Source organism: Muricomes intestini, assembly GCF_004346165.1.
GTDB lineage: Bacteria > Bacillota > Clostridia > Lachnospirales > Lachnospiraceae > Muricomes > Muricomes intestini.
Genome location: NZ_SLZZ01000018.1, coordinates 1 through 57671 on the forward strand (window position 1 = coordinate 1; position 57671 = coordinate 57671).

Sequence of the window (57671 nt, forward strand, 5' to 3'; positions counted from 1 at the left end):
AGCACAAGAGAGCACTCGCGCTTACATCTCGTAAATTTGTACGACTCGTTTTTGGTTTGCTGGTCAAAAACCAACTGTACACCGGCGAACAACTGAACGCCGAATATAATATTGAATCGAACTGACGTTCGAAAATCTCTTATTTTTTCGAATGTTTATTAAGTGTACCCTTTTTTAGAAAAACATAGCAAAATCTTTTTCAATTTAGTCTTGACATATCACCAGAATGCTTTTCAATCTGTCGTGTACTATCTTGATTATATTCTATTCCGCATGAAATACATAATCCGGCGCTTCTATTTTTCCGCCATTTCCCATCTCCAGAACCATGTGTAGAAATTTCTGAGTGCTGACATAATAATGGCTGTCTCTGTCAATCCATCCTGTCTGCATCACATGGATTCCATACTCTCCCAGCCTCTCACATTCCTTTTTAATCTCCTCGTCCGGATATACATCTTTGACATGATGGAGACCCGGACCGTTCTTTTCAAGGAATTCCCAGTAAATATTAGGCCCTTTTACAGGCTGTATAAGCTCCATTTCTATATCTCCAGCCCACTTCACCGCGCAGATAAAATCAAAGTCCCCTGTGACAGATTCTCCATTCACCATAAAATCTTTCAGCTTTTCCGGTGTGAAATGCCTGACATCCCATCCGTCGATCCCAAGGTAATAAGCAAAATTTCTCATATATTTTTCAACGTCATCTACAACAAGGGCAATCTGTTTGATATTTTGTACATGAGACACGGGGCGCTTAGCTCCTTTGGCAGGGTAAACCTCCTCTGCCTCGCCGATCTTCCCGCCGTTTCCGAGCTCAAGTGTAAGTCCAAGCTCTTCCCGGGAATCTACATAATAATGAACATCATTGTCAATCCAGCCGGTCTGTATTACGTTCAGTCCTTTAGCCTCAAGCCCCCGGACAAACTCTGCCAGTTCTTCGTCATCGGAGATGACAAGCTTAAAATGGTGCAGCCCGCTCCCATATTTTTCCAGGTGCTCCCAGTAAATATTGGGGCCTTTTATGGGCTGAATCAATTCATATTCCACATCCCCTTCCCAGGTAACAGCACAAATAAAATCAAATCCCTCTGTAATGTGCTCGCCGCGCACGTAAAAGTCTCTGACTGTTTCCGGCGTAAAATGCCGTACATCCCACGGCCCTATCCCGAATTTCTCCCAATAATTCTTCATTGTCATATCCAAATCATCTACCAGGATACAAACCTGCTTAATTGCACCTTTCATGTCTATTTTTCTCCTTCCATATCTGCCCTATAAAAAATACCCCAGTTTTTTCTGGTATTTTCAATTAAATCTGCTATCTTTACGGACTCCTCCCATGTGAAATAAGGACACTGTGTTTCTCTTTTCCTGAGGCACTCCTGCACCTGGCGGATTTCAAACTGGAATCCGGTTGCCGGGTAATTCTCCATATATTTTTCGGTTGTACCATCATTCATAATCAATGCTGCCATAGTCGGATGCCAGAATTCAGATCCTATAATAATTCTTCCTTCTTCGCCTATGATTTCTGCCTCCGGGTTACTCACTTGATTAAACGCTCCGCCCGCAAAAGCTGCTTTTCCATCTTCATATTCCAGAAGCATATGAAAGCTTTCATCCACCTCACCATTGAATTTCATTGTAGAATATACATTTATAGGTTCTTCAGGAAACACCATATAAACCATAGCCAAGGCGTAAATTCCCACATCCCTGAGCGCACCTGCAGCATGCTGTAAGCCGCCTTTCCACGGCTGCCAGTCATTGACATCAGGCTTGATATTAAAAGATGCATGGACAGACAACGGCTTTCCTATTCTGCCCTTTTCAATCCAGCTTCTCGCCTCCAAAACTGCCGGAAAGCATCTTGTCCACATTCCTTCCATCAAGAATACATGCTTTTCTCCTGCCTTTTTTAAGACTGCATCCAGCTGAAGCCGGTTATCAACCATAGGCTTCTCGCTTAATACCGAAATTCCCCGGTCAAGTGCCGGCATAATGTAAGAGTAATGACAGTCATTCGGAACTGCAATATACAGCACATCAATATTTTCCTTTTCAAGCATTTCCTGAAAATCTGTGTAAACTCTATTACAGTCATATTTCTGTGCAAATTCCTTGCCACTTGTGATGCTTCTTGAAGAAACAGCCACCAGCACGGCATCTTCCACCTCCTGCATCCCTTTTGCAAATTCATTAGCAATATAGCCTGTTCCGGCAATTGCCCATTTTATTTGTTTCAAACTTGTCTCCTATCCATATATTATAAAAGCGTCTTCGTATGAGCTATTTACACAACAAAACGCTTTCAAGATTTAGTAATTTCTCCATTTTTGCAGTTTCTTCCACGGCTTAGGCAATTTTCCCATTCTGAAATAAATTCATCTAATCTCGTCGGATGCCTCATACCTGCCTGATATTCACGTCCACAGCCTCTTTTCTTGCATTGTGTCCCTGGTTCTGATTTTCAGGCTTCACCTTTTCAGTAACACTGTTGTACTTATCCAGGTTCTTTTGTTTGTTCTGTTGTTCCTGTTGTTTTTTATCCATGCTTGTTATCACCTCAGGGATAGTATGTGGCAAGATAGACAGTTTTATGTGTCTGAAAAGCACACTCGTTGCTACTTCGGTATTAAAGCCAAGTTTCTATGTTTATTCTTGTAAATAATGGATTAAAGAATATCGGTTTTTATTTGACAGATATAGACCAGGATTTCTAGAAATTTCTTTTTTAACTCTGCACTGTCAGTATTAGGATTATGACAAATCATCTCCATTTTACTTTTACAGCAGCTGGTAATAATATCATTTACCATTAAAATGTTTTTAGAAGTAATCGCTGTGTCCTCATTTATAAGGGGTTCTAATGCCACTAGATTTCTTTCGAAAAAATTATTTCCAAAATACATAGCCTCTATCTCTTTAGAAAAACTGTTTCGCTCTTCTGGAAATATGGAGTAATAAGTATCCATAACTTCTTTAAGATTGCTGCTCCTTCTTCCATAGAAAAAATTATAAATACCTGTGGTTTTCGACACATTGTGGTAAAAAACAAATCCCAGACTGATAGGAATGTCACTGCTTGTACATTTTTTAATTAAGTGGTATTTTCTACCACTCGGTTCACGTCAGATTTTGTCAAAATAGGTAATATCAATTTCTTCTACTGTGAGATTCATTCTGGGATTTCCCAATCTCTGCCTAGCCTCTTCAACAACCAATTTATACGCATTCCAGTAATCCTCTTTAGTTATTGTTCCAAGTGGAATCCTTGTACTTTCAACCATAAAAACAATACTGCCATTCGGTCCCTCGTCATCTTCATCAACAAGATATCTATCATGTATCCCCCCTGAAATGTAAATACCCGTTTCTTCATAAATTTTCTTTGCAGCTATATCCCAGATATTGGAGATACTTTCTGCTGTATAATGTTCGGGGTCAAGTCCCAAGAAAGAAATTGAATAGCTTTCTGTAATCATAGTACACCTGTAACACACTTTTTAATAATATATGTCTTCCTGCCAAAAAAAGTGCTGAATTCCCAGGAAAATCAGCACTCTCTCAAAATATAACAAAGGCACAGACCGGATTTGAACCGGTGATCAGGGTGTTGCAGACCCACGCCTTACCACTTGGCTACTGCGCCTTATCATGACTCCTACGGGAATCGAACCCGTGTTACCGCCGTGAAAGGGCGATGTCTTAACCGCTTGACCAAGGAGCCATATATCATTATCACGATCACCGTTTTCGCAGTGACCGTTTTAAATAATACCACACTGCAGGCTAGAATGCAAGACCCTTTTTGCGCAAAAAAGGGGTCAGACCCTTTTGCGGCCGGTTTTCAGAATATTCAGTCTTCTCCGAGATGGTATGACACAATCAAATCTACCATTCTGTCATAACTCTGTACTCCATCTGACTGCCCGTTTACTTTTAAGTATGTATCGTTCACCATGTTCGACACTTCTGCTACTGTACCCTCATATATGTTCCAAAAGCGGTTGTTTGCTTTCAAGTCTGCCTCTACCCGCTGATCCAGCCTGGAGCGTACTTCCTCAGCTGCTCCTGAGTTCACCCGCTTCAAAGCATTTGTGCTGTATATCCAGCCCATCAGGTAACCACTGTACTGGAAATCCTCCCCCGCCGCGTCCTTGCATGCCAGAAATGCAATGAAATTGGCCTCTTCTTCCTGCATGAATCCACGCAGATGTGACAGTTCATGACAAGCTGTAAATGGAATGTTGTATGCCGCCATATCCTCATTGTAGTTCGCTTCGACCGTAAAAGGGGAATATATACCCGTAATCCCCTGCCAAGACAAAATCTCCGACACCAACAGGCCTTTGGGCTGAGGATAATATCCTGACAATGGGGGATACTGCTCACCCAGCTGTTTCATCGCTGAAACTGCTGCCTTTCCCTCTTCGTCTGACAATCTCATAGTCCCCGTCTCATCTCGGCTTACCAGACCTGCCCTGGCATTTATCTCTTCTGTCAGCCACTCACATGTCTGTTCTAAATCCTCTGCTGTATACTCCACTGTCTGTATATCTAATTTCTCCGAAAATGAAACTCGCCGGTAATTAATTCCACAATTCAAAACGTACAGAAGTACTAGTACGGATGCTGTCAAAAAGAGACTGGAAGCCCATTGAAGGATGACTGCCCCTCCTTGCTTTTTCCTTGCGGCGCCGGCGGCAGCATGAATAAATGAGCCAGCCAGCAAGACAATGAGTCCATAAAGTGCAAGTTCTGACAAAGAGAAAGAAAATAACCCTGGAAAACGTCCTACTGTTCCAACAATAAGAGGATAAATATGTATGGAATACCACTCGGCCATTCCCGGCACTTGCCCTGACGCTGTGGTAAGCGCTGCCCCTGCTGCCAGAAGGGCTCCGCCTGCGAGGAGATGCTTTTCTGTTGTACTCAATTTTCTATGTTTGCTTCTGTTCATCTTTTATTCACCCATCACCCTTTGTAAACAAATCTTAAACGAAGTTGATATTGTACAGCAAAAGTCTAATATACAGTATCATAAGTTAAAGCGTCGTCTTCAATCTGTGGAAAACACGGTAAACACTATCAAGACCGGCCACAATACAATAACTCTATTGGTGCAGTCCGTGTCCTGTCTGCAAAGCGATGTTGCCTATCTAAAAAACCGGATATCGTAATTAATTTATTATAGCAAAAACGCATGAAAAAAGCGATGGATTTGTAGTATCTTCCAGCTTTTTCATGCATTTCCATTGTAATACATTCCGGCTATCCCCAGACTTCTTGTGCAATATCTTTCGCCAGCTTCAATTTGGCCCACTGCTCTTCTTCTGTCAGTTTATTTCCTTCCTCAGTAGATGCAAAGCCGCACTGGCGGCTGCCGCGAAGGTCAAAGACTCCGCAGCCTGCTGCGCTGCAAGTTTGATGCCCCGTCAGCTTGCTGCAGGGTCTTTGACTTCAACCCGTAAACTTAAGCCCTATGATTCTTCACACAACGCTTCGTTCTCAACAACTGTATGTAATTTTTCCGACATTATAATCATCAAAACAAGTGTAGCTGCCATAAAAAGTGGATACAGCCCTATGTTCACATACTGAGCCACCAGGCCAAACAGTGGAGGAATCAGGCAGGTTCCCGCATAAGCTGCCGCCATCTGCATCCCGATAATTGACTGACTTAAGTCTGCACCAAAATTGTCCGGTGTTTCATGTATGATAGAGGGAAAAACAGGTGCACAGCCACAGCCTATCAAAATCAGCCCCGTAACCAGGACACCATTTCCAAGAGGCAGTAGTACACAGAGGATTCCTATTGCCGCCACAGCCTGCCCCAAGCGAACCATATTCCGGTCATTGACCTTCAAAGTAATAAATCCACAGACAAATCTTCCTGCCGTTATTCCCAAATAGAACAAGCTGGCCCAGCCGGCCGCCCGCTCAGGAGTGATTCCTCTGTACAAAGTACAGTAGCTTGCAGCCCACAGTCCCGCCGTACTTTCCAGAGCACAATAGCAAAAAAAACAGGTCAAGGCTTCTTTTACACCTCGCACCTTCAAAATCTGCCCAAATGTATACTGATGCCGCGGGTGCTCTTTTGGAGAGTTCGGTTCGGCCTCTGGAGTTTCCACTTTGTCTGCTTCCCCTGCCTGATTTAATTCAATCTTCGGACCCGGAACGTACTCTCCCCGTTTTTTTCGCCACAGCGGCAATGACAAAAACAGAATTGCTGTCAGACTCATCTGGAAAATCGATATAGTGCGGTATCCGCCGTTCCACTTTAAGCCTCCTGAGACGGCCCAGCCCATAATCACCGGCCCAATGCTGGCTCCCACACCCCACATACAATGCAGCCAGCTCATATGCCGTGCCGGATAATGGAGGGCAACAAAATTATTCAGCGCAGCATCCACGCTTCCGGCCCCAAGTCCATAGGGAAGAGCCCACAGGCACAAAACCCAGAAGGAATGGCTGACAGAAAACCCAAACAAAGCCACCGCTGTCATGCCCACACTGATTGCCGTTACTTTTCCCGCCCCCAGCTTGCGGGTCATATAGTCACTGGCCAGGCTGGAGACAATTGTCCCCACCGCAATAATCATCGTAATAGCTCCTGCCCAAGATACAGATGCTCCAAGCTCTCTATACATACTGGGCCAGGCCGCACCAAGTAAAGAATCCGGCAGGCCCAGGCTGATAAATGCCACATAAATAATAAGCAATAATATTGTCATATTGATACTCCTTAATTGTCTCTTTTCATTACTGCTCATTATAATATAAAACACGGGAGATTTCTAGGATTATCAGAGCGCTTTTGATAATCACTCAATGCGGTTACAGCCAGAACATAAGCAGCTCTGTGCTTTCCGTCACGTGTGCCTTGCCATCACTACAAATTATATTCACTGTTGTCGTTCCTTTTAGCTCACCATCCCGTCCGTGATGAATTTGGCAGGCAGACAGTGGAATTCTCAACTTTCCGCCTTGCTTCTCCGCTATTTCAAGAACACCCTGCTTCTCATATTTCAAAGACATCGGGATTACTTCTACAGCTTCTCCGCGTGTGCGCCGATTCGTTGTCCTTTCACGGATGTACAACTCCAGATATTCGTTCTGTTTCTCCTGCACAACATAGGCAGTTTCCTCAAATGCCTCGTTTGCCATGGAGATGGGTGTTTTCTTCCCGTTCCCATCTGCCCGGTAAAATATATACTGAACCCGGTGCTTTGTGTACTGTCGCACAGTTTTTTTTACATCACTTTCAGGCCCGCTCTTCTTACCAGGCAGCGCCGGCATCTGATGCTCATAATTTTGGAGAATCGCTTCCAGAACATACCGCTCTGTATTTTCAACCATAGACCTAACTGCTTCTTTCAAATCGGATTCCGGTACTCCAATATTCTTCAGATATTCTTCCAGTCTCCCAAGCAGCTTTTTGTATCTGTCCAGCCACACATGTCCATATTCCGTGAATCTATAGCCTTCTGTCAGATACCCTTTCTCTGTAGCAATTTTCAGATATTTATTGACTGCTACCTGAGTGACTCCACATTTCTCTGCAATCATCGTCTGGAACCCATGTACATTTCCAAGCCTCTCAAGTTCTATCATATATTGCAGCTGCAATACGGAGGGCCGGCTCTTTCTTTTCAAATTATCTCCTTGTTCCATATTCCTTTCTCCCTCCTGCTACCAAAGATGAATATTCAATTCTCTGCTGTCTGCCATAAGCGGCCAGGTTTCATTCTCCGTAAATGCAATCATTGCTTTTCCTTCTGCAACCGGCACTGCAGCACTGATTGTGTAAACGAAAATGTCCGTAGGCAGCTTAAAACAGTCCTTTTTCCGCGCGGCCAAAATCCATTTTCCGTTCTTTTTATACCACAATGCCCCTGCGTCCTGCCCCTGCTTTAACTGCAGAAAAAAAGAACTGCTCCCTTCTTTAACCTTCAATACTGTCACTGCCTTGAACTTTTCAAATTCTTTTGCCAAAAATCGAGGATTCCTCTTTTCCGGCTCATAAATAGCCATGAGGGCATCATAAATACCGTCTTCATAGGTAGCAGACAAGTCTGTGTGCCCGAAGCTTCTGTCATAGGTGTCGCCATATTTCAGGAAATTGCTGATTCCGTCCATCCCTTTCCTGCTAATCACGTGTTCCATGCGGCAGGCATCCTGTGTTGCTTCCTCCTGACCCATGCCGCTGACCATCTGGAAAAACTGCATTAATTTCTGATGTCTGACCGTACATTCCATTCCCTGGCTTTTACCGAAGTCTGTCAAAAAAAGCTCGCCGTTTACTGCCGGTTCTTCCAGATACCCATGCTTAAACATTCGCTTTGCAAGACTATTCAGCTCCCTTTTGCATGTCTTCATTTCCACCGCCAAGTCAACCAGCAAAAGTGGCCTTCCCGCTCTCCACCACAAATACATACATTCCAGAAAATCCTCTTCTTTCTCCTCCATGTTCACGGGTACATTCGTGCCAATTCCTCCCATGGTCCTCTCCTCTTCGTACTCTCTTTTCATGAATCCATTATCCTTTGCAATATTATGTACCAGTATGCCGGGGCAGCTCCTTTAATTCATGTGATTTTCAAATTATTATTTATTCCGTATCCCCTTTATATATCACATTTTTACTGTTTTACTTTATTATATCCGAATTACTTCCGTTTGTACAGATATCAGCTTTTAATTTAAAATAAAGTTAGTACTTGCAATTCCTAGTAAAATGGTGTAGTATTTTAGCGTAAGAATGTTAGACGGCGCTAATTAGAGAAATATTAGTATAATTCAGCCATTTGGAAGGAGGCTTTTTATATGGGCAGTACATTGCTTGAAATTGAGGACCTGGGTGTTTCGGTGGAAGACCATGTAATTCTTGACGGTGTTAATTTAAAAATAAACAAAGGTGAAATTCATGTCTTAATGGGGCCCAATGGAACAGGAAAGTCCACACTGGTATCTTCTATTATGGGAGACCCAAGATATGAAATTACAAAGGGAAAGATTTTGTTTAAAGATAAGGATATCACTGATGAAAAAACTGATGTAAGAGCCAGAAGCGGAATTTTCCTGTCATTTCAAACCCCGGAAGAAATTCCCGGAATAACTCTGGAGAACTTTTTGAGGACAGCGAAAGGTGCTGTGGAAGGACGCCCTCCAAAAATACTGGCTTTCCGTAAAGAATTGAAAGCACAGATGGAAGCTCTTGACATGGATCCCACATATGCAGAGCGTTATCTGAACGTAGGCTTTTCCGGCGGTGAAAAAAAGAAAGCCGAGATTCTGCAGCTTTTGATGCTTCAGCCCCGTCTGGCTCTCCTGGATGAAACAGACTCCGGTCTGGATGTGGACGCTGTAAGGACAGTTTCCAAAGGAATCAGTGCTTATCACAATCAGAAAAATGCGGTTTTGATTATTACGCACAGTGCAAAAATTCTGGAGGGGCTTGATATCGACTATGTCCATGTTCTGGAAGGAGGACATATTGTAAAAACAGGCGGCAGAGAATTGTCTTCAGAAATTATTAGGAGTGGTTTCAACAGCATAGAGAAAGGGGCTGATGGACATGAGAGCCTTTAAGTCAGAAAAAACAAATGTAGAGGAGGCCGACAGAAGTATTTATGATGTAAAAGACAAAGTCCATCCGTCCTTCGAAGTTCAGTCAGGCCTCACAGAAGAGATTGTAAATCAGATCTCAGATGAGAAAAACGATCCGCCGTGGATGCGTACCTTCCGTATGAAGTCACTTCAGATTTACAACAGTATCTCTGCTCCCAACTGGGGACCGTCTCTGGATGACCTTCATATGGAAAATATTGTGACCTATGTCCGTCCTGACACCACTATGCGCGGAAAATGGTCGGAAGTTCCTGATGATATAAAAAACACTTTTGAAAGGCTGGGAATACCTCAGGCGGAACGTAAATCTCTGGCGGGTGTAGGTGCCCAGTATGATTCTGAAGTTGTGTATCACAATATATCTGCCATAGCTGCCTCTCAGGGTGTGGTCTACACCGATATGGAAAGCGCCCTGACAGGCCCCTACGAAAAAATGGTGCGGAAACATTTTATGAAATTGGTTCCCCCTTCAGACCATAAGTTCGCGGCTCTTCATGGGGCGGTCTGGTCGGGCGGCTCTTTTGTCTATGTTCCCCCCGGTGTATCGGTTGAAATTCCCCTTCAGTCTTACTTCAGGCTGAACGCCCCGGGTGCCGGTCAATTTGAGCACACTCTTATTATAGTAGACAAGGGTGCATACCTGCATTTTATTGAAGGCTGTTCAGCGCCGAAGTACAGTGTAAACAATCTTCACGCAGGCTGTGTAGAGCTGTTTGTCGGAGAAGGTGCAAGGCTTAGGTATTCCACCATTGAAAACTGGTCAAAAAATATGTACAACTTAAATACAAAACGTGCCAGAGTGGAAAAGGACGGTACCATCGAGTGGGTATCAGGTTCCTTCGGCTCTCATATCTCCTATCTCTATCCTATGAGCATTTTGCAGGGAGAAAGAAGCCGCATGGAATTCACAGGAATCACTTTTGCCGGCGGCGGACAGAATCTGGATACGGGTGCAAAAGTGGTTCATGCGGCTCCCCATACGACTTCTCATATATCTACAAAGTCCATATCAAGGGATGGCGGGATTTCCACATTTAGAAGCTCGGTGAAAGTAACTCCCGACGCTGTGGGCAGCAAATCGTCCGTGTCATGTGAATCTTTGATGCTGGATGACCAGTCCAGATCCGATACTATCCCTGCCATGGATATTCAATGTGATGAAGCGGATGTGGGGCATGAAGCTAAAATCGGCCGCATCAGCGAGCAGGCAATATTCTATCTAATGAGCCGCGGAATCTCAGAAGAGGATGCCAGAGCATTTATCGTAGGCGGTTTTGCTGAGCCTGTGGCAAAAGAACTTCCACTGGAATACGCAGTGGAAATGAACAATTTGATCCACCTGGAAATGAAAGGCAGCATAGGTTAAAAGGAGGCGTGCCAATATGCAAGATAAAATCAATGTTCTGCCTGTACTCACCTGGAATCACCTGGGCGTAAACTGGGCAGGAAAAGAATTTTCTCTCCCCGAAGCTCCAAAAGAGAAGCCTTCCGAAGAAAGACTTTCGGTTTCCCTTTTGCCTTCCGGAGTTGAAAGAATAGAAACTTTTCCAAAAGGGAAAAATGAAATGGAAAGTGGAATAGGAAAAGCCTATGACGATTACGTAATAGAAGATGCCAATGTTACCTGCTTTCTAGGAGTAAGGGGAAAAACGGAACAGGTCATAAGACTGAAGTCCTCTATCCCTGGCCTTCATACGGCAATTATCGGGGATTATGGTATTTACGCGGAGGAAGAGAGCAGTATCACTCTCCTGCAGGAGGCAAGTGCAGCGGAAGGTGGTTCGGGATTTACGGCGGAGCTTACCAGAATTTACGCAGAAAAAGGTTCCCTGGTCAAACTGATTCAGGTGCAGGACTTAAATCGTTTCTGCAGCAGCTGGAACGGCGTGGCTATCCATGCAGAGGACGGTGCCAGGGTGGAAGTTATCCGTGCCGTTCTGGGGGGAGATAAAGTGGCTTTAGGTACAAAAACTCTCTTGAAAGGCAAGGAAAGCAGTTATCTCCTAAATACAGCTTACTTCGGAGATCAGACACAAGTTTTTGATTTCAATGATACGTCAGAGCATTGGGGGAAAAATACGCAGTGTGATATGTATACTGCAGGAGTCCTGGCTGGAGAAAGCAGCAAAACTCTCCGGGGAACCATTGATTTTAAGCGGGGAGCTGCATATTCCGCAGGTCATGAGACCGAAGAGGTTCTAATGCTTGGGAAAAAAGTGAGAAACCGCACGGTACCTCTGATACTCTGTGGTGAGGAACAGGTGGAGGGGCAGCATGCAGCCACAATAGGACGTCTGGATGAATCCCAGATTTATTACCTGTGTTCAAGAGGCCTGACATCCCTCCAAGCGAGACTCCTGCTTGTAGAGGGCCGGTTTGCCCCTGTGCTGGGGCAGATTCCGGATGAAAAGCTAAGAGAAGTACTTTCCTCACAAATTGAAAGGCGGTTGAAGGATAATGATACAAAATAAAATAATTCAGGATTTCCCTGCTCTGCTTATGCAGGAAAATGGAAAACGTCTGGTGTATCTGGATAATGCGGCCACAACTCAACATCCCCGCCAGGTACTTGATGCAACCATTTCCTATTATGAAAAAGACAACGCAAATCCCCACAGAGGCGTTTACGAACTGGGCGCAAGGGCAACTAAGGCCCATGAAAATGCAAGAAAATCTGTTGCAGAATTTCTCCACACAGAACCGGAAGAAATTATTTTCACCCAAAACACGACAGAATCCCTCAATCTGGTGGCTTACAGCTATGGATTAGAATTTATAAAGGAAGGGGATGAAATTGCCCTGTCCGTTGCAGAACATCACAGCAATCTTGTGCCCTGGCAGAGAGTCGCAAAGGCAAAAGGCGCGGTGCTTAAGTTTCTATACCCCGATGAATCGGGGCACCTAACCGATGAAGAGATAGAAAAGAAAATAGGCTCCAAAACCCGTCTTGTTGCCATCGCTGAGGTTTCCAATGTACTGGGCCTTAGGGCACCTGTTGAAAAGATTGTGTCCCAGGCAAGGAAAGCCGGAGCCGTTGTGGTTTTGGACTGTGCACAGAGTGTTCCTCATATGCCCGTTGACGTAAAGAAACTGGATGTAGATTTTGCTGCATTCTCAAGCCATAAACTCTACGGCCCCATGGGTGTTGGTGTCTTATACGGCAAAAAGGAGCTACTGGAAAAAATGCCTCCGTTTTTAAGCGGCGGTGACATGATTCAAAGTGTCCATGAGCAGAGTGTCACTTACGGTGAAATCCCCCGGAAATTTGAAGCCGGAACCAGAAATGTGGGCGGAGAAGTCGGACTGGAAGCGGCCATCCAATATATCAATTCCATCGGCTATGATGAGATTATGGCGCATGAGCGTGATCTGATGGAATATGCAATCGGAAAGCTGAAGGAAATCCCCTATGTAACTATCTACGGGGAAGCTTCTGCACAGTACCGCCACGGAGTGATTTCTTTCAATATAAATGACGTCCACCCACATGACACCGCCTCTATTTTGGATGCAGAGGGGGTTGCCGTCCGTGCCGGCCATCACTGTGCACAGCCTTTAATGGATTATTTAAAAATCACAGCCTGCTGCCGGGCAAGCTTTGCAATTTACAATACAAGAGAAGATGTGGATATGCTGATTTCCGGAATAAGAAATGTGAGGAGGTACATGGGACTTGGAAATTAAAGATTTATATAATCAGATTATAGTAGAAAACAGCCGGGCCCAGTGGAACCGTCACCCTGTGGAAGATAAAACCATCAGCCTGGAAGGTGTCAATCCAAGCTGCGGTGACGATATAGTCCTGGAGCTGAGGGTTAAGGATGGAATCATAGAAGATGCGGGTTTCGTGGGGGACGGCTGCGCTATCTCCCAGGCCTCGGCCTCCATCATGGTCGACTTGGTCAAAGGAAAATCCGTGGAAGAAGCAAAAAAACTGATGAAGTTGTTTTTCAGGATGATCAAAGGCGAGATTACGGATGAAGAACAGATTAAAGAACTGGAGGATGCAGCCGCTCTGCAGGGCGTATCACATATGCCCGCCAGAGTAAAGTGCGCTGTATTGGCATGGCATACATTAGAAGAAGCACTGGAGGAAAACTAGTGCTTTTTAGTTCCACTCCAGCCCGATGCCTGCCGCCAAAGCTTTGTCATAGATTGACCTGGCAGCAACCAGATCCTGTGTTGCTACACCTACTGTCTCAAATACAATAATCTCATCATCATTCTCACGTCCTGCCAACTCGCCCTTCATCACATTTCCCAGATCTCCGGTAAAGTCAGCTTTTGAAATGATTCCCTGCTCCAGTGGAATCAAGATATCGCCGGATTCAGACAATACCGCTTCCTCGGAGTCAAAGTAAATCTTGGATGCACGGGGAAGAATTGCCGGGTCCATCTCCTGCATGTGATGCTGATAGGCACCGACACAGCTGAGGGTCGCTCCAGCCTTAATCTTTGTTCCGTCAAATACAGGTTTAGAAGATGGGGTAACCGTAATCAGAAGATCTGCATTATCGATTGCTTCATTGGAAGATTTTGCAGCAATAATCTTTGCTCCGTATTCCTTCATCTCCTCCTGCATCCTGTCCGCAAAATCTTTTGTACGCTCATAGTTCAGGTCAAAGACTCTGACTTCCTCCAGTTTCCGTGCCACAAGCATTGCTTCCAACTGCGCCGCACCCTGTCCGCCGGTGCCGATCAAAGCACCGATTCTGCATTCTTTCTTTGCCAATACGTCAAATGCCACTCCCGATGCTGCCCCTGTGCGGAGCTGAGTTACATAGGTTCCGTCCAATGCGGATATTACAACTCCGGTCTTCCCATCAATTAGAAATAACTGTGCCGGGGAAGAAGGAAGCCCTTTGTTAATGTTATGAGGAAAAATATTTATAATCTTCAGAGAAGCACTATCTATATCTTCCACGTATGCCGGCATAAATAAAAAATTGCCCTCATGTTTTGGTGCCGGTATATTTGTTCTGAGCGGTGCCTCACATTTTTCTTCCACTATAAGCTGAAATGCCTTTTTGTCTGCTTCAATCGCATCCTTCATTGAAAAAACTTTTTTAATATCGTCTTTTGAAAGTAATAGCATGATTATCCTCCTTTTTCATTCTTCATTATTCGGTATTACCTTTGAGGACTACCATATATTTTTTTTGATATAATGTCAACTAGCTTTGATATGTTTTAGTTTCATAACTAATCAAAAGTGCCAGGGGCATTTCTTTATATTAACTATACTGATTCCCATAGGATATCCATAATTGTTAATTTGTAAGGCCTTATAACTTTCAGTTATACAACACTTTTTCATAAACTTTCAGTTATACAACACTTTTTCAGTTGCTGGTTTTTTTATCAGTGCTATAATATAAATTGTACTGCAAATTCGTATAAGTAGGTGGATTCATTATGAAAGAGAAGAAAATTATATTATCAGAAGCAGCCCTTGCTGCCGGCATTCTCCTGGATGCGGCAGGTGTGGCACTTATTACAAAAAGCAATTTTGGTATCACTGCAGTCTCAGCCCTTCCCTATACCCTGAGCCAGACTCTTCCTGTCCTCACCTATGGAACATGGTATTATATCTTTCAAATCAGCTTGATGCTGCTGTTGATTTTACTGACCCGAAAGTTCAAAAAGGATTACATCATAGCCTTCGTGGTAGGGTTTTTGTTCAGCTTTGCTCTTGACCTCGCTACCTTTTTGTTCAAATTCTGGCCGGAATCCCTGCCTTTTCAAATGGTATATTTTGTGGCAGGAACACTGCTGCTCATGATTGGTGTCGCCTTTCTTATTAACAGCAGGCTGCCGATCATGCCACAGGATCTCTTTACCAGAGATTTCAGTAGCTTTATCGGCATTTCCTTTAAGAAAGTCAAAACCGCCTTTGACATCAGCTGTGTAGTCATAAGCTGCGTAATTGCCCTTCTGGCTGTCAGACATCTGATCGGGATTGGCGTTGGCACACTCTTAAGCGCATGTATAAACGGATATGGAATCTCTTTCTTCCAGAATCAGCAGAAGACAAGGTGGGCATTTGAAACAAAGTGGTTTCCCAAGTAATGGTTTATTTAATGCTTTGTTTAAATGATGCTTCATTCCAATCTCCATTAGGCAAATAAAATTTCAAAAATAGCTTCGGTAACATGTTGTGGGAGATTTATAGCCAAAAGCTCTTCTGCAATATCAGTTACCTTTGCTTTTTTGCATATATTATAAAATATTTTTTCTTTCTGCTCATATTCAATCATCATTGAATCTAACCGTTTAAATATTTCTTGCTCAACCGGATTTTCAACGAGTGATAGCCCCTTGTGAAAACATATCTGAATCATCTCTCCTACCGGAGAAAGGGCTATTTTTAGCAACAATCTATTCTTTGTTTCATCGTATGATTTTTCAATCACTTCCTGCCCTGAGTATACAGAAATGTCATTAGAATCCATGACACCTGCCAGAGTAATGCAATATTGACGCTTCTCCGGCAGTTCAGAAAATTTATGGCCTTTAGGCTTGATTGTAAGCATCGTTCCCTCTTTTGCACTCCACACAAATTGGAAATCTGTTGTAAAACTTTCTCCCTCCCTATACTCTTGCCCCTCTCCACTATCCCCATAAAGCTGGAAAGCACCATCAGATCCTGCAAATACTATAAGCTCCAGATGCTTCGGCAATACCGCTCCATTTCTCACCGCTTCTCTCTTTTCCGTCAATGGTATAATGGATCCAGCCTTTACAAAATATTCCGGTTTTTATGACGAGCTGACGGAATGTAGATTAACGCTTAATCCCCAATACCGTTTCGTATTGGAATCCGATGTAGATTATGAAGAAATCAAAAGACTTGGGATACAAATTGCAAAATACAAAGGAGAAATTACCGGTGTTTTTATTACAAGTGATCAAATAGCCTCTTTCTTAATTAACGTCCTTCGCCAAAATGGTTTATGTATCCCCGAAGATCTATCTTTGATTGGATTTGATAATTTGGAAATATGTTGTCAGTTAACCCCTCAGCTCACTACTATTGCACAAGATTTGCGTAAAAAGGCTGAGCTTACTGTTGACATCCTGTTCCGCCGTTTATGTGCACCTGACTCTCCCTTTGAATCTAGGATTTTGAATGTTTCACTTGTTGAACGTAATTCAGTGCAATCTCGGCCCTGCCCTATACCCTGAGCCAGGCTTTTCCTATCCTCACCTATGGAACATGGTATTACTGGTTCTTATTTAACTCTGCCATCATCTGGTCAAATTCTTCGAATTTCGCTCCCAAATCATGAATATGGCCTGCATCTTTCTGCAGAGCAGTACCAAACTGGGTGACTACATTCTGGGACTGCGCGAAAGCCTCCTGCCCGGCTGCATTGGCTGTTATGGTGCTCTGTGTGTCCTTTGAAGATAATGTTTTCCCTTCAAAATGCTTTGCCGCATCGTCTATATTTTGACTTTCTTCATCTGTTATTGGTTTGCTTATCTGGATTCCTCCGCTCATTTTACTTTCCTCCTAATTTAGACTTTTCTTCTGTATCATCTCTGCACCACCTGCGGTATCCGTATGAATTTCACCTGGCCCTCGGCCATCAGCACTCCATCTGGCTTTCGCGGCGCCTCATTTACTCTAATTGGGAAAATCGCCAGATATCCCTGGCTGCTCAGCAAGAGACCGTTTCGTGCAGATTTCAATGCCTGAGTAAATTCATCCTGGCCCTTGAACTTGTTTATATCTGCTGCCACAATAAACGTGATGCCGCACTGCATGGCACGTTTTAATCTTCCTGCAACGATCGGCATATCTTTCCCCGCAAGGTCGATAAAATCGTCAATATCATCGATGACCACATAATAGGGTTCAATGGATTTCAGCACCTCCTGCAGAGGTTTTCCCTCCAACAGCATCGTATCCATCTGGTTTTTCCGTTGACTGATCTCCACATTCAGCTGATTTGCAAAGAGCTCCAGTTCCTCCAGGGTTGTCATATACTTGCCCTTTTCCCTGTAGTCATATAGGCTCCGGCTTCTTGAATCAAACAGATATAATGTGGCTGTTTCATCCAGCTGGTTTAAGATTACCTTCAAAGCATTTGTTTTCCCGCTTCCACTCTCTCCCAAAATCAAAATTGGACTGTTCTGTCTTGCCCACCCGGTGCTCACTACGCTCTCCCGTTCAAGGCCCATAGCAATCTCGTTTTCGTCCTGCCCGTAGGAAAGGAATTCCTGATAGGACAATTCTTCAGGTAAAATCGGAATATGAGGCGCTTCCTCACCCTTGTACTCTTGGCTCATCCGCTCTGCAAACACCTGCAGATTCCGGCTGTAATCCACTTCATTTTTAAGTTCCACCGGTGTATACAGCTGCATGGCATTTACATTTTCGCCTGTCTTTACAAGCGTTCTCCCCTGTACGTCGGGCAAGCTATACTTACTTCTGCCGACCAGTCCCTTGACCTCATTTTCGTCAAAATTCACCCCGGCTATCTTGTTTTTGAAATTGTTCAGAGTTGCCGCGCGCAGTGCACTCATGCGGCTTGCAGTTGCAGCCATATAGATACCGAGTCCCACGCCGTCTCTGGATAGCTTGGTGAAATAGTTTTCCATCTCATAGCCCATTTCCTTGACGGCGTCATAATTGTCGAGGCAGATAACAATCGCTTTTAGGGGTGTTTCAGCCATCTCATTGTAGACTATAAAGTTTTGGGCCAGAGCAGCTGCCAGCTGTTTCTTTCTCTGTTTGATTTCTTCTGTCATCAAAGCCCGGAATTTTGTAAACTTCTCCTCTTCATCCAGCATAATATAATCTGCCATATGGGGAAGTTTTGCCAATGTAATCAAGGCGTTATTGCCAAAATCCAGAGTATAAAAATTCAAATTTGCCACACAATTCTTTGCAGCCAGCCCCAGGATGATGTTTTCCAGGAATACAGACTTCCCGTAACCACTGGAGGCAATGTAAACAATGTTTCCCTCTTTTGCGAGATTTACTGTATATTCCTTCTGTATCTGTTCTTCAGGCACATCCAATATTCCCAGCACCACATCAAGATCAAGGATCGGATTCTTTCGGATTTTCATGTGGGGATTCACTATCCTATCCGCCAGGGGTGCGAGCCAGGGCTTTTTCACCTCCAGTACCTTTTCCCGTTCGTACAACTGGTGAACATACCGCACTACCGCATCCAGCTGAGTCTCCGTAGCTTTCTGTTCCGCCTCTGTTCCGCGCAGGTCCTGGTTGATCAGTTCACCCTGGCCAAGCTCATTAACCAGATAGATGCGGTTATCCTGAGTTACTTCTTTTTCTGACTCCCGGATATACAGAGCACCCGACCAAGCAGACTGAAACAGCTCATAAATCTCATTGTTGCCCACCTGCAGATATGCCCGCCCGGCCTGGGTAATATTCGCGGCGTCCGGCGTATGCAGTACTTCTTTACTGTCCGACTCATTCTGAACCTTCAGACAAATCCTAAACTTACTGTTTGTCCAAATCTGGTCATCCACCACGCCTGTAGGCTTCTGCGTGGCAAGAATCAGATGAACTCCCAGGCTTCGCCCGATACGGGCAGCGGATACCAGCTCCTTCATAAACTCCGGCTGCTCTTTCTTAAGCTCCGCAAACTCATCGCTGATAATAAATAAATGAGGGATGGGTTCTTTCGCCCCGCCCGTTTTAAACAAATCATTATACGCGTTAATATGGTTAACTTCATGCTCACTAAAAATCTTCTGTCTCCTGCGCAGCTCACTCTGGATGGACGCCAGCGCACGCATGCTCTCACCACCGTCCAAGTTTGTGATTGTCCCCAGAAGATGAGGCAGATTTTTGAACAGGTTCGCCATGCCGCCGCCCTTGTAATCAATCAACAGAAATCCCACTTCATAGGGGTGGAAATTTACGGCCAGAGACAGAATATAGGACTGTACAATCTCTGATTTTCCGGAGCCTGTAGTACCGGCAATCAGTCCGTGGGGGCCGTGGGCTTTTTCGTGGAGATTCAATTCCAGATAGTCACCTGCGGCCCTGGCACCTAATGGCACCGTCAATGTTTTGGAAGAGTTGTTTCTCCTCCAGCGCTCTCGCACTTTGAGTTCCTCCGGGTTCTGGACCCCGTACATTTCGAAAAATGTTATACTCTCCGGGATATGGCTGTTCATTCCCTGTTCATGTACCAGCACTCCCAGGTTTCTGGCCATCATCTCCAGATTTGTGTCCCCGATGCGGTACAGATGTATCCTTCTGTCACAGAGCTCTTTCTCCTGAAGAAGAAGACGCCCTTCCCCGGAATTTTCAAGGAGCAGAACTGTCCCGATATTTTCCGGCAGATTTGCCTGCTGCAGGCTAGTATAAATAATAGAGAATCCAAGAGTCTGCCATGTGTCTCCGGCAAAAAATTCCATGATGGAATGATCAATGATGATCTTCGGTTCATCTATGATAAAAATAAGATGCGGGAGAAAACGCGCTTCCTTTTTACTCTCCTCCACCCGCTGCCTGCGCTCCTTTAGTATCTGTTGCAAACTTCCGAGTACCTGATCCCGGATTTTCTCAGTATATATCAGGCCCAGTACATTTAAGCCTTGTATTCTTGCATGGGAAAGCCACCGCATCCACGAAAAGTCATCTTTATAGTCCTCCGAATAAAGCACGATGAACTGTACATCGTGATAGCTCTGGGCAAAGCTGAGCTGGCTGACATAATACTTCAACTGCTCATGAATCACGCTCTTTTCTCCCACCAGACCAAGATTCGCCTTTTTTAAATCTACAACCTGGGGCTTATCAATAACCCCGAACTGCCGCTTCATGCTGCGGATCTCGTCCGCAAATTCACTGCTCTCCAGGCTGATATCGCTTGTCCTGTCTTCAATGGCAAACACAGCCGGTCCCATGTAATGGCCCACGGCAAAAGTAAGGAAATCTTCATCCATATTGCTCCGCTCATAAATACGGCTGCTATAGTTTCCCACCATGCGGCAGATTTCATCTGCCTGGGGATAATTATACCGGTATGCCTCGTTTTCCGCCTGCCAGCATTTGTAAATTTCTTTTCTTTTTTCCAGAAGATAGTTTCCATAAATTTCTTTCTTTTTGGCTTCTTTCTCTTTACTCTCTTTTTTGTCCTGAAAATATTTTACTACTGAAAAAATAGCTGTCATGCCTGTAAAACTGGCAGACATGAGTATAAAAAGTCCTCTTTTCAATAAAACTCCAATTAAAACTGTAACGAGAACCATGCAAAGAGGCGGCAGTACCATCTGAACCAGACCTTTCCTCCCGAAATTACCCGTGGAAGGCTCTGCCTCTATTTTCACCTTTTTATCACTGATCCTCTTAATTAGCCGGGGAGACCGCTTGTACAAAGGAAATTGTTCTATCTCTCCAATTCCTAGACTGTCCGACATCCGGGGCAGAAAGCTCTGATAATCATCTCCCCACACCTTTATGTACTTTTCTCCAAATATAAACTTACAATTTTCTATCAATAAAACAGCTCCTGGATCTAAAGGATATGAACCGTCGCCGACGCTTTCCTGATTTAAGTAAAGTATTGTGTCTCCGCTATTTTCTATCAGCAGGCTGTCTGCCTTTGTCATAATTTTAGCCGCACAACCGGAAATGCAGATATCTGCATTGTCTCCGGATAGAAATGTCCATTCTTTTCTCTCGTAAACTGAAAAAACCTCCCCCAGATACAGCAGCCGGTGCCCCTGAAGTTCATGCCATTCTCCTGGCTTGAGCGGCTGCTCTCCGATTAGGATTTTTCCCCCTTTTTGCTTATATTCCAGTCCATCCGCAGTGCCCCCTTCCATAAGAGGGTACTCCATATAGGATGTGTTGTTTTGCACAATTAAATATCTCATACTCTTTCCTCTGTTCATCTATTTCTGATAACTATCTCAAAACCAGTACATCTCCCGCGTACACCTCTGCCTGCCTGAAAGTGAGCAGTTGATTTACATATTCCTTCTTCCGTGTAGAATATATCAATATCTTCTCAGTCTGAAAGAAGATCTTATGATTCTCCTTTAGCACTTTTAAAACTTCTGAGATCCTCTGATCCGGGCGGACCATCAAATCCATGCTTTTCTGATTAATTTTAACTGTCAAGGTAATCAATTTTTCACCCCTTATCTCTGTCCTCCTGCAATTTACACATCTGTAGGAAAATATCCTCTTCCTGCATGTCCCATTCCCGCTGCATTTTGTCGTATGTAGTTTTTGCATTTTCGGATATCTCCTGCTGCCTTTTCTTCATAGCATTCATAAGATTCTGATGAGCATTAATAAAATTACGCATTCTGGTATCCTCAGGAGAAAACCGCTCCCGCATTTCCTCCCATCTCTGATACCGGCGGGCGGCCTTAAAATTTTCTTCTTCCCAGGCCTCCTGCATTTTCTTCATGTCTCTCTCAAAATTTTCTCTTTCTTCTCCTATTGTTTTTAATTGATTATTCAATTCTTCTTCTGTCATATGCTCTATCTTTTTCATGCGAGGTTCCCCCCTCTTTTTATATTTTGTATCCTTTTATTTCCTCAGTCATACTTTCTATTTCCAGTATGTGCTCCAGTCTGATTAATGACCCCGGTTTCTCTGTCATATCCAGATAAAGGCTGCTTAAAGGAACTGCAAGTTCCGGCGCAAGGATTCCAAGTGTTATAAGGGAAAGGTTTTCCACTGTAGATGCCGCCGTTTCCTTGAGAATCCTGTCCCTTCTTTCCTGCAAATCCCGGAAGCTTTGTTCAGACCTCATAAAATCAAATTTATCCGGATACCATACCTCCAGCTTATCCTTAAAAATAATCTCTGCTGCCCAAAAATTTGTCAATGAAATTCTCTTCTCTAATTCTGTATCTAAGGTTTCACATTCCCCCGCAGGAAGTTCCATGGCGGTTTTTTCTGCTGTCAGTCCCTGAACTCCCATATCCAATAGTGCATACATCCGCTCCATATATATGTCCCTGTAACAAGTATCCGGAATTAATCCCGTATTTTTGTCCTGTACAGGTTTGGTTGATTTCCACACGGCGTCGTTAAAATCTGCAAATGCCTGTGATACCTCTCCATTCTCATCATACTGAAAAATATGATTTGCATACTCTGCAGCAAATACATGCATTTCATCAGAAATTTTGTTCGGAGACAGGGCAAATGCCTTATCATATCTCTCTGATGTCCCTGTCAGAAAACTCCGGAAAAATTCTTTATCTTCCCCTGTCTTACATAAATCCAATGCTGCCTCCACTTCCCGCAGAGTATAGTCGATTGCCGCCATGTACCGAATCTGGCTTCCGGTAATTCCTGCTGCCTGCAGCCTTTTGATTATTCTGGGATAACTTTCTTTTTCCTCCAGTTCTCTCCGCCACCCGGCGTTTACATTGGGAAAGTAATTTCCCACTTTAAATGCGCCTCTGATATCCGAAACGGCAGCTTCTGTAATATGTCTGATTACATGCCCTGTAATGAAAAGGGTGGCCGTTGAAGCTTCAAGATTGTCGTAAAAATCAATTTTTCTCTGCAATTCATTTATTATATCATTACAAATTCTAGCTTCTTCTTCATATCCATTCGCCTCTTCCTCATATATACGTCCAAGTTCTGCGCCGCTAAAACCAAACCTATAATAGTAATCGGAAAGATACCTGTCTGCTTTTGCTGCATCCTCTGCCTCTTCTCTTCCCTCCTCAGCGTCCTTCTTAGCTTTGAGAATGACAGTACCGTCAAGCTTCTCTACACCCACTGAGCCCTTCAGATTCTGATAGTCTGCAATATCCGCCTCGTTCGCCGAAATCATGCTGTCAATCACTGTCAAATAGTCATTCAGCTGCTGTTTCAGCTTGTCAAAGCTTTGACTCTGAAGCTCATCATTTTCTATAAATCCAGAGATCTTGTTATTTGCTGTAATCAAATCCTCATTGTTTTTCCGTAAAACTTCTATAGCTGAATCACACTGGGCCTTCACTTTGTCCGGATACAATTTTGAATTTTCATCCATGACCGGTTCCCCTCTCTAGTCTTCTGTCATCTTGCCCCCGGGAAATGTTATTTAAACTCCTTCCACTGGAGGTACTCATCAAAACTGTGAATGGCATGCTCCTGTCCATCTATAGAGTTTTCAGCTGAAAGTACACATCTGTCGTAAGTCACCTCTTTTCCTGCCTCCGTCAATAGGCTTAATATGTCTTCCGGGCTTGAATTACCAGCAAGATAAAGCGTTACAATATCATTTTCCTTCCCCTCATAGTCCTTTAGCCTGGGGAATTCTCCATATAATTTATTGTTTTCTTTTGGGAGAGTAGCTTTTGCTAATTGAACACCTATGGATCCAAAAGGTTTTTCAGGATATACCCAAATCTCTCCCATATCCAATTTATCGTTTTCGTTAAAATATGAAAAACCATTTTGCTCCAATAATCCGATTTCATCCTTGGAAAAAAGTGCTTCTATTCCATTCATATTTTTATACATTTCATCTGCTTTTGTAACGAGCGGATTTATTTTCTCACTCTTCTCCCCCTTTTCCAAAAGCATGCTTTCATCCGTGGATATATTAACGTAAAGCATCTGTTTCTTTTCTGAATCATATGGGTCTTTCGGATCTTCCAATAGAAAATCAAAATATGCCTCCCCATTTTTATTTATAAAAGTACCTACATGTGCATTCCAGATCTTATCCGGTGCTTCTTTTTCTACGAGCTCTTTTACATCAATCGTTTTATATTTTTCCTGTGATGAAAAATCATGTACAGTCAGTTTCGCAGAATCAAATGACTTTACATATGCCCGTTCTCTTTTAAACTCCATGTCCTTCAAATAGATAAATTTCCCCGGAATCACCTGATTTGCCAGATTCCAATTATCCTGCGAGGTGACTATGCATGACATCTTCGGATCTGCTGCTCCTTGCTCCACATGCAGAAAGTCTGAAAACTCATCTTTTCTTGACACTGATATCACATCCTTATTTAACCTCCGCCACACCCCTGCGGCAATAAGAGATATAAGAAGTAATGCAGCACAGACACATAAGATTATCTTCTTTTTATTCATCATGATTTCCCTCCTGCAACAGCAGCCTTTATAAACTGAGTCTGAACATCTTCTAAACCAAAGTCTCCCTCTGCTTCAATGGCACAGATTGCATCTATAAATCTCTCCATTGACATTTTGTCAAACATGTCTTTTCCCCCATGCAATAATGTCTTGCTATCTTCTTTTATAGTTTCACTGTAATCTCCATCCTCAATCATCTGCTCCACTTTCGAACTGCTTTTCTCCCAGCTCTCGACCCAGCCGTTCATTCCCTGCTCTTCCCAGACATTCATAGCGCGCAGCACATCTGGATTATATACCCCGGAAAAGGAAAGCCCCTTAGTATCAGATAATACTTCAAACATACTTTCCACGCCTTCCCTATTACCTGCACCAGTTGTTACCTTGTATTCACTCCCCATACCAAACCAGTCCAAGTAAACCTTTGTCTCAGCCTGATTTAACTTTTCTGTTGAATTAAGAAAGTTTATATACCCATTAATGCTGTCTTTTATAGCTATGTTCGCTGCTCCGACTCCAAGTTTTCCAAACTTTGTCTCGGCCAGACTGGTTAATCCGTTCACTGTGCCTGCAGAGCCCTCCACTCCCATCATTACTATGCTGACCAATATTGCAGCCTCCGGTGCAAAAGTTCCCAATGCAAGGGTTCCAGCGTCTTTCGCAAGTGTTTTCATGAAATTTTGGAATGCCTGTTCCTGTTCCTCTCTCGCTTTCTTGAGTTCCTTCTGGGTGAAATGATGCTCCAATGCATTTCCACTATTCAAAAAATTTGTGTTGATTTCCTCTGTCACATCAATTGAACCGTAATATAGGGACATATGTTTCAGTGAGAAGGCTGCTTCCCCATTAGCGAATGTCAAATTTGTAATCCTGCAGTCTCTGGCCTCTCCTTCAAACATTCCATTCAATTTTTTCACTATAAGGTTTTCCGTTGTCCAGAAATTCATCAAAGCCATCTGCTTTTCATAGTCCCTGTATAGTTCCTGATACCCTGTGTCCTGCGGCTTCATAGATGCCAACAGAACTGCATCGCCATTTACCAGAGCCGTTGCCCCCAGGCACATCTTCTCCAGATAGACATCACGATATGTCCTAGTAGGTACATATCCCTCTGGATCCTCAATCCAGTAAATCTCTGCCTCCAGCAATTTGTTATTAAATTCTCTTAACCGTTTTACGGCTCTTCCCTGCGCATTTCCCTCATCATCCATTACAAGTAAATGAGCAGCATAGTCAGCCATGACAATAGCCATTTTCCCAGATAGGAGACTTGGATCCACCTTAAAGGCTGCTTTATACCCTGCTTCCGTTCCATCCATAAGATGTATCAGAAATTTTTTATCTTCCTCTGTCTCACATGATTTCCATGCTGACCATGTGTCCTCGGGAGTATATCCTATCTCCATCATATTCTGAATCAGTTCACTGGCAACTCCGACTGCCAGCAATTTTCTAACGAACTCATCGTAGTTTTCTTTCTCAGTCAGTGCTTTTCTCCACACTGCACCCAGGTTTGGAGAATAACCGTTTTCTTGAAATGCATCCTTGATGTCCGAAAGCGCAGCCCCCAATGCAATCCTTGCTGCCGCGCTGCTCAAAAAAAGCCCCGCCGTTGATGCTTCAACAGAATCATAAAAATCTATTTTCTCCTGGGTATCTGTGAGAAGTGAATTCCAGCCGCTTGCCTCTGTGTCATACCCCTGAGCTGCTATCTCCAGAGAGAAAGCCATGGTCTGAGTGGGATCTTTGCCGGTACTGCGCCATACATCTGCCATCCATCTGCAGGTAGCCGCTGCACTTTCCGCCTCTTCTTTTCCCTGCTCGCAATCTGCCTTCCTTTTCAGCAGAGCTGCACCGTCAAGATCCTCAGAGTTTCCCCCCTCCAATGTCTCCTGCAGTGTCTGGTAATCTTCAATGTCCGCATTATTTGCTGCTGCCATTCCCTCAATTACTGTCAGATAATCCTGCAGCTGCTGCTTCAGATTATCAATACTCACACTTTTAATTTCATCATTGCCGGAGAAATGAGTAATACTGCTTTTTGCTGTATTGAAATCGTTATTATTCTTTTGCAAAATATCTATAGCTGACCGACACTGGCTTTTTAGTGCATTTGGTTTTAATATGGAGCCTGTATCCATAGCTGCATCCCCCTTTATAGTTTGCTCTATCATTAAAACGGCGTCTGATACTGATACATTTCGTATCCACACCGATAATTTTCTTCATTTGTTTGCAGAAAAGGGGACGCCAATCCGCCCCCTGCCCTTTAACCGCGGTTTGCATTGCCTGCAGACTCGTCGAATTCCCGATACTGGTTTGCGTTTTGTACAACACCGTTTCCGATATCTTCAATCAACTGCTTCATAGCCTCAAAGCTCGGTGCCATTTCTGCAACTCTTTCTGAAAAGCCTTCGTACCCGCTTCCCTGCCACATAGCCGGCAACTGCTCATTTACTACATTGTTGAGCCATGTCTGCAGATCCGTTACATCCTGTGAATGGGATGTAATATTCTGTCCCTGTGCTACAACATCATCAAAATCCATCTGTAATGCCACGTCTTCACCCCCCTTCCACACTCTTTTTTATCTATAACAAAAGGACATTTTACCTTTGTTACCATATTTAATCCGAAGCTTCTGCTTCTGCATCCAAATTATATTTCTTCTCCAGACTGTCAATTTTAGACTGAAGTTCCCGAAGTTTCTGTTCTTTTTCTGTCCCTGTAATAGACGTATCCGCCTGAGTCTGCGACTTGTCTTTCAGGTAAGCATATAAAAGGAGTTCATCATCCGTAAGCTGCATTGCCAGATCCTCCGCCTTTGTCACGTTCAGCCGCCCAAGGTAAATCCAGTACTCCAACTCTTTCGGATTGGAATCCAAACTAAACCTCGCCAGTATATTTTCCTTCTGCTCACTGCTGAGACTTTCACTCTGCAGATATGCTTTGGCAAGTGTGTATTTCTGATGTTTGTCCAGTTCCCCCACCTGGATACCCTTCAGGGAATCAATCAGAGCCACGTTATCATTTTCAATATATGCATTGTCGGCGCTGTTCACAGCCGTCAGATAGGGAATTGTTTTTACATATTGAATCCCGCTGTATATGCCCAGCAGAATTGTGCTTACCGTCAAAACAACAACCGCAAGCTTTAAAATCCGGTTTCCTGTTTTACTAACAGAAATCTTCTCTCTTTTCTGTTTTTCCAGATAGTTACCTTTTATATCTTTTAAGTACCGTGCCGCGGCTGCAGCATCCTCTGCTTCAAAAAGAGGCGCCGTGCGGGGATTCTTTTTCAAAAGCTCTTCTCCGCCCTCCATATAATCCCGAAAGCTATACTGCCCGTTCAGTGCACAGGCAATGAGTGCCTTGTAGGCCAGGAGAAATCCCTCCTTCTTTTGCTCTCTCGAAGGCAGATCCCTGCTTTTAATATACAGTACTCCTGTAGAATCATAATATAGGTTGGACGGCTCAATAGAAAATTGATAGCTTTTCGTATCCTGCTCAAAATCTGCCGCCTGAATCAGCAGGTTTAGAAGTGTGACGGTATCTTCATTTCGTGCTTTTATAAATGGTATTAAATCTTCTGCAGCATACTTAAAGGTTACTTCCTCTTCCGTTTCACCCCATTCCATCGGCAGAAAATGTGTGCCTGCCGTCTGAAGCCTGCAAAAATCATAGATGCCAACTGCCGATAGCTCTGATTTTTTTACCTGTTCTGTCAGCAGTTCCCCTGTATTTTCCATAACTATCTTCCCCTGTTCCTTCTCAATCTTCTATTGTAAATGTTTCTTCTATGTCCTGAGTCGCCCTCGCTGTCTTTTGTCTTCTCTTCTGCCAGTACAGGAGCATGCCCGCCCCAAAGACTGCAAAAAACAAAATCAGCATCGAGTAAACCATCATGAAATTTGTCTTGGGAGTGGCTTCCTCCTCTTTCACTCTCTGCATATTGACTCCCTGAAAAAGCTGTGCCACCGTTACCTCGTCAGTGTTCACATCACCCATTTTCTGCACAAAGGGCTGGCCTTTAAGAAAAGTTTCCTGCCTTTTTTGTGTTCTCTCGGCTGCCGTCACTTTTTCCTGAAATTTTGTTGTAAAAACCGGGATTTCATTTAAGTCCGTCAGCGAGGAACCGGCTTTTCCCGAATCCTGCAGGACGTAAGGGTCAAGTATTATATCTGAGTCTGCCATAATCCCTCACCTCTTTTACTTGATATCAGTTGAATTTTTATCTTTCGCTCCTCTATTTGAAAGAGTCTTTCCAATTGCCGCGCCTAATAGCAATACACCCAGAAGAACAACCAGTGTCGGCACAGCCTTAGAAGAATTTGACTCATCATCTTTTTCATCATCTACGGCTGACACTGCCCCCACAGATGCAGCAGCTTTTTCCTGCGTATCTGCCTGTGCCTGATCCACGGCGGATGCCTCCTCTGATACATAGAGAGGACTTATAATAAACTCCGCTGCCATTGTGTTTTCCAAGGTTCCGATTCTTGTGTAGGGCAACTTTTGCGTAAATGCCTGGAGAAGCAGCTGATTTTCAGCGGAGTTGTTCACCTTCACCGATTTCGCACCTGACAGGCCTTCAGCGACAGCTTCGTTGGAGGCCTTTGTTGCCGACTTTACATTGTCCTGAAGCTTAGTCTGGTTTTCGGCGTAGGTTGTATATGTATTGGAAAGCGTCTCACTCTGCGATGCGTCACGCTCTGTGATAGTCTTCTGCATGTCAGAGCCGTTGGACTGCATATCCGCATAGGAACTCTGAATAGCACCCCGATCTAAATATTTCAAGGGATTGAAGACTTCTACATTATTCCGGAAATTCTCCAGTTCCCCTGCCGAAATATTATAATTAGCTGTAGCCTCGGTCTTAAGTTTTTTAGTTTTTCTTAGCAATGGTGCTACTATATCCTTATTGACAGTGTCCAAAATTTCGGCACTGTTTACAGTGTCAATCTTATAACCACTATCTGCTGAAGTGTCAAAAGACAGCTTAGATTTTATAGAAATAAAGGCATCATCTACATCAGCATTATTTTTACTTGAATTTCCTTCTGTATAGTTTTCATCTGGATTTTTTATAAATCGGCTCGGATCATAAGTAGGTAGTATACTCTCATTAATTAGAGACCTTATGTTATCAACATTATTAATAGGAACCTTATTTTCTTCGTCCCCTATACTATAAGTACCTGTATATGTAAGGGCAAGAGCATCCGTATAATCTATTAAAAAAGACTCTATTCCTTCCTCATTAAGACTTTCTGTAGCCATGTCCCAGATATAATAAACTGTTCCATCCATGGTAATAGACCCCGTCCCAGGGTCGTTCACAGAATAAGCTGGAGCAGATCCCTCTATTGTTCCCTCATAGATGCCGCTGCTAAGAATACTAGCCAATTTATTCACTGCATCATTCATTTCAGCATCTTCACCTTCCCGATATTTTCGTATACCCTCCTTGGTTCCATACCAGCAAGACTCTATGGTTTTCAGCTCGGCTTCTGCATCACCTACATCTTTCTGTATATTATTTTTACTCTCCTCTATCCCTTCATTATAATCTTGTAATGTGCTTTCTACTGTGTTCAGCCCTTTATCATAAACATTATTTCCATCTTTGCCCTTAGTTACATCAAAATTTTGTATCTCATCATTTGTAGTTGCAAACAGCTCGCTAACAGCACTTCCCTGAGCTGTTAACTCCTTTTTATCTTCTTCTCCCTTTTCCTCTACGTATTCATACTCACTTCTGATTCTTTCCAGGAGTTCACCATTTTGTGTGATATATCCTTGGATGTCGAGCGCGCTGACTTTCATGTCCGGCTGTGCCAACTGCGGAAACCGCACATATTTCTCCAGATCATGAGGTGAAATAACTGATATGGCGTCCACATCCTCCTTGTCATTTGCCATAACTGTCAGGGCACTGTCCTGTGCCCCATGAAATTCTTTCATAACTCCGCTCATATAGAGGATGCTCACATGATCGGACATTCCCTGAATGAAGGAATTTAACTGCTTCAGCGCAGCTAATTTATCCTCCTCCGGCAGATTCTGGTTCAGCTCATATGTAATACCGGACTTTGTCATTGTTGTATTTAAACTCTGGATATTTGCTGAAAATGCAGACGGAATAATCACGTATGCCGCATACGTGCCCGAAGTAATCCCTGTGCGGGCTTCTTCCAGACTGGTATATGAAAAATCGTTGTTTGGAAATTGAATCAGACTGGCTGCATAATTGATATTGCTTCCGTTTTGCTCCACGCCGTTATCCAAATTTACAACCGCAACTGAGCGAGTGCCTGCTTTTTTCGATGTTTTCTCTTCCTTCGCCTCTGCTCCATACTGACTTTCCTGTACCTTTACTGTGTCTCCGGCCGCCTCTTTAGACTGCCCGGATCTGCCCAATGCAAACCCTGCTCCTAAAAATACTATGGCAATCGCCACCAATGTAATCACTTGAATAATTTTCTTTTGTTTCATTTTCTTCCAGCCTCCGCGCCTCCTATAATCCTGAGCCAATCAAATTTCTGCGTTAATTATAACTCAAAGTTTTATTACGTTCAACCACAAATGCCCTGTTTTGGTGTTTTATTCCACTTTATAGGCTCGGTTATTTACGTAAAAATTGATTGTCAGGACTGTAGGCATCCGCATAGAGCGGATCATTGAGTGCCAGATTGAGGTATTTTTCTGTATTTCCGGAACCTTCCATTTCGTTGCCAGCTACGTCCGCCACTCTCCACTCTCCATTTATTTTCACATAATTCCAGGTGTGAGCCTCCCCGGATGCTGTCTCCCCTGTAACGCAGACGCACATAAGTCCCGCCTGGGTTCCTAATGCTGCAAAAGCCTCTGCATAGCTGTCACTGGTTCCCTTCTGATGAAGCAGGACTCCTATCATATTGAAGGATTGTTTACGTTCTCTAAGCTCTTCCTTTAAGGTATCCCTCTTATCCTCCATCTCCCGCCATTCATCATGGCTGAGTTTTTTACTCTCTTCTGAACTGTCCAGCTCCCTCAGCTTTCGGTACTCCTCCGCTTTAGCAAAAGCATCGTCATCAAAATCGGAGGTTTCTACCAAATACCGGTTGATTGCCTTCACCTTTTCCAGTTCGTCCATATTGCCATTCACTACCTCACCTGCAGTGCGTATTACCTGCTCCTTTATACTCTCCATCCCTTGGACTGCGTCCTCATTATATGAAACCTGCAATATCTTCCTTTTTGGTGAGTAATAAGTATCATCAATCTCAGGCAGCAGATTGTAATACCAGTCTTTGTCGAACACCGTGTTGTCAACCTGGTAGTAGATCAAGTCGGTGTTTGACTCATCGATTGAATAGGTCACGGTATATTCAGAAACACTCCCATCCGCCATGATCATGGGTACCCGGTCCGGCAGGTCTTCTATTTTCTTCACCCCATCAGAAACAATAGATGCATATTTGTTAGAAAATGTATTCCATGCCAGTCCTATCGGAACTTTATTCCCAATAGCATCTGAGGAAATACTGTTGCCCGGAACCGAGAGATTTTTATATTTATTGACAGCTACAACAAATATATGGTAGTCTCCAACCCCCGCGTCCACCTCGTCGCGAAGTTCCAGATCCGTCTTATATGCGGGGTCGTTTTTATTATCGGAAGAGTATTCCATTGAAGCGCCTAATCTATACCCGGATATATGAGCCTTCTCCGACTTTGCTATTTCAAGACATGCAAAGCGGGGACCTTCCAAGTAACCATTTTCTTCCTTTAAAGATAGCTGTTCCTGGATTACAAGATAATATTCCGCCCTTTTCACACGGGCCCACTCCAGGTTCAGCTGCCCATCATCAGTAATACTCATCTTCACCTTCGGGGCCGCCATTTTGACAGAAGAATGGTCAATTTTCACAAGATAGATATAAGGCTTCTCCAGCAGCCTGCCTGTATTCAGATCATTATTTTGCACCAGATACAGGGTATCATAAATTCCCCAGCTGTCATCTCCCAGTAAGGTGAATGTTTCTTTTTTCTTGTTGTACCCTTTGGAGAAGCTTACAGACTCCGTGGCAATGTTTTGAGGGGAGGGAGAAATGATGAAATTATACCCGGAGGACTTCTTCGAAATTGTATCCGGCCTGAAAAGCGGCCTTGTCAAATCACAGTCTTCATATACAGTAAATGGTTCCGCTGTGTGGTCGTCCTGATTGTTTTTCTCAAAGTCCGCAGATTTGGAAATCTTAGTCGGAAATGTTATGCTTTCATTCATATTGATATAAATGGGCTCTTCCTGAAATATATACTTATCCGAGTCACTATATTTTTCTTTTAATACTGCAGCCTGCTCTAAAGCCGCACTCTTAGATTTCGTTTCATTCTCCCTGCCGCACCCAGAAAGTGCCAGTATAACTCCTGTTAAAATTAGTAAGCGGCAATAACCTTTTTTCATAACAATCCTCACATTCTAATATATATTTTAATTCTTTTTATTCCCGCCAGCAATGAGCCAAGCGGAAATGTTTGCATTTCCATTTGGCTCGCTGTTGATGACCCCGTTTTGACTGAAACACATACACTGGGCAATGACTACATCATCCCCATGAACCTTGCTCAGTACCAGTAGATATCCAGAATAAAAGATACGAGGTCTCTTGAATATTGCATTTACCACACTTACAATATTCAAGAGACCTTCTTATGGATTGCAGTTCTTACATGGTTCATATCCTTGTCGGAGCAAGTCCTGTCTGTCACCTGTAAATTTATGTCTGTTCTTCTCTTTCATCGCCGATACACTGGGACAGTCCGCTTTATGAAACTTTCCCGTATTTTCGTTGATAATGTATAACTTCTGCTCTGCCGAGTCCTCCCCGGATTCCTGGCTGTCTGTATATGCAGGATCCACTTTGGACTTCTGACTGTCTCCATCTGCATAATCAATATCAACACTAGGCTGCACATCATATGCAAAGACATTGAAGCTGATTCCTTCTCCCTCATCTTCTACCGACCATCCCTCCATAAGAACCCCATCGGCGATCAAATTATCCCCGGTAAAAACAGGAGTTACCCTGTACAACACATGATTATCGGTCTCTTCCACATAATCTGCCACCGTCCCAAAGAATCCAGGGAGCTATAACTCTCAAAAGATGTGGTATTCTCCTTTTCCTCCTCGGTAAAATAGGGCTCGTTGTCGTTCACCTCCACAGAGGCCTCCCCCGAATAATCCGGGATGTCCTCTACAGACACTATATCTGATGATATGCCGGGTGTGTCGGATACAGTACTGACTTTACTTCCACAGCCTGTGAGAACAATTGCCGCCGCAATCACCAGAAATATTTGCTTTTTGCACTTATGTATCAAATATATCCCTCTTTTTCATCTGCATTTTATTCAGTTTCCTTCTTTCGGTAAATATCCACAATTATAAACTTTACATCAGAATTTCCGTTCAGTCAATTAAGTAAATACACTTCATACTCCAAAAGGGTCAGACCCCTTTTGCATGTCGGGCAAACTACAAAAGGGATTGCCGCTATCGACAATCCCTTTATTTCACAAGACTCTTAGAAAAACGTAACCTATACCAGATAGGAATTAGACGTCCATATTCAGCCGGGTACATGGCTTCCTATTTGCCACCTTTGACCCGTTCGTAATTATCCGCCACTGCTTTCCAGTCTATTACATTGTAAAAAGCCTTTACATAATCGGCACGGACATTCTTGTACTTCAAGTAATAAGCATGTTCCCAGACGTCAATCCCCAGAATCGGAACAAATCCTGTCCCTTCCATAAGCGGATTATCCTGATTCGGACTGGAAGAAAGCTTTAGCTTACCGTCACGGTCTGCTGACAGCCATGCCCAGCCGGAGCCAAACTGGCCAATAGCCAGAGCACTCAGCTTATCCTGAAAAGATGAAAACCCTCCGAATTCGTTAGCCAGCAGCTTTCCAAAAGCCCCGGCCGGCTCCCCGCCGCCATTAGTCCCTATTGTAGAAAAATAGAGATTATGATTGTAATACCCGCCGCCGTTATTGCGAATAGTCTTGCGCAGCGCCTCATCTGAAATAGAATCCAGTGAAGATAACAATGCTTCAATACCCTTATTAATCCCCGCCTTTTCCACTGCGTCGTTCAGATTTTTTGTGTAGGCCGCATGATGCTTGGAATAGTGAGTTTCCATTGTCAGAGCATCAATATGGGGCTCCAGAGCATCGTAAGAATAAGGTAATTTATATTGTGTATACATAAGCCAATCCTCCTTTTATAGAATGATAGTTAGTTATATCTAACTTATGAGTATATAATACAGCACTTGTCTGAAAGTGTCAAGTAATAATTATTATTTTCAGAATAAAACCTTTCCTTTCCAGAATAATCATTCCTCTTATAACTAAATACCTGGAATTCCATATATTTTCCGAAATTCCAATGGTGTATAACCTGTATGTTTTTTAAATGATGCAATGAAATGACTGATATTAGTATATCCCACTCTATAATGTACCTGCTGTATTTCTAAATTTAAATGATTCATCAAAAGTTCTTTTGCCTTATTCATTCGATAATTAGTCAGATAGACATATACGGAACAGCCCGTAAACCGCTGGAATAAACGGTTAAGATATTGAGACGAAATATATACCGCTGCGGCCAAATCTTCAGTGGTGACTTGTTCATCATAATTCTCTTCGATTTTTTTGATAACCGGAGCCACATATCGTTTGTACAGAGGCTGGACCTGTAAGTCACCGGCTTGATAAATCTGTGAAAAGTGCAGTAAAAAGTTATAGCATTCTGTTGAGAGAGCAGCTGCTGTTAGTTGTTGCTCCTGAAAGGAATGAATCAGCCGCGAAATCCATTTGTTATAATAATGTGCTTGCGGAGATATCACCAAAATATACGGTGCATTTCCAATAATTTCATTTATGTGAGGTGCCAGACTGCCGCAAAAAGTTACAAAAGACGTTTGCCATTGGCCTTCTTTTTTTACATAGGAATGGGGAATACATGGTGACAGCAGTATGCCATCTCCCTTTTTGAGCTCCATCTTTTTGTTTTCTACCAGTATTTCTCCGCATCCGGATTCAGTCTGGAGCCAGTGGTAATAGGGAAATCCTTCTCTTCTGTGAACCGGCTCCTGTGTCCAGTTATTTCCGATGCTTTCCACTGTGAGCGGCGCATCATGCGGAAATGGATTAAAAAAAATCGGCATAAAAATCTCCTTGTTTCATTATACGATATTATTTAGTTTAACACACAACACTTTTTCTTGTCCAGATGAGATATAATATGATACCAGGGCCAAAAGGTCATGCGTTTCATGCTTGCATGAAAAAGCATGACTTTGGGACCCGCAAAACATGAGAAAGTAGCCCGAGTAGGGCGGATTTCGAATGTTTTTAGGATTGGGGGAGCACAAAGTGCGGAGCAATCCGTAGGTATCAGGGGGCAAAATACCTTTTGACCCCTACATCATAATATGTCAAAGATGAAACAATAACAGTTCAGTTATCAGCTCAATTCCGGTGTGCTTCATCTCACATCGCTGAACTGTTACATAAAATAGGAGGTGCGTAATGAAACAGACGTTTAAGAAAATTTTATATGGAGGCGACTACAATCCAAACCAATGGCCAAGAGAAATCTGGGACGAAGATATGAGAATGTTTCAAAAAGCAGGAATCAACAGTGCTACCATCAATGTTTTTTCATGGGCAAAGATCCAACCCTCCGAAGAAGTATATAACTTTTCCGAGCTGAACCAAATTGTGAGCATGCTATGCAGAGAAAACTATAATATCGTATTTGGAACCTCAACCTCTGCACTGCCGGCATGGATGGTAAAACGTTACCCGGAAGTTGCAAGGACAGATTATGAGGGGCGGCATCATAAATTCGGACAGCGGCACAATGCCTGCCCCAACAGCCCGGTTTACCAAAAATATGTGAAAGAGCTGGTGACACGGCTTGTCAAACACTATGGTGATAATGAACATGTTACCTGCTGGCATGTGAATAACGAATACGGCGGAGAGTGCTATTGTGAAAAAGCATTCCGGGTATGGCTGCGCAAAAAATATGGCACTCTGGCTAATCTTAATAAAGCGTGGAATCTTGAGTTCTGGGGACATACTGTTTACAGCTGGGATGAAATTGTTCTCCCGAATGCTCTAAGCGAAGGACTGGAAGACGATAGAACAGCATTTGCCGGAATTTCAATAGATTATCACCGTTTCATGTCTGACAGCATGCTGGAAAATTATAAACTAGAGCGTGATACAATTAAACAATATCAGCCTGAGGCACTGGTCACAACAAATATGATGGGAACATACAAGGGGCTTGATTACTTTAAGTGGGCGAAAGAAGTGGACATTGTTTCATGGGATAATTATCCAAGCTACAATACACCGTGGAGCTATAATGCCATGTGTCACGATCTGATGCGCGGAGTCAAGAAAATGCCTTTCATGCTCATGGAGCAGACTCCGAGCCAGCAGAACTGGCAGCCGTATAATTCGCTTAAGAAGCCTGGACAGATGAGAGCACAGAGCTACCAGGCAATGGCACATGGGGCCGATACCATTCAATTTTTTCAGCTGCGGCGTTCCGTCGGCGGGTGTGAAAAATTCCACGGTGCAGTTATTGAACATGCTGGGCATGAAAATACAAGAGTATTTCGGGAGGTTGCGCAGTTAGGAAATGAGCTGAAAAAACTCAATGGATATATCCCAGGAAGCGTAAAGGAAGCAAAGGTAGGGATTATCTTTGACTGGGATAACTACTGGGCGCTGGAATACACCAGCGGTCCTCATAAAGACTTGAAATATGTAGAGCAGATTCATCAATACTATGAATATTTTTATAAGAAAAACATTGCAGTGAATATAATCCCTACGGATGACAATTTTGAGCAATATGATCTGGTGATTGCCCCGGTTCTGTACATGATAAAAGAAGGGGTGGCTGATGCATTGGAAAAGTTTGTACGCCGGGGTGGTACGTTGGTTACCGGCTTCATGAGCGGACTTGTCGATCAGTCCGATAACGTTTATCTTAGCGGATACCCCGGACCGCTCCGCAGTCTCGCCGGTGTATGGGTCGAAGAAATTGATGCTCTGGCACCGGAACAGAAGAATACTGTTGCTTTTAAGGACGGCATGAAGGCCGGCTGCCGGATGCTGTGTGATATTATTCATTTGGAAAGCGCAGAGATGATTGCCGAATATACCAGCGACTTTTATTCAGGAACACCCTCTGTAACGAGGAATCCTTTTGGGGAAGGGCAGACCTATTATATAGGCACCGTTTGTGATGAAGAAGCATTGAGTAAAATACTTAACATGGCAGTCACTGATGCTAAAATATCCCCTGTTATTGATACAGAAACACAACTCGAAATTACTTACCGCGAGACAGATACCGGACGGTTACATTTTGTAATAAACTTTAAAGATGAACCACAAGAACTTCCTCCGCAGTTTGCGGGAGAAAGAGATCTGATAAACGATGAGGTGCTGAAAGAAGGTTTACAGTTAAAAAAGTATGATGTGAAAATCATTTTCATAAAATTTGCATAAATATATTGGCAGTGAGGAATGGGTATCTCCATTTGCCTTTTGCATAGCTTTTCTCATGGAAGCCAGGTCAACGATTGCCGGGACACCCGTGAAATCCTGTAAAATAACCCTTGCAGGTTTAAACGGAACCTCAGTTTCTGAAGCATCCCCGTTATTCCAGTTGGCAAGGCTGCGGATATGCTCTTCTGTAATGACATAGCCATCACACTGCCTGATAGACTCCAACAGGATTTTGATAGAATAGGGCAGATGTTTTATATCATATCTGCTTTTATGACACCATGGCAAGATTCATCTTGGACTATGCATTATTTTCCGAAAAAAATACCGCCGAATCTCCTGCCTGTGAATGTCTTTGCCAATAAATACTACCTTTCCATCCGTCTCGGCATCTGTCCCCGTCACACAATACCTTCCATCTGACACATCAAAGCTCAATGTTCGTTTTCCTGCAAGGAAATGACCTTTTGCCCGGAAAATATCTCCGAACTTTCCTCTGATTAAATCTTCCAAAAAACAGAGCAACAGCTCCGGTGACTGTACATAAACCTTTGACATAGAAAAGGAATCCGGAAGTGCTGCCTGTTCTTCCCGGCTTTCTTTGATCTTACTGCCATCATACTTGGTTTCCAGCAGCCTCAGCCAAGCTTCTCTTGACATCGTCGAATAGTGTTCTGTTATGATTGTTCCTGACTGGTTCAATTTCTCAAGTTCTGCCTGTATCTGCTCTTTCTCTTCCTTTCCTGCTTGTTCCGTCTTGGACACAATGACTGTGCCTGCCTCTTCAATCTGACCGCGGTACAGTTCCGGATATTCCCGCATATATCTTTGAAAACTGTGAAGATCGACCACCGTAACCGGTGATAACAGAGAAATGTGCTCATACTCAATCCGCTGCAAATTCTCTACAATCTTTCCCAGCATTCCCACTCCCGTCGGTTCTACTACCAAATACTCCGGATTCACCACATTTGCAATGGTAAGAACAGAAGCGGCAAAATCACCTTTAGCGGAGCAGCAGATACAGCCTTCTGTCATCTCCCAAATATTGACTTCCTCATTTGCCATCCCGCGTGATAAACGTTCACCGTCAATTCCTTCCGCACCATATTCATTTTCCAACACAGCAAAATCCCTGCCTGTGTATTTTGCCAATGCCTGAATAAATGTTGTCTTGCCAGCACCGAGGAAGCCAGATACAATTAATATCTTCATAGTCCATCTTTCTGCTTTACCCAAAAAGCATACTCAAAAGCTCTTCGCAGCTTTCGGGCATACTCCTTGGTAAATTTAACTTTCCTATTTTTACTGGTTTCGATTATTCCTCAATTCTTATTACAGGTTTAATCAGCTCGGCAGGCTTGTCCCTCATTAAAAACAATGCCTCTTCCAAATGATCCCATCCTTCGAAAATATGTGTGCTCAGTGGTGACAGATCCAATTTTCCAGCAGTAACCAAGGCAGCCAGTTTTTCCATACGAAGGCGTCCGCCCGGCATCAAGCCTCCATTAATCTGTTTATGTCCCATCCCAACGCCCCACTCAACGCGAGGGATATCGATGTTATCCCCGGAGCCAAGATAATTTACATTACCAATCTTTCCGCCTGGTTTCAAGCACTTTACGGCTTCTGCAAATGTATCTACACTACCGCCAGCAATGACAACCTTATCTACACCAACTCCATTTGTCATATCCAGCACCTGTTGATAAATCGGTCCATCCTTATAACTTACAAAATCTGTTGCGCCGTACCCTTTTGCAGCCTCTATGCAAACCGGTCTTGTTCCAACTGCAATAATTCTAGATGCACCACGCATATTTGTACCGGCAACAGACATCAGTCCAACTGGGCCGATTCCTATTACGAGAACCGTATCTCCAAACTGTACATCTGCCAGTTCTACTCCATGGAATCCCGTGGGAACCATATCAGACAACATACATGCATCTACTGTATTAATATTATCCGGTAAAAGCGCCAAGTTTCCATCCGCATCATTTACATGGAAAAACTCAGAAAATACGCCGTCCTTAAAGTTTGAGAACTTCCATCCTGCCAGCATTCCCCCGGAATGCATTGAATACCCGGCCTGTGCTTCTAATGAATTCCAATCAGGTGTAATTGCAGGAACGAGTACCCTGTCACCCGGTTTAAAATCTTTTACTAATTCTCCCACTTCCACAATTTCTGCACATCCCTCATGGCCAAGAATCATATTGTGACGCTCTCCAATAGCACCTTCCCACAGCGTATGTACATCCGATGTACAAATAGCTAATGCCAATGGCCTACAAATAGCATCCAATGGTCCGCATTTTGGACGTTCCTTCTCAATCCAACCTGATTCTCCGATTTTCAACATCGCATAGCCTTTCATAATTCAAGCTCCTTTCATATTGTTAAAGTTTTATCATTTCCAATTAACATTATAGCACTAACAAATCACATATTCAACCAGAATGTTATTCATTTAACAATTATGCTAGCATCAACTCAAAAACCTTACTAAACAAAAAGGAAAGCGGATTCCCCTGTCCGCTTTCCTTTAACATACATTTTAATTCTTTTAAAAGGCCTGCAAAAATTCATTGATATAATAAATCGCGGCCCCTACAGCAGAAGCCTCTGTACGGTAATGGCAAACACGGATAAAAGAGCCGTCCTGTTCGAAAGGATTTAGAGAGATAGCCTTCTTCCGGAAGATATTAATATAGTCTGACATATACGCACCTACATGTCCGCCCAGTACAACGTTACAGTCGTAACACATTCTCAGACTATTCACGGCAATGGCAAGATGATCCATATAATCATCAAATACATTCATTAGCCCTCTATTATGTTCCAGTTCCAGTTCTGTAAAAAATTTCTTCAGATCACCGCCGGTAAAGTCAGATAGTATATTGGAAGAGCAGTAGGCATCAAGACAGCCATATCGTCCGCAATAGCAGCGTTTTCCATGTGGAATGATTGTCATATGCCCGAATTCACATCCCCTCCAGTTTACCCCTGTATAAATTTTCTGATTGTTCATATTTGCGCCCCCCACGCTGCTGCTCAGGGAAAGGTAGACCATAGGCTCTGTATAGTGCGCTCTCCAGCTTTCTGCAAGACCGGCAGAATTCGAATCATTGAACAGCAGAATGGGCGCATCAAGGTATCGGGAAAACTTTTCATAAATATTAGAGGATGCATGTATAACTGTTGCGTAAGTAATGGACTTTTGATCCGGTCCAATAATAACAGGAAGTAGAACATTTTACCCGGAAGGGTGTGTTTGAAGATATCAGTTTCTATGTGAGAAAGGGTGAAATTGTGGGATTTGCAGGACTCGTAGGAGCCGGCAGAACTGAAACTATGCGTGCAGTTTTCGGGCTGGATCCGCATGATTCCGGAGTCATCAGGATTGAAGGAAAAGAAACACAGATCAAAAGTCCCAGTGACAGTATTGAACACAAGCTGGTTATGCTTTCTGAAAGCAGACGTGATGATGGAATTGTTCCGGTAAGAAGTGTTATGGAAAACGCCAGCCTGGCAAGTCTGAATCAGTTTATTTATGGAGGATACGCCCACAGGGCAAAGGAACGCTCAGGTGTAAAAGAAAGTTTTCTTAAGATGAATGTGAAGACACCAACACTTGATACGGCTATTTCTAGCTTATCGGGAGGGAATCAGCAGAAGGTGCTGCTGTCCAGGTGGATGCTCTGCAATCCGGATATCATGATCCTGGATGAACCGACACGTGGCATTGACGTTGGTGCCAAGTTTGAAATTTATAAACTGATTACTGATATTGTCAAAGAAAATAAAGCGGTCATCATGGTTTCTTCTGAATTGCCGGAATTAATCGGTATGTGTGATCGGATTTATATTATGTGTCAGGGAAGGATCAGCGGCTGTATATCAAAGGATGCATTTTCACAGGAAACCATTATGAAGCATGCAGCCGGATTAGTGAATGAGGATTCATCGGGAGGAGCGTAAACATGAAATCGAAAACATCGCATTATATACAAAAGCTAAGTATTTTTATTGTGCTGATTGTCCTATTTATTGTCTGCAGCCTTATCAGCCCATATTTTTTGCAATATAGCAATTTAATTAATGTTACCAGGCAGTTATGTGTAGGCATTCTGATAGCCTACGGTGAAATGCTGTTAATAATTAGCGGGTTTTTAGACCTGTCAGTGGGATCTGTACTGGCACTTGCCGGGGTCTTCTCTGTTTCTGTTTTTAAGTCAACACAATCTATGATTCTTGCACTGATTGTCGCATTGCTTACCGGAGTTATCTGCAATATAATCAATGCTGTTTTCGTAGGACATTTTAATGTACCGGCCTTTATTGCCACACTTGGTATGCAGCAGGCAGCCAGAGGGCTGGCACTGTATTTCACAGGGGGACAGAATATTCTGCAGTTAGGGAAATTTGTGAAAATAGGACAAGGCATGATTGGACCAATTCCGGTACCTGTGATCATTGTAATAGGGGTTACCGTCGTTATATGGTATCTGGTAAATAACACCAGGTACGGGCGCAGCTTATATGCGATCGGAGGCAGCCGTCCGGCTGCGGAAGCGAGCGGTATTAACGCAAAGAGAAGTATCTACATATCTTACATTTTAAACGGACTCATGGTTGGACTTGCTGGAATGATTTTTATGGCCCGTAACAATGCAGGACTTCCAAATGGGGCTGTTGGATATGAAATGACAGGGCTTACAGCAGCTATCGTCGGAGGAACTTCCTTTACAGGTGGAATTGGTACAGTGAGCGGTACAATAGCCGGTGCATTTATTATTGGATTTTTGGAAAATGTCATGAACCTGTTGGGAGTTAATTCCTATATTCAGCAGATTATTGAAGGTGCTATTATCGTCCTTGCGGTTGCATTTGACGTAGTAAGTAAATCCAAGAAGTCTCATAAGGTAATTGTTGTAAAAGAAACGAAAGGCAAATAAGTAAATAAAATTTTAAGGAGGAAATGTTTTATGAAAGCAAAGAAAATTTGTGCATTACTGTTGTCAGCAGCCATGGTAGTAACACTGGCAGCCTGTGGCGGAAGTGGAAAGGAGGGAACGTCTGACGGCTCTTCCGGCAGTCCTGCAGGAGAGAATTCAGATAAGAAAAGAGTATGCTTTGTAGCACGTGCCAGCGCAGACACGTTTGCAGCATGGCTGACCTCTGAGATGAAAAAAGAAGCGGAAAATTATGATGATATTAAATTGACCTGTGTAAGCGGTGAGGGGGATGACAATAAGGAGAATGGATTGCTGGAGGATTGTGTAACAAAGAAGTATGATCTTGTGATTGTCCAATCTAATAATAATTCTGCTCAGGCGCCTTACGTGCAGCAGTTAGTTGATACCGGCATACCGGTAATTACGACAAATCCTACGACACACCAGAGTGATCTGGAAGGAGGCGATGACAACTCAGTTATGAAAGGAACCGGTACAGTAGATGCAGATCCTGTAGCACAGGCAAAGGTAAGTGCGGACAGAGCTGTGAAAGAAGTACCCGAAAATGCCAAAGTTGTCGTGCTAAAAGGACCATCCGGAAACTATCATGCAGATAAGAGAAGGGAAGCGTGGACAGAATATTTCTTTGACAAAAGACCGGATGTTGAGATTCTTTATGAAGATTATGCAAACTGGAACAGCGATGAGGCCCTGACTCTCATGGAATCCTGGGTACAGTCAGGAACACATATTGATGCGATCATTTCCATGAATGATAATATGGCAGCAGGTGCAATTGAAGCAATCAGAGATGACAAGGAATATGTGGAGGATGACGGCACACCAAGCTTCCTTGCATATGGTGTAGACGGTACCGCACAGGGATGTCTACTGATACAAGAAGGATTACTTACATCTACCGCTCTGCAGTCTGCGGCAGACCTGGCAAAGAAAAATATGGAATATGCAGAAAAAATAGTAAATGGTGAGATGGATGTTACAGAGGTCAGTGATTTCGTTGATGCTCCTGAGATTAATAAGGATAATGTTCAAAAATATATCCAAATATATATTGATAATGGTGAAATTGCGGATGACGGTTTATTGAACGAATAACAGGGGATATGATTCCTCGGAAGTATGGAATATTGTAGAATCTGCCTGGTAATGTTTGTTGCCAGGCAGTTTTACGAATAAAGAAGACTAAGGAAGGAGATATTTTGATGAAAATGCAGAAGGGCGCGTTTATGCGGGGAAGAGACAACATGATTATGAAAGAAATTCCAGTCCCGGAAGTAGGAAAGAGCCAGGTATTGGTTTCTATTGAATATGTAGGTATCTGTGGTTCTGACATTCACTATTTCCACAGCGGTAACTGCGGGGCATACAAGGTGGACTTGTCGCAGGATTTTATGCTGGGGCATGAATGTGCAGGTACAATTGTTGAAGTTGGAGAAGAGGTGGAACACTTAAAGGTTGGGGACAGGGTAGCATTAGAACCAGGGATTACCTGCGGAAAATGTGAAGCTTGTAAATCAGGGCATTATAATCTCTGTCCAGATGTAGCCTTCCTTGCTACCCCTCCGGTGCAGGGATGCAATGAAGAATTTATTGTATTTCCCGAGGATATGTGTTTTAAACTTCCAGATAATGTTTCAACAAAGGAAGGAGCATTAATTGAGCCTTTGTCAGTTGGATTTTATGCTGCAGAGCAGGGAAATGTAAATGCGGGTGATACGATTATTATACTAGGTGCGGGGTGTATCGGACTTGTAACGCTTCTGGCATGTAAGGCCCGGGGAGCCGCACAAATTGTTGTAGCTGATCTAGTGGATGCGCGTTTGGGGAAAGCTTTGGAGTTAGGTGCTACGGCGGTAATCAACAGCGGGAAAGAAGATATTTTTGAGAAAGTAAAAGAGCTGGTGGGAACAAGGGGCTTTGATGTAGTATTTGAAACAGCCGGTTCTGCTGTTACGATTGCACAGACTCCATTTTTTGTAAGACGAGGGGGAACCATTACATTGGTGGGAATTTCCTCCCAGGAGGAAATTTCGTACAATTTCGCCCAGATTATGGATAAAGAGGCAACCATTAAGTCTGTATTCCGCTATAAGAATATTTTCCCAAAAGCGATTTCAGCCGTAGCAAGCGGCACTATCGACGTTAAAAGCATTGTAACCCATGAATTTGAGTTGAAGAACATTCAGGAAGCTTATAAGGAAGCTGTGAATAACAAGACGGATCTTGTGAAAGCAGTGATTAAGGTGAATTAATTTGCTGAACAGGTTCATTAAAGGGGCTGTCGCACCAAAATGCGACAGCCCCTTCATAACTCCCCGAGTAGGGTTCGAACCTACGACCCTTCGGTTAACAGCCGAATGCTCTACCGCTGAGCTATCGAGGAATATATGTGCCTGACAATCTTTTATCAGGTTTAAGTGGAGAATACGAGAGTCGAACTCGTGACCTCCTGCTTGCAAGGCAGGCGCTCTCCCAACTGAGCTAATCCCCCATGGAACGAATTGTTTCAAACAACTTTTACAAGATATCATATTCCATGGGAATTGTCAATATATTTTGTGCACTTTTCATGCTGAACTGTTACTTCAAAGTAACAGTTCAGCCATCAGCTCGATTCCACCCCAAGGGTACCGTCCTTGTTAAACAACCACACTACGGTTGCTAACCAAGGACATGTGCTGCGCTTCATCTCGCTGTGGCAGAGCGCCATATGAATTTTCGGCAGCATATGCATACGAAAGCAAGCTTTCTCCTGCCTACGCTGTCGAAAATTCGCATGGCTGAACTGTTACTTCAAATCACCTCCAGAAGAACATCCTCAACACCTCCGCACACCATACCATCGTCCTCCGCATCCTGCCCTGTCATATCTACACGGCAGAGCCTTGGTTCTTGTGCGTCGCTCCGAATCATCACCAGCGCTTTCTGCAGCACATCGGACTCCATACATCCGCCTCCGATAGTTCCTATCGTCCTTCCATCAGGAAGAATCAGCATTTTAGTTCCTGCTGCACGGGGTGCAGAACCCTGGCGGGCTACAATCGTGGCAAGAATTTTTCTGCCCGGACATGATTCTTCATCTAAAATGGCCCTCATTAATTCTTTTGAGTAGCCGTAATTTCTTTTCTTCTTGTTCTTAACTTCAATGATTTCGGCCATAATCGCAACTGCAATCTCTGCAGGTGTCTCCGCGCCGATGTCCAGCCCAATCGGAGCATAGACCCGATCCAGTATAGCTTTGTCGCTTCCATTTTCAAGCAATGCTTCCTTCACTCTGCGTATCCTTAAGCGGCTTCCGATCATTCCTATATATGCGTGTTTCTTTTTTACAATTCTCTCCAGACAAACCTGATCGTAGCGATGTCCCCTTGTTACTATCACAAAGAAAGTATCTTCATTTCCCGGAATTTTATTCAGCCCTTTTTCAAAAGGTTCACAGATAATCTGGGATGCACCTGCCCTTCTGGCATTGTCTGCAAACTGGGGGCGATCCTCCAGCACAGTCACCGCAAATCCCATCATGCTTCCTATTTGAATCACAGGTATGGAGACATGTCCGCCGCCGCAGATAACAAGCTGTTTTTCCTGTCCAAGACTGTCACAGAAAACTTTTTGTTCTCCGATTACTGTTGTATTTCCCTTGAAATCTGCTTTTAGTTCTTCCTTGTACTGTGTGAAAAGACCTGCCTCCCGGCTCTCCCAGACTATCTGCCCGTCTGAAATCAATGCCTTCTCGCCAAAAGCTTCGCCCTCCAGAACAGTCAGCACCATATTCTGAGAACTCGGATCACAATTTTCTATATTTTTATATAAATCCAGCATAGTATTTTCCTCCTGCCGTAAACACAGTTTTCATTTGTAACTGCAGCTTTTCAAAACCTTAGCAATTTCTGAAGCAGAATATTTTTATTATATAAAAATGTCAGTATCTGGCTGCTTTCTATCATGTCAAAGCATGATTTTCCAAACGCCGTGGAATATGCTACCGTAATGACAAGGAAACCAATCCACACAAAAAGCAAGGCACCTGCAATTCCCAGAATTCCCCCGGCGATATGATTCAAAATCCCTAATACCGGAAGTTCCCCGATAATATCTACAGCCGCCATCAACGCCCTTACGATAATAATCGCCAGTAAAAATGTCACCAGGAAGGATAACAGTTTAATCGCCATCTGTGCAATGTAGGTGGCTATATACTCTGTAAAGCTGGTAACACCCAATGTCTTATAAATTTCCGAGTTATTGTTTTCTAATATAGCATTCTTCATAAAGGTAGGCAAAGCTGATCCTTCTATCTGCTTTATCTGCTCATCCTTCGGTATTTCCCCCAGAACCTTTAGGACATCTTTCTCATCAATTCCCATGCTCTCCCAGTCAAGGCTGCCAAGATCTGTCAATTGTTCCTTATTCAAGCCTGCAAGGGGTGTTCCACTTAAGTCTATTTTTCCAAGCCTCTCATCTGAAAGCTTAGGCATAAACACCTCAATACACTTTTCCTCTATCATGTCGTCAATAGGCGTATATTTTGTCAGCGCTTCTGCCACATATGGATTCAAAAATATCATAAGCACAATGGTCAGCACTGTTGAGAGAATGGAGAGCCCTATCTTGAAAAAACCTCTCACAAATCCTGTCACAATTCCTATTAAGAAAATTACTCCAACTGCTATCAATAACCAATTATCCATATTTTCTCCTATTTCGCTAAATAAATTACTCTTAATTCATTTGCGTTTATCACCAGGTATCTATTAATGCCCCAGGAGGGAATAATCTCTAAAGCATTGGTTTTCAGATGTCCAGAAAATCTCTGAATGCCATTTTTTGTAATAATACAGCACCTGGTGCCATCGAACATGATAATCTCGCCGCCCGCCATCTTGATATTGCTGTATTCTCCCTTAAAAGCTTTATTCATAACCTTTCTTCCGGATTTATCATACAGCCGCGCCTCGTATCCTGATTTATCTTTATTCAAAAGTGTGAAGCCTATGTATTTGTCCGTATGAAATGTGCTCTGAATTTCCTGGTCAATCTTGACGGTCTTTTCTTTCCTGGGAGTGTCCTTCCCTTTATATATAGTGAAGGAGCTGTCACTTACCGCCACGGAGGTAGAGTCATCCATAAAATATACTTCAGGGATGATAACCCCGTCATATTCTTTCATACTCACTTCATTGTCTGTCCGGCTCTTTCCCTCAGTGCCAAAGTTATAATATGCAACCTTTGATTTCATACTCTCGCCTTCTGTGGAAAGATAAGAAACTGCCAGCATTGTCCCGTCACGAGACATATCCAGACTCAAAGGATAGCCTGTCTTGCCGGAAGTGACCCGGTGCTCCACCAGAATATTTCCGGCTGCATCATAGGATACAATCCTGGGGGTGTCTTCATTTTTCAAAATGGCACTTACAATCCCCTGGTTGGAAACTGATATCTTCTCAATCGGAAGAGACGTATCTATCTCGCCTTTAAGTCCATCCTCTGTAAATACGAGAATAGAATTCCCGCCGCTGTCGGCCACGGCAAACACGTCTTTATTTACATCAATTACCGGGGTCTTCATTTGGCAGGGCTGAATCCACTGCTCTTCATTTTTCCTGTTCAGAAATACGATTCCGTCCCGGCTGTACCGGACAATACCACCTGTAAACTGAACGTATCGATTGTTGTCCTCTGTCTCGTTGGTGTAGGCTGCTGCTTTAATTACTCTGGTGTAGGAATGATTCTTCACCAGCAGGAGGGTCCCTGCAACAATCATGATTGCCAAAACCGTAATAATTGTCCCCGTTTTAAGCTTGCCTTTTTTCCGGTGCCTTGCTGCCTGCTTTAGCTTGTCCATGTCCACCGGTTTTGCTAACCTCAAATGCGGATTTTTCTTTTGCGTCATTTTAAACCTCTTACTTCGTACGTCTTATCGAAATATTATACCGTAACACTAAGCTCGAAAACTACCTCGCTAAGTGTTTAGGTATATGTCTTTCTAGGCTCGAAACTACCTCGCCAAGTAAGAGCATTATATCATATTTCTCATATTCATGAAAGTCTTCGCTGAAACAATAATTTATGGCAAAACTAGTTTTTGTCCTACATAAATCAGATTCCCATCAGTAAGGCCGTTCATTTTGCAAATTGCATCCACATGGCTTACATCTCCGTATGTCTTCCTACTGATAACAGCCAGAGTATCACCTTGCTCCACTATATACACGCCATCATCTCCGTTCGCACCCGAACTTGTCGTGGATGCGTCGGTATCCTGAGTGTCGGTATTTGAAATCTGGCTATTTCCAGAAGTTTCATCGGCTTGTCCATTTTCATCTTTTTGCTCTTCACCAGACTGCTTGTCCTCCTCAATCTGCTGCCCCGATGGTTCATTTGTAACAGCAGTGACGTTTCCACTTGTTTCTTTGGTCTTGACCGACTGAGTATCGGACGAAGATGAATCTGAGAGATTATTTAGAGTACTCTGGACTGATTTCATTTTATCAAAATTGTTCAGAGTTGTAACTCCCATAATGATAACAACTAATACCAGGCACGCACTGACCGCATACATCAGCCGGTTGGTTCTCTTCTGGTGCTGTTGCTCCTCGCGGGTTCTAACCAGACTACGAAAGTCCTTTGCAGCTCTATCTTCAAAAGTTTCCGAGGCACACACCCCATTCTTCTTTCTAGTCGAGATCATATAGTTCTGCATACACGGGTTTTTCTCATAATATGTATAGTGCCCGCCTATTTCCATCAGATCATTAAGCTTCAGGACGTAGTATGCCTCATCCTTCTCCACAGGATCTTTCATAATAAAGACCGAATTCTTTTTCGGGAAGGATTTCTTATGAAACTTTACCGTATTGTGCTCCGGCTCCAGCGGCACCCCTTGATGGGCCACAAACCATCCAAGCATCTCTCCATCCTCAAAATACTGTTTACATTCCTCATAGGCTCTTTTCCACGCATCGTCATCTATCACATACTCCTTGTCCGACATTTTCAGATCATGAATCTGAATTGCTCCATATATGTAAACGTATTCCTCATCATTTGTCTTTTGCATATCCCCGACCAGAAATGCCCCTATCGGTTCCTCCCCCGCTTTTTCGCATAACTGGGCAAAAAAAGTATCCACATAATCTTCCACGTAAATCTTCGGGCTGTCACTTACATTCCCGATTTGACGTACATTCTTAGGAATCTGTCTCTCCATTACACTCACCTCTGAATAAAATTTTTCTAAAGCATAGCATAACGAAAAGGCTGAATTTATCACTTAGTGTCAGGTGCGTTCGACAAAAGGGGTCAGTCCCTTTTGCCGGCCGTTTTCAGAATATTCTCAATCTTTCTTTCGGACAACCCGGTCTCCCGTCTGCAGGCCTCGATAAACTTTCTCCTTATAGGGCCTACCGTCAGCAAAATCTCAATCTCCTCTATGCGGTTATCGAACAGATACCTCTCCGTAAATATTCTGACTCTTTCAGCATTATGAATCTGTTCATCTTCAACGGTGTCCAGAAAAGATTTTTGCTCAAACAGACGGTGAAATCTCCAAAAATCATCCATGTTCTGAAAACGTGTTTTTAACATCTTAAAAGCCATCTCTCCTATCAATTCTGAAGTCTCATTCTTATACTCTCCCGCACTGCTGAAGCGGTAATCAAAAGGTTCTCCTGCAAGATATACTTTTATCGGATTGTTATGAATATAACGCAGACAGCACCAGTAATATTCCTCGGTTTCCACACAATCACTATAGTAGCGTCCTTGAAATACATGGCCGCATCTGTCGTATTTACTGTTATATCCTTCCGCATATGTCGAATTTACACGCTGCATAAATTTGGGAAGCACCTTGTACTCCGCCTCCAGCATAAGGTGAATATGGTTTGTCATAATACAATAAGCAAAAACTGTAACTGGATATTCGTTCAATTCCTTCTTTAAAATATTCTTAAACTGAATTTTATCACTGGTTTTGTCAAATATTTTTTCCTTATTATTTCCTCTCATTACAACATGATAGACTCCTGTCCCGCTTTCTCTTCGTTTGTCTCTTGACATGCATCCTCCTTGAAAATGTATGATTAGATTTTAAATATTTTTTTTGTGAAATGTTTGCTCCGAGATGGAGCAGAAGAATTGTAAAACTATTCTGAAAATGGAAGGCAAAAGGGTCAGTCCCCTTTTTAGCCAACAGACTCCCCCCTCTATATCATCTGCCGAGGGGGCAATCTGTCTTTTAAATTGATAAACTATTCTGAAAATGGTAGGCAAAAGGGTCAGTCCCCTTTTTGGAATTTCTTTATTCTTTCGTATATGGTGTCTACACCCAGCCCGTATTTTTCTATTAACTCTAATGCCGGACCGGATTCTCCATAAGTGTCATTGATTCCTATTTTCATTACTTTTGTGGGAGCCTCTTCTGCCAGGGCATCGCATACTGCGCTTCCCAGCCCGCCGATGATGTTATGTTCCTCAACTGTAACAACTTTGCCGGTTTTTTTTGCTGCTGCAATTATTAATTCTTTGTCCAACGGCTTAATTGTATGGATGTTGATGACCTTTGCTTCTATCCCATCCGCTGCCAGCTTATCGGCTGCTGCAAGGCAGTTTGACACGGGGAGTCCTGTCGCAACGATGGTAATATCTTTTCCCTCCCGAAGGACCACGCCCTTTCCGAGTTCAAATTTATAATCCGAGTTGTCGTTGATGACGGGGACTGCCAGTCTTCCAAAACGCAGGTAAACTGGTCCGTTGTGCTCATATGCCGCTTTTACGGCCGCCCTTGCCTCTACGTCATCGGAGGGGCAAATGACAACCATTCCGGGGATTGTGCGCATCAGGGCGATGTCTTCATTGCACTGATGTGTAGCGCCGTCTTCTCCTACAGAAATCCCTGCATGTGTTGCTCCGATTTTTACGTTCAGATGGGGGTATCCTATGGAGTTACGCACCTGTTCAAATGCACGCCCTGCCGCAAACATGGCAAATGAGCTTGCAAACGGCACTTTCCCTGTGGCTGCAATTCCTGCTGCTACACCCATCATGTTTGCCTCTGCAATACCACAGTCTATATGTCTCTCAGGAAATGCTTTTTTAAATACGCCTGTCTTCGTAGCTGCTGCAAGATCTGCATCCAGCACGATTACGTCATCATGCTCCTTGCCTAATTCAGTCAAAGCATTGCCATAGCTTTCCCTTGTTGCAATTTTCTTTACTTCTGACATAATGCTTCACCTACTTTCTCTAAATCTTCCATTGCTACCTTATACTGCTCGTCGTTCGGGGCAGCTCCGTGCCATGAAGCTTGATTCTCCATAAAGGAAACACCTTTTCCTTTAATCGTCTTTGCAATAATCGCCGTAGGGCATCCCTTTACAGTTTTTGCCTCTTTAAATGCAGCATCAATCTGATCAAAATCATTTCCGTCAATATTGATAACGTGAAAATTAAATGCTTCAAATTTCTTATCAATAGGGTAAGGAGAGTTTATCTCATCTATCGCACCATCAATCTGAAGGTTATTGTTGTCCACAATGACCACTAGATTATCCAGCTTTCTGTGCCCTGCCAGCATGGAAGCCTCCCATACCTGGCCTTCCTGAAGCTCGCCGTCACCAACCAGAGTGTATACTCTGTAATCATCACCGGATAATTTCGCTGAAATTGCCATGCCTACTGCTGCTGAAATTCCTTGCCCCAAAGAACCTGATGTCATATCCACACCAGGTATATGCTTCATATCCGGATGTCCCTGGAGATAAGAACCCGTATGGCGGAATGTCTTTAAATCTTCAACTGGAAAGAAGCCTTTGTGCGCCAGAGTGGAGTACAGCCCCGGGCTTGTATGCCCTTTAGATAATACAAATCTGTCGCGGTTCGGTTTCTTCGGATTTTTGGGATCGACGTTGAGTTCCTCATAATAAAGATACGTAAAAATATCTGCTGCTGAGAGGGAACCGCCCGGATGTCCAGACTTTGCACTGTGCACTGCCGTTATAATACCTTTGCGGATCTCATTTGCAGTCTTCATCAATTCTAGCTTATTCATGAAATTCCTCCTGTTTATAAGTTCTTGTAACAGTTCAACCATCAGCTCGATTCCGCTACGCTTCATCTCGCTGTGGCAGAGTGCCACATGAATTTTCAAAGGGGTCTGACCCCTTTTACCTTGATTGTTAAATTATTCACCAAAAACTGTCCTGTAATCTGCCTGGAATTTTGCAATTCCGGCATCTGTCAGCGGATGATGTGTCATCTGCTCAATTACTGCATATGGCACGGTTGCAATATCTGCACCTGCAAGTGCACAGTCTGTTACATGAATCGGGTTGCGCACGCTTGCTGCGATAATTTCTGTCTCAATTCCCGCTACTGCAAAAATTTCAGCAATCTCTGCAATTAAGTCCGTCCCGCGAACAGAAATATCATCCAGGCGTCCCAGGAACGGGGATACGTATGTGGCTCCTGCTCTTGCTGCCAGAAGAGCCTGGTTTGCCGAGAAAATTAATGTTACATTTGTCTTGATTCCTTCGGAAGAAAGAACCTTGCAGGCTTTTAATCCTTCCACTGTCATCGGAATCTTAACTACCATGTTTTTATGAATCTTTGCAATCTCTCTTCCCTCTGCAATCATACCCTCTGCATCTGTAGTTGTGGCTTTCACCTCACCGCTGATAGGGCCGTCCACAATAGAAGCAATCTCTGCAATTACTTCTTCAAAAACTCGTCCTTCTTTTGCTATTAATGAGGGATTTGTAGTAACTCCACAAATAACGCCCATATCATTTGCTTTTTTAATATCTTCTACCTTTGCTGTGTCGATAAAAAATTTCATGTCCGTTCCTCCTCTTAGAACTAAAATCCTTTGTTTTCCTAATGCTAATTATAGCTGCCGCGAACAGATGGGTCAATAGGCCTGTAAATTATTAATGATTTTGTCAACTAATATATCTAAATTATTAGTTGAATTTCCAGTATTTTTGAATCATGGATTTTAATATAGAATATTCCTTTATATCTTTTACAGTACTTTAAGTGCAGGTCAAAGGCCTGATACATTTCAAACGCCAAATTATTATTAATAATATTTCTTATTAAATTAATTTTTTGTGACCGCTCAGAACCAAGCAGATGTAGTGAGAATACCTTTACTTTTCTTGGTTCTGAATAATTATGTCTTCCTTTTCCTGGCTCTGGGATATGACGTAGTCCCCCTTATGACAATTCTCGGCTCATACTCCACGTGGTAAATGCTTATGGGCTCCATTTCCGAATATTGTCTGTCTCTGGTCTTAATCTTTTTCATAATAATATCACAGGCATCCCGGCCTTTATAAATCACAAAATGCTCTATCGTCGTCAGTGATATTTTTTGCATCCGCGCAAACAGAGTATTATCACACCCCATAACAGACATATCCCCGGGAACCTTATATTTTTCATCATAGAGAGCATCCAGTATTCCAAAAGCGATCATGTCATTGAGTCCCACGATGGCAGTCAGTTCTTCGTGCTCTGCAAGAAGCTCTTTAGTTAAATCATACCCAATGCGGTATTCTGAATCAATTCCCGGCACATCCTTGTCCATCTTCTCGTTGGCCGCCTTAATAATCACATTATTCCCAAGATCTGCATCCTTAAACTCCTTAAGAAAACCTTCCACCCTCTTGGACCGTTGTTTCTGTCTTACAGTCAGAGGCGGCGCAATATATCCCACATGCTGATGTCCCAATTCCAGAAGATGCTTTGCCATGATCCTTCCCAGTTTGGAATTGTCGAGCTCCACAGCATCCACATCTAGCTTTTCATTCTGATTATTGATAATCGCAAAAGGAATCTGCGCTGAAAGCTCCTCCACAGAGGGCATGAAACACCGGCTGGGATTGCAGGTGTAGATAACTCCCTGAGGATTCAGAGATGGCATCATTTTCAGATACCGCTCTTCCAACTCCAGGTTTCTCTGGGTATTGCAAACAAACAGCCCGAATCCTTGTTCTGTTGCCCTGGACTCAATCCCCTGCAGCAGCATGACATAATAAGGATTAGTCAGATTGGGACAAAATACCACCAGGAGCTTCTCCCGCTTATTTTCCGTATGGTGCTTCCTCTTCGGCAGTTCGTAGCCAAGCTCAGCCGCCGCTTCCTCCACCTTTCGTATGACATCCTTAGAAAATGAAACATTGTATTTTTTATTCAGCACCATGGAGACGGTTGCCTGGGAAACTCCTGCTTTTCGCGCCACATCCGAAGATGTCACTTTCTTCTTATACATAATCTCACATCCTCAAAGTCTCTTTCAGTGTGCTGTCTCATTGACCTTCAGCAAAATATCAATGAGACAGTGTACTAAAGCTCCGTCCTGCCTTCCAAAGCCCTAAGAAGTGTTACCTCGTCAATATACTCTAAATCGCCGCCCACAGGAACCCCGCTGGCAATCCGGCTCACCTTAATCCCTGCAGGCTTAATCAGCTTACTGATATACATCGCAGTCGTTTCTCCCTCAAGACTGGAGTTCGTCGCAATAATCACCTCGTCCACATCGCCCTGAAGGCGTTCCATAAGCTCTTTCAGCTTAATATCCCCCGGGCCAATACCAAGCATAGGGGAAATCGCCCCGTGAAGTACATGGTAGACACCGTTATATTTCCCTGTTTTCTCGTAAGCCGCCAGATCTCTGGGAGTCTCTACCACCATGATTGTCTTCTGATCCCTGTCCGGGTTACTGCAGATCGGACAAAGTTCATGATCCGTCAATGTACAGCACTGGGCACAGTACCGCACATTATTGCGGGCCTCCACAAGGCACCTGGCAAAGCTTTCCACCTGCTCTTTTGGCATATTAATAACATGAAACGCCAGCCTCTGGGCAGACTTCGTCCCAATTCCGGGCAGACGGGAAAACTCCTCAATCAGCCTGCTGATTTGATTACTGTAATAATCCATTTAAATTCACTCCTGTAAAATGAACAGAGAGCTCAAAGGGGTCTGACCCTTTTGAGCTCCGTTGTCTGAAAATTTGCATGGCTGAACTGGTTAGAACATCCCTGGCATTCCTCCGCCGAGTCCGCCTGTCAGCTTATTCATTGCGGAGCTGGATTCCTCGTCCACCTTTCGAAGTGCTTCATTCGTCGCCGCCACAATCAGGTCTTCCAGCATCTCTATATCTTCCGGATCCACAACTTCTTCCTGCAGCTTTACTTTCATCACTTCCCGCTTGCCGGATATTGTAACTTCTACAGCACCGCCGCCTGCTGCCGCAGTAAATTCTTTTGTCTCAAGCTCCTTTGTCTGCTCTTCCATCTGCCTCTGCATCTTTTGTGCCTGCTTCATCAGATTTGCCATATTCCCTGGGACTCCGCCCCCCGGAAAACCACCCTTTTTTGCCATAACTTAATCCTCCACTGTTATTTCCATATTAATCTTCTTTTCGATGTCCACAAATGTATCTTCAAAGTGCCGTCCTTCTTCTACATGACGGACCTCCACTTCTACTCTTTTTCCTATCCGCTTCTCAATCAGCCCTTCAAGCTCCTGTCTGTGCTCCTCCTTGCCGACCACGTCTGCCTCCAATGTGCCGGGCATAACAATCAGCAGTCTGTTGTCCCCGCCCAAGCTGAGCCTTGCCTTCTTCAGAAATGTCCGGAGCATTCCGGATGTCTCATCCGCAATGGGTCTGAAGTTCTTCACAACCTCCTGGATATCTTCCGGAATAGCATTGGGAAGCTCCGGTTTTGGAACCTTTTGGCCGCTTTCTCTTCCCGCTTGATCCCTGTACACAGCCCGCTCCTGCACGGTAGGCGCAAGGGCCCCCTGCTCTACCTTTTCCTCCACGGAGCGTATGCGGTCAAGCAGCGTATCCTGCTCCACCTCCATGGCCGGCGTGCAGAGCTTAATCAGCGCAACTTCAAGCATGACCCTCTTCTGCGTTGCATATTTCAGCTGTCCTGACAGTTCAGAAAAAATGCGAATATACCGAAGCAGCATATCCGGCTCTATCATCTGAGCCTCTTCTTTTAATTGAAGCATATTCTCCGTAGATACATCTAACACATCTTCTATATTATCAGATGTTTTCACCAGAAGCAAGTTCCTGAGATACCATGTAAAATCTGCAGAAAGTTGTGTCAGCTCTCTGCCTTCCATCATCAGCTCTTCCACTGTGTCCAGAACCTGAGGTATGTCCCGTTTTATAATATTGCGTAAAAGTCTGCTGAACACATCTGTATCCACAGCCCCCAGCACATCCAGCACTTGCTCATAGGTCAACTTCTCTCCGAGATGAAATGCAATACATTGATCCAGAAGGCTGAGTGCATCACGCATAGAACCGTCTGCCGCTTTCGCTACATAGCGGAGGGCCTTCTCCTCTACCTCCACCTGCTCGGTTTCCATAAGCT

The 57671-nt window shown here is 43.5% G+C and carries 55 protein-coding genes and 4 tRNA genes (1 of these 59 running past the window's edge); 12 read left to right on the forward strand and 47 right to left on the reverse strand.

Going from position 1 to position 57671, the window contains the following annotated elements:
- Positions 1–264 precede the first annotated feature (264 nt).
- From EDD59_RS12160 to EDD59_RS12210, 11 genes are all read right to left on the reverse strand, one after another.
- Positions 265–1251 carry a VOC family protein gene (locus tag EDD59_RS12160; protein ID WP_132382244.1) on the reverse strand — a complete coding sequence of 329 codons (987 nt, stop codon included), beginning with the start codon at positions 1249–1251 and terminating at the stop codon, positions 265–267.
- A gap of 2 nt (positions 1252–1253) precedes the next feature.
- A complete protein-coding gene (locus tag EDD59_RS12165) occupies positions 1254–2252 on the reverse strand; it encodes a Gfo/Idh/MocA family protein (protein WP_132382246.1) in 999 nt (332 codons plus the stop codon).
- Between the two features lie 160 nt (positions 2253–2412).
- On the reverse strand, positions 2413–2559 hold the full coding sequence (locus EDD59_RS17835; RefSeq protein WP_165920933.1) for a hypothetical protein: 147 nt from the start codon (positions 2557–2559) through the stop codon (positions 2413–2415).
- 122 nt (positions 2560–2681) lie between these two features.
- A complete protein-coding gene (locus EDD59_RS12170; protein ID WP_132382248.1) occupies positions 2682–2981 on the reverse strand; it encodes a hypothetical protein in 300 nt (99 codons plus the stop codon).
- 156 nt (positions 2982–3137) lie between these two features.
- Positions 3138–3509 carry a hypothetical protein gene (locus EDD59_RS12175; protein ID WP_165920934.1) on the reverse strand — a complete coding sequence of 124 codons (372 nt, stop codon included), beginning with the start codon at positions 3507–3509 and terminating at the stop codon, positions 3138–3140.
- 78 nt (positions 3510–3587) lie between these two features.
- A tRNA-Cys gene (locus EDD59_RS12180) sits at positions 3588–3658 on the reverse strand.
- 6 nt (positions 3659–3664) lie between these two features.
- Positions 3665–3736 (reverse strand) — tRNA-Glu (locus EDD59_RS12185).
- A gap of 129 nt (positions 3737–3865) precedes the next feature.
- Positions 3866–4969 carry a DUF3810 domain-containing protein gene (locus EDD59_RS12190; protein ID WP_132382252.1) on the reverse strand — a complete coding sequence of 368 codons (1104 nt, stop codon included), beginning with the start codon at positions 4967–4969 and terminating at the stop codon, positions 3866–3868.
- A gap of 520 nt (positions 4970–5489) precedes the next feature.
- Positions 5490–6743: an MFS transporter gene (locus EDD59_RS12200; RefSeq protein ID WP_132382254.1), complete on the reverse strand. Its 1254-nt coding sequence runs from the start codon at positions 6741–6743 to the stop codon at positions 5490–5492.
- Positions 6744–6846: 103 nt separating this feature from the next.
- Positions 6847–7683 (reverse strand): hypothetical protein, encoded by an 837-nt coding sequence (locus EDD59_RS12205; RefSeq protein WP_132382256.1) that lies wholly within the window; start codon positions 7681–7683, stop codon positions 6847–6849.
- Between the two features lie 18 nt (positions 7684–7701).
- Positions 7702–8541: a metal-dependent transcriptional regulator gene (locus tag EDD59_RS12210; RefSeq protein ID WP_132382258.1), complete on the reverse strand. Its 840-nt coding sequence runs from the start codon at positions 8539–8541 to the stop codon at positions 7702–7704.
- Positions 8542–8835: 294 nt separating this feature from the next.
- On the opposite strand from EDD59_RS12210, the gene sufC reads away from it, so the two are divergent.
- The 5 genes from sufC to sufU are packed head-to-tail and all read left to right on the forward strand — an operon-like array spanning position 8836 to position 13741.
- A complete protein-coding gene (gene sufC, locus EDD59_RS12215) occupies positions 8836–9600 on the forward strand; it encodes a Fe-S cluster assembly ATPase SufC (RefSeq protein WP_132382261.1) in 765 nt (254 codons plus the stop codon).
- A complete protein-coding gene (gene sufB, locus EDD59_RS12220; protein ID WP_132382263.1) occupies positions 9587–11005 on the forward strand; it encodes a Fe-S cluster assembly protein SufB in 1419 nt (472 codons plus the stop codon). The genes sufC and sufB overlap by 14 nt, the downstream gene beginning before the upstream one ends.
- Before the next feature lie 16 nt (positions 11006–11021).
- Positions 11022–12110 carry a SufB/SufD family protein gene (locus EDD59_RS12225; RefSeq protein WP_132382265.1) on the forward strand — a complete coding sequence of 363 codons (1089 nt, stop codon included), beginning with the start codon at positions 11022–11024 and terminating at the stop codon, positions 12108–12110.
- Positions 12097–13323, forward strand: coding sequence for a cysteine desulfurase (locus EDD59_RS12230; protein WP_132382267.1), 1227 nt, complete (start codon positions 12097–12099; stop codon positions 13321–13323). Before EDD59_RS12225 ends, EDD59_RS12230 begins: the two co-directional genes overlap by 14 nt.
- A complete protein-coding gene (gene sufU, locus EDD59_RS12235; protein WP_132382270.1) occupies positions 13313–13741 on the forward strand; it encodes a Fe-S cluster assembly sulfur transfer protein SufU in 429 nt (142 codons plus the stop codon). Before EDD59_RS12230 ends, sufU begins: the two co-directional genes overlap by 11 nt.
- 6 nt (positions 13742–13747) lie before the next feature.
- Here the strand turns inward: sufU and EDD59_RS12240 are convergent, their stop codons facing one another.
- Positions 13748–14734, reverse strand: a complete 987-nt coding sequence (locus tag EDD59_RS12240; RefSeq protein ID WP_132382273.1) for an ornithine cyclodeaminase family protein — start codon at positions 14732–14734, stop codon at positions 13748–13750.
- A gap of 320 nt (positions 14735–15054) precedes the next feature.
- Here EDD59_RS12240 and EDD59_RS12245 point away from each other — a divergent pair, with 320 nt between their 5' ends.
- On the forward strand, positions 15055–15708 hold the full coding sequence (locus EDD59_RS12245; protein WP_132382275.1) for a DUF6198 family protein: 654 nt from the start codon (positions 15055–15057) through the stop codon (positions 15706–15708).
- A 47-nt stretch (positions 15709–15755) separates the two neighbouring features.
- Here EDD59_RS12245 and EDD59_RS12250 read toward each other — a convergent pair whose 3' ends face one another.
- Positions 15756–16337, reverse strand: coding sequence for a DUF5110 domain-containing protein (locus EDD59_RS12250; protein ID WP_243117419.1), 582 nt, complete (start codon positions 16335–16337; stop codon positions 15756–15758).
- Positions 16338–16365: 28 nt separating this feature from the next.
- Between EDD59_RS12250 and EDD59_RS12255 the strand changes: the two genes are divergently transcribed.
- Positions 16366–16824 (forward strand): substrate-binding domain-containing protein, encoded by a 459-nt coding sequence (locus tag EDD59_RS12255; protein WP_132382280.1) that lies wholly within the window; start codon positions 16366–16368, stop codon positions 16822–16824.
- Positions 16825–16861: 37 nt separating this feature from the next.
- Here EDD59_RS12255 and EDD59_RS12260 read toward each other — a convergent pair whose 3' ends face one another.
- From EDD59_RS12260 to EDD59_RS12330, 16 genes are all read right to left on the reverse strand, one after another.
- On the reverse strand, positions 16862–17140 hold the full coding sequence (locus tag EDD59_RS12260; protein WP_132382283.1) for a TIGR04197 family type VII secretion effector: 279 nt from the start codon (positions 17138–17140) through the stop codon (positions 16862–16864).
- 35 nt (positions 17141–17175) lie between these two features.
- Entirely contained in the window at positions 17176–21504 is a 4329-nt protein-coding gene (gene essC, locus EDD59_RS12265; RefSeq protein WP_165920936.1) for a type VII secretion protein EssC, read from the reverse strand.
- Positions 21505–21535: 31 nt separating this feature from the next.
- Positions 21536–21751 carry a hypothetical protein gene (locus EDD59_RS12270; protein ID WP_132382287.1) on the reverse strand — a complete coding sequence of 72 codons (216 nt, stop codon included), beginning with the start codon at positions 21749–21751 and terminating at the stop codon, positions 21536–21538.
- A gap of 13 nt (positions 21752–21764) precedes the next feature.
- A complete protein-coding gene (locus tag EDD59_RS12275; RefSeq protein WP_132382290.1) occupies positions 21765–22133 on the reverse strand; it encodes a hypothetical protein in 369 nt (122 codons plus the stop codon).
- Between the two features lie 19 nt (positions 22134–22152).
- Positions 22153–23637 carry a hypothetical protein gene (locus EDD59_RS12280; RefSeq protein ID WP_132382292.1) on the reverse strand — a complete coding sequence of 495 codons (1485 nt, stop codon included), beginning with the start codon at positions 23635–23637 and terminating at the stop codon, positions 22153–22155.
- A gap of 47 nt (positions 23638–23684) precedes the next feature.
- The gene (locus EDD59_RS12285; RefSeq protein ID WP_132382294.1) at positions 23685–24455 is read right to left on the reverse strand and encodes a hypothetical protein; all 771 of its coding nucleotides are present in this window, start codon (positions 24453–24455) and stop codon (positions 23685–23687) included.
- Positions 24456–24691: 236 nt separating this feature from the next.
- Positions 24692–26836, reverse strand: a complete 2145-nt coding sequence (locus tag EDD59_RS12290) for a hypothetical protein (RefSeq protein WP_165920937.1) — start codon at positions 26834–26836, stop codon at positions 24692–24694.
- Between the two features lie 128 nt (positions 26837–26964).
- The gene (locus EDD59_RS12295) at positions 26965–27255 is read right to left on the reverse strand and encodes a WXG100 family type VII secretion target (protein WP_132382299.1); all 291 of its coding nucleotides are present in this window, start codon (positions 27253–27255) and stop codon (positions 26965–26967) included.
- Positions 27256–27322: 67 nt separating this feature from the next.
- Positions 27323–28444, reverse strand: a complete 1122-nt coding sequence (locus tag EDD59_RS12300; RefSeq protein WP_132382301.1) for a type VII secretion protein EssB/YukC — start codon at positions 28442–28444, stop codon at positions 27323–27325.
- A gap of 22 nt (positions 28445–28466) precedes the next feature.
- Positions 28467–28889 carry a hypothetical protein gene (locus EDD59_RS12305; RefSeq protein ID WP_132382303.1) on the reverse strand — a complete coding sequence of 141 codons (423 nt, stop codon included), beginning with the start codon at positions 28887–28889 and terminating at the stop codon, positions 28467–28469.
- A gap of 15 nt (positions 28890–28904) precedes the next feature.
- Positions 28905–31190: a YhgE/Pip domain-containing protein gene (locus tag EDD59_RS12310; protein WP_132382305.1), complete on the reverse strand. Its 2286-nt coding sequence runs from the start codon at positions 31188–31190 to the stop codon at positions 28905–28907.
- Between the two features lie 130 nt (positions 31191–31320).
- Positions 31321–33144 (reverse strand): transglutaminase-like domain-containing protein, encoded by a 1824-nt coding sequence (locus EDD59_RS12315; RefSeq protein ID WP_132382307.1) that lies wholly within the window; start codon positions 33142–33144, stop codon positions 31321–31323.
- 246 nt (positions 33145–33390) lie between these two features.
- On the reverse strand, positions 33391–33798 hold the full coding sequence (locus EDD59_RS18460; RefSeq protein WP_330572099.1) for an Ada metal-binding domain-containing protein: 408 nt from the start codon (positions 33796–33798) through the stop codon (positions 33391–33393).
- Positions 33762–34064 (reverse strand): hypothetical protein, encoded by a 303-nt coding sequence (locus EDD59_RS18465; protein WP_330572100.1) that lies wholly within the window; start codon positions 34062–34064, stop codon positions 33762–33764. The genes EDD59_RS18460 and EDD59_RS18465 overlap by 37 nt, the downstream gene beginning before the upstream one ends.
- 268 nt (positions 34065–34332) lie before the next feature.
- Positions 34333–34953 (reverse strand): superoxide dismutase, encoded by a 621-nt coding sequence (locus EDD59_RS12325; RefSeq protein WP_132382309.1) that lies wholly within the window; start codon positions 34951–34953, stop codon positions 34333–34335.
- Positions 34954–35097: 144 nt separating this feature from the next.
- Positions 35098–35919 (reverse strand): AraC family transcriptional regulator, encoded by an 822-nt coding sequence (locus EDD59_RS12330; RefSeq protein ID WP_132382311.1) that lies wholly within the window; start codon positions 35917–35919, stop codon positions 35098–35100.
- Between the two features lie 364 nt (positions 35920–36283).
- Between EDD59_RS12330 and EDD59_RS12335 the strand changes: the two genes are divergently transcribed.
- Complete coding sequence (locus tag EDD59_RS12335; RefSeq protein WP_132382313.1) at positions 36284–38287, forward strand: beta-galactosidase; 2004 nt, start codon at positions 36284–36286, stop codon at positions 38285–38287.
- Here the strand turns inward: EDD59_RS12335 and EDD59_RS12340 are convergent.
- The 4 genes from EDD59_RS12340 to EDD59_RS12355 form a co-directional block, all read right to left on the reverse strand.
- A complete protein-coding gene (locus EDD59_RS12340) occupies positions 38243–38575 on the reverse strand; it encodes an aconitase family protein (RefSeq protein ID WP_243117417.1) in 333 nt (110 codons plus the stop codon). The genes EDD59_RS12335 and EDD59_RS12340 overlap by 45 nt on opposite strands.
- A 3-nt stretch (positions 38576–38578) precedes the next feature.
- Positions 38579–39502 carry a CobW family GTP-binding protein gene (locus EDD59_RS12345; protein WP_132382317.1) on the reverse strand — a complete coding sequence of 308 codons (924 nt, stop codon included), beginning with the start codon at positions 39500–39502 and terminating at the stop codon, positions 38579–38581.
- 103 nt (positions 39503–39605) lie between these two features.
- Positions 39606–40667 (reverse strand): NAD(P)-dependent alcohol dehydrogenase, encoded by a 1062-nt coding sequence (locus tag EDD59_RS12350; RefSeq protein ID WP_132382319.1) that lies wholly within the window; start codon positions 40665–40667, stop codon positions 39606–39608.
- Between the two features lie 189 nt (positions 40668–40856).
- Entirely contained in the window at positions 40857–41531 is a 675-nt protein-coding gene (locus EDD59_RS12355; protein WP_132382321.1) for an ROK family protein, read from the reverse strand.
- Between the two features lie 32 nt (positions 41532–41563).
- Here EDD59_RS12355 and EDD59_RS12360 point away from each other — a divergent pair, with 32 nt between their 5' ends.
- The 4 genes from EDD59_RS12360 to EDD59_RS12375 all read left to right on the forward strand — a co-directional run bounded on the left by EDD59_RS12360 (position 41564) and on the right by EDD59_RS12375 (position 45524).
- On the forward strand, positions 41564–42274 hold the full coding sequence (locus EDD59_RS12360) for an ATP-binding cassette domain-containing protein (RefSeq protein WP_330572102.1): 711 nt from the start codon (positions 41564–41566) through the stop codon (positions 42272–42274).
- A gap of 2 nt (positions 42275–42276) precedes the next feature.
- Positions 42277–43251, forward strand: coding sequence for an ABC transporter permease (locus EDD59_RS12365; protein ID WP_132382323.1), 975 nt, complete (start codon positions 42277–42279; stop codon positions 43249–43251).
- A gap of 30 nt (positions 43252–43281) precedes the next feature.
- The gene (locus EDD59_RS12370) at positions 43282–44367 is read left to right on the forward strand and encodes a sugar ABC transporter substrate-binding protein (protein WP_132382325.1); all 1086 of its coding nucleotides are present in this window, start codon (positions 43282–43284) and stop codon (positions 44365–44367) included.
- A 107-nt stretch (positions 44368–44474) separates the two neighbouring features.
- On the forward strand, positions 44475–45524 hold the full coding sequence (locus tag EDD59_RS12375) for an NAD(P)-dependent alcohol dehydrogenase (RefSeq protein ID WP_132382327.1): 1050 nt from the start codon (positions 44475–44477) through the stop codon (positions 45522–45524).
- Positions 45525–45583: 59 nt separating this feature from the next.
- On the opposite strand, the gene EDD59_RS12380 is transcribed toward EDD59_RS12375, so the two are convergent.
- The 14 genes from EDD59_RS12380 to dnaX all read right to left on the reverse strand — a co-directional run.
- Positions 45584–45655 (reverse strand) — tRNA-Asn (locus EDD59_RS12380).
- 35 nt (positions 45656–45690) lie between these two features.
- Positions 45691–45763 (reverse strand) — tRNA-Ala (locus EDD59_RS12385).
- 302 nt (positions 45764–46065) lie between these two features.
- Positions 46066–47094, reverse strand: a complete 1029-nt coding sequence (locus EDD59_RS12390) for an XdhC family protein (protein ID WP_132382329.1) — start codon at positions 47092–47094, stop codon at positions 46066–46068.
- Between the two features lie 50 nt (positions 47095–47144).
- Positions 47145–47963, reverse strand: coding sequence for a CvpA family protein (locus EDD59_RS12395; protein WP_132382331.1), 819 nt, complete (start codon positions 47961–47963; stop codon positions 47145–47147).
- Positions 47964–47971: 8 nt separating this feature from the next.
- Positions 47972–49165, reverse strand: a complete 1194-nt coding sequence (locus EDD59_RS12400; protein WP_132382333.1) for a DUF5711 family protein — start codon at positions 49163–49165, stop codon at positions 47972–47974.
- A gap of 174 nt (positions 49166–49339) precedes the next feature.
- Positions 49340–50482: a LysM peptidoglycan-binding domain-containing protein gene (locus EDD59_RS12405; protein ID WP_132382335.1), complete on the reverse strand. Its 1143-nt coding sequence runs from the start codon at positions 50480–50482 to the stop codon at positions 49340–49342.
- Between the two features lie 92 nt (positions 50483–50574).
- Complete coding sequence (locus EDD59_RS12410; protein ID WP_132382337.1) at positions 50575–51333, reverse strand: transposase; 759 nt, start codon at positions 51331–51333, stop codon at positions 50575–50577.
- A 218-nt stretch (positions 51334–51551) separates the two neighbouring features.
- On the reverse strand, positions 51552–52499 hold the full coding sequence (locus EDD59_RS12415; RefSeq protein ID WP_132382339.1) for a transketolase family protein: 948 nt from the start codon (positions 52497–52499) through the stop codon (positions 51552–51554).
- Positions 52487–53323 carry a transketolase gene (locus EDD59_RS12420; protein ID WP_132382341.1) on the reverse strand — a complete coding sequence of 279 codons (837 nt, stop codon included), beginning with the start codon at positions 53321–53323 and terminating at the stop codon, positions 52487–52489. The genes EDD59_RS12415 and EDD59_RS12420 overlap by 13 nt, the downstream gene beginning before the upstream one ends.
- Positions 53324–53455: 132 nt before the next feature.
- Positions 53456–54109, reverse strand: a complete 654-nt coding sequence (gene fsa, locus EDD59_RS12425; RefSeq protein WP_132382343.1) for a fructose-6-phosphate aldolase — start codon at positions 54107–54109, stop codon at positions 53456–53458.
- 336 nt (positions 54110–54445) lie between these two features.
- Positions 54446–55546 carry a LacI family DNA-binding transcriptional regulator gene (locus EDD59_RS12430; protein WP_132382345.1) on the reverse strand — a complete coding sequence of 367 codons (1101 nt, stop codon included), beginning with the start codon at positions 55544–55546 and terminating at the stop codon, positions 54446–54448.
- Between the two features lie 74 nt (positions 55547–55620).
- Entirely contained in the window at positions 55621–56217 is a 597-nt protein-coding gene (recR, locus tag EDD59_RS12435; RefSeq protein WP_132382347.1) for a recombination mediator RecR, read from the reverse strand.
- Positions 56218–56307: 90 nt separating this feature from the next.
- Entirely contained in the window at positions 56308–56661 is a 354-nt protein-coding gene (locus EDD59_RS12440) for a YbaB/EbfC family nucleoid-associated protein (RefSeq protein WP_132382348.1), read from the reverse strand.
- A gap of 3 nt (positions 56662–56664) precedes the next feature.
- Positions 56665–57671 carry the 3' portion of a DNA polymerase III subunit gamma/tau gene (dnaX, locus tag EDD59_RS12445; RefSeq protein ID WP_132382350.1) on the reverse strand. Its footprint extends 565 nt past the window's final position, so the window shows 1007 of its 1572 coding nt (coding positions 566–1572); its start codon lies off the right edge, out of view; the stop codon is at positions 56665–56667.

Excerpts from the sequence above, each read along its gene's own strand:
- EDD59_RS12160 (WP_132382244.1), bottom strand. The coding sequence starts at position 1,251 with ATGAAAGGTGCAATTAAGCAGGTTTGTATCCTGGTAGATGATTTGGAT.
- EDD59_RS17835 (WP_165920933.1), bottom strand. The coding sequence starts at position 2,559 with ATGGATAAAAAACAACAGGAACAACAGAACAAACAAAAGAACCTGGAT.
- EDD59_RS12170 (WP_132382248.1), bottom strand. The coding sequence starts at position 2,981 with ATGGATACTTATTACTCCATATTTCCAGAAGAGCGAAACAGTTTTTCT.
- EDD59_RS12190 (WP_132382252.1), bottom strand. The coding sequence starts at position 4,969 with ATGAACAGAAGCAAACATAGAAAATTGAGTACAACAGAAAAGCATCTC.
- EDD59_RS12200 (WP_132382254.1), bottom strand. The coding sequence starts at position 6,743 with ATGACAATATTATTGCTTATTATTTATGTGGCATTTATCAGCCTGGGC.
- EDD59_RS12205 (WP_132382256.1), bottom strand. The coding sequence starts at position 7,683 with ATGGAACAAGGAGATAATTTGAAAAGAAAGAGCCGGCCCTCCGTATTG.
- EDD59_RS12210 (WP_132382258.1), bottom strand. The coding sequence starts at position 8,541 with ATGAAAAGAGAGTACGAAGAGGAGAGGACCATGGGAGGAATTGGCACG.
- sufC (WP_132382261.1), top strand. The coding sequence starts at position 8,836 with ATGGGCAGTACATTGCTTGAAATTGAGGACCTGGGTGTTTCGGTGGAA.
- sufB (WP_132382263.1), top strand. The coding sequence starts at position 9,587 with ATGAGAGCCTTTAAGTCAGAAAAAACAAATGTAGAGGAGGCCGACAGA.
- EDD59_RS12225 (WP_132382265.1), top strand. The coding sequence starts at position 11,022 with ATGCAAGATAAAATCAATGTTCTGCCTGTACTCACCTGGAATCACCTG.
- EDD59_RS12230 (WP_132382267.1), top strand. The coding sequence starts at position 12,097 with ATGATACAAAATAAAATAATTCAGGATTTCCCTGCTCTGCTTATGCAG.
- EDD59_RS12240 (WP_132382273.1), bottom strand. The coding sequence starts at position 14,734 with ATGCTATTACTTTCAAAAGACGATATTAAAAAAGTTTTTTCAATGAAG.
- EDD59_RS12245 (WP_132382275.1), top strand. The coding sequence starts at position 15,055 with ATGAAAGAGAAGAAAATTATATTATCAGAAGCAGCCCTTGCTGCCGGC.
- EDD59_RS12255 (WP_132382280.1), top strand. The coding sequence starts at position 16,366 with ATGGATCCAGCCTTTACAAAATATTCCGGTTTTTATGACGAGCTGACG.
- EDD59_RS12260 (WP_132382283.1), bottom strand. The coding sequence starts at position 17,140 with ATGAGCGGAGGAATCCAGATAAGCAAACCAATAACAGATGAAGAAAGT.
- essC (WP_165920936.1), bottom strand. The coding sequence starts at position 21,504 with ATGAGATATTTAATTGTGCAAAACAACACATCCTATATGGAGTACCCT.
- EDD59_RS12275 (WP_132382290.1), bottom strand. The coding sequence starts at position 22,133 with ATGAAAAAGATAGAGCATATGACAGAAGAAGAATTGAATAATCAATTA.
- EDD59_RS12280 (WP_132382292.1), bottom strand. The coding sequence starts at position 23,637 with ATGGATGAAAATTCAAAATTGTATCCGGACAAAGTGAAGGCCCAGTGT.
- EDD59_RS12290 (WP_165920937.1), bottom strand. The coding sequence starts at position 26,836 with ATGGATACAGGCTCCATATTAAAACCAAATGCACTAAAAAGCCAGTGT.
- EDD59_RS12300 (WP_132382301.1), bottom strand. The coding sequence starts at position 28,444 with ATGGAAAATACAGGGGAACTGCTGACAGAACAGGTAAAAAAATCAGAG.
- EDD59_RS12305 (WP_132382303.1), bottom strand. The coding sequence starts at position 28,889 with ATGGCAGACTCAGATATAATACTTGACCCTTACGTCCTGCAGGATTCG.
- EDD59_RS12310 (WP_132382305.1), bottom strand. The coding sequence starts at position 31,190 with ATGAAACAAAAGAAAATTATTCAAGTGATTACATTGGTGGCGATTGCC.
- EDD59_RS12315 (WP_132382307.1), bottom strand. The coding sequence starts at position 33,144 with ATGAAAAAAGGTTATTGCCGCTTACTAATTTTAACAGGAGTTATACTG.
- EDD59_RS12325 (WP_132382309.1), bottom strand. The coding sequence starts at position 34,953 with ATGTATACACAATATAAATTACCTTATTCTTACGATGCTCTGGAGCCC.
- EDD59_RS12330 (WP_132382311.1), bottom strand. The coding sequence starts at position 35,919 with ATGCCGATTTTTTTTAATCCATTTCCGCATGATGCGCCGCTCACAGTG.
- EDD59_RS12335 (WP_132382313.1), top strand. The coding sequence starts at position 36,284 with ATGAAACAGACGTTTAAGAAAATTTTATATGGAGGCGACTACAATCCA.
- EDD59_RS12345 (WP_132382317.1), bottom strand. The coding sequence starts at position 39,502 with ATGAAGATATTAATTGTATCTGGCTTCCTCGGTGCTGGCAAGACAACA.
- EDD59_RS12350 (WP_132382319.1), bottom strand. The coding sequence starts at position 40,667 with ATGAAAGGCTATGCGATGTTGAAAATCGGAGAATCAGGTTGGATTGAG.
- EDD59_RS12365 (WP_132382323.1), top strand. The coding sequence starts at position 42,277 with ATGAAATCGAAAACATCGCATTATATACAAAAGCTAAGTATTTTTATT.
- EDD59_RS12370 (WP_132382325.1), top strand. The coding sequence starts at position 43,282 with ATGAAAGCAAAGAAAATTTGTGCATTACTGTTGTCAGCAGCCATGGTA.
- EDD59_RS12375 (WP_132382327.1), top strand. The coding sequence starts at position 44,475 with ATGAAAATGCAGAAGGGCGCGTTTATGCGGGGAAGAGACAACATGATT.
- EDD59_RS12390 (WP_132382329.1), bottom strand. The coding sequence starts at position 47,094 with ATGCTGGATTTATATAAAAATATAGAAAATTGTGATCCGAGTTCTCAG.
- EDD59_RS12395 (WP_132382331.1), bottom strand. The coding sequence starts at position 47,963 with ATGGATAATTGGTTATTGATAGCAGTTGGAGTAATTTTCTTAATAGGA.
- EDD59_RS12400 (WP_132382333.1), bottom strand. The coding sequence starts at position 49,165 with ATGACGCAAAAGAAAAATCCGCATTTGAGGTTAGCAAAACCGGTGGAC.
- EDD59_RS12405 (WP_132382335.1), bottom strand. The coding sequence starts at position 50,482 with ATGGAGAGACAGATTCCTAAGAATGTACGTCAAATCGGGAATGTAAGT.
- EDD59_RS12410 (WP_132382337.1), bottom strand. The coding sequence starts at position 51,333 with ATGTCAAGAGACAAACGAAGAGAAAGCGGGACAGGAGTCTATCATGTT.
- EDD59_RS12415 (WP_132382339.1), bottom strand. The coding sequence starts at position 52,499 with ATGTCAGAAGTAAAGAAAATTGCAACAAGGGAAAGCTATGGCAATGCT.
- EDD59_RS12420 (WP_132382341.1), bottom strand. The coding sequence starts at position 53,323 with ATGAATAAGCTAGAATTGATGAAGACTGCAAATGAGATCCGCAAAGGT.
- fsa (WP_132382343.1), bottom strand. The coding sequence starts at position 54,109 with ATGAAATTTTTTATCGACACAGCAAAGGTAGAAGATATTAAAAAAGCA.
- EDD59_RS12430 (WP_132382345.1), bottom strand. The coding sequence starts at position 55,546 with ATGTATAAGAAGAAAGTGACATCTTCGGATGTGGCGCGAAAAGCAGGA.
- recR (WP_132382347.1), bottom strand. The coding sequence starts at position 56,217 with ATGGATTATTACAGTAATCAAATCAGCAGGCTGATTGAGGAGTTTTCC.
- EDD59_RS12440 (WP_132382348.1), bottom strand. The coding sequence starts at position 56,661 with ATGGCAAAAAAGGGTGGTTTTCCGGGGGGCGGAGTCCCAGGGAATATG.